Below are 57,671 nucleotides of genomic sequence, written 5' to 3'. Positions count from 1 at the left end.
TAACTGACAATTCTACCACCTCAACCCACCTCTGATGGGCTTTTCCCCGTCAACATCTTGAACACCTGACTAAAATACGTCGCATTTCGGAACCCCGTCATCTCACTGACTTCGTAAACCATATAATGTCCCGACTGCAAAAGCTCCACTGCCCGCTGGATCCGATACCCATTCAGGTAGCTGACAAAATTCTCTCCGGTTACCCTTTTGAATAGCTGGCTTAAATACTTGGGGTGCACAAAAAGACCTTTTGCGATAGCCTCGAAACTGATCTCCTCTGCGTAATGCTCCTCAACGTAATGTTTCACTTGAGCGATAAGCTTGTTGCTTTTCTTCTCCCCCATCTCCTTACGGATCTGCTCCAGCCATCCCTTAATGACGCCATCCATCCAGTTTATCAGATCAAGCAAAGCATATTTCGACTGTATTTCACGCAGGAAGTCGCTCATCGTGAGAGGCGGTGTCAGCATCGGATGTTGCTTTTTCCAGCTATGCATCATCGTATCAAATAAACTAACTGCTACCACCTGGGCATCCTGAATGCTTGCACAGTTCCCCTCTTGCAGCGATTGGAATAATTGAAGCCAGACCTCCTCCGCTTGACTAACCCGCAGATCAGCCCACGCCTCATCCCATTGATGAAGCAACAAAGAATAATCTGTCGCACTCCGCTCCATCCCTTCCGATGTCTCCACATGATAAATGCGGTTCCCGCCCTGAAACTCCGCTCGTTCTACCGCTTCCCTGCTCTCCAGATAAGAGTCGATGACTTCGCAGGGATGATCTTTCACCCGGCCAATACCGGCGCTAACTTCAATTTTTAGATACGTAAAGATCTGATCAATCATCCGACCTACGAGATCCTGCAAGTCCTCCAAATAATCCTTGTCTCCAAGCATCACGAGCACAAATACCTGATCCGAATAATCCACAACCTCCACTTGGCAATTCGCCATCCCAGCAGTCTGTTGCTTCACTGTTTCCTGAATGATATCTGCCGCTCCATAACGTAACAGTTGCCAGTCTCGCTCTTTCATACGTGTCATAAAACCCGGACGATTCAGCTGCAAACTGACTGCACGAACCTTATCATAGATTTGAAACCCGATATACTCCATCCGTGCCTCGGGTAATTCGTCTGCTCGATAACGTGTGGTCAGCAACTCATGAAGGAACTGTTTGCGCAGGTAAGGGAGCACTCGTCCCGCTTCTTGTTTGTACGTCCGCTCCAGTCGCTCTCGCCGCTCTCGCACATCTTGTTCCAGCATCACTTCCCGCAGCACTGACTCAATCTCCTCCACCTCCGCTGGCTTTAGCAAAAAGTGATTCACGCCCCAGCGCATAGCCGCTCTAGCGTTTTCAAACTCGTCATATCCACTAAGGATGATAATCGGCAAGTGGGGATAGTCACGCCGCAACTCCTGCGTGACTTCGAGTCCGGTCATACCCGGTAAGTATACGTCGGTCATGACAAGATCCGGACGTACGCGGTGGAACAGCTCAAGTGCATCCACCCCGTTTGCCGCTGTACCAGCAATACTCAGGCCCAGGGAGGGCCAGTTGATATGCTCGGTCAGCGCTTTAATAATATGCGGGTCGTCATCGACAAGCATAATGGTTTTCATCATTTTTCACCGTCCAGCCACAGATTTAATTGCTCTTCGGTCTCAATGCGCGGTAGTGTAATCTCCACTTCGACACCGCCTGAACCTCCATTACTTAACTGCACGCCATACCTTTGTCCGCAGTACAACTGAATGCGTTGATGTACATTACGAACACCGATACCTCGTGCATCCTCCATGTTCCACCCCTCCGGCAAACCTTGTCCATTATCCGCGATTCGAATGGTGATGTCAGCAACAGACCCTTCCGCCGGGGCAATACATACGTGGATACGCAACGTCCCTTCCGATGGATGCCCATGCATCACAGCATTTTCAATAAAGGGTTGCAAAATGATCTTGGGGATATGACACCCACGTATACGCGGATCGATACGCTCCTCATATTGAATGGAGAATGGCAAGCGTTCAGATTGAATACTGACGTAACAACGGGCATGCTCCAATTCATCCCTTACACGGATAAACAACCTGCCCCCGCTCAGCCCGATCCGCAGCAGCTTGCTCAATTGCACAATCATACGACTGATGTCCTTCGCTTCATAATCAAGTGCACGCCAGTGAATCATATCCAGCGTATTGTATAAGAAATGGGGTTTGATCTGCGCTTCAAGCAAGCTGGTTTGCGCTTCCCGTTTCGCACGACTCTCTTCCTTGACCTGCTCCATCAGCATCGTAAGCTGTGAAGCCATATGGTTAAACCCATATGCCAGATGCGCGTACTCCTCTGTAAACGACAGTTTTACACGCGTATCGAAGTCCCCTTTTTCGAGCTGTCTCATTCGTTTGATCAATTGGCGCAGAGGCCGAATAATCTGCCTTACAAACAAATAAGCAAGCACAGCCGAGCATAACAATCCAAGCACGGCGATGCCGAGAATCTGCCAGCCTGCTTGGCGCACCGGGGATAACAAAGTATAGACAGGAATCGTCTGCACAAGACGCCACTGAAGCATAGCAGGCCTGGAATACAGCACCAATTGGGCTCCACCCGGTTGACCCGATACCACTTCGAATCCATCTTCTCCAGGTCGCGCATGCTCCTGAATCCAGGCACTATCTATAATAGAAGAAGATGAGTCCGTTCCTTCCACCGTTCCTTGAGCTATAGTCTGCTTTTCTCCAGGACTTGATTGATCTTCTCGATCAGACTGCCCCGTACTTCCTCCTGACGGATCGGCTTTCCCCATCCGCATTACCACATTGCCTGCGGTATCGACCAGCAGCACTTGGCCATCGAGCACCATAGGAACATCGGCAAATCTGCGTACGATATCCGCCCTGCTTAGACGAATGAGCACATAAGCGACCGTCCCACCCCGACTGTCATAGATCCGCTGTGCATATCCAACCAAGGATTGGCCCGATTCATTCTCACGTAACGGAACCCAGGCTGCGTCCGCCTTTTCCAGTGCGGCAAACCATGAATCATTCGATATAGCATCTACCGGAAAAATATGGTCAGCCATCGTAACCGTTACTTCATTAAAGGCATCGGTATACAACTCAATCGAGGTAATTCCTTCACTCACCACCATGGTGTGATCCAGAATTCGCGTAACTTCTCTCCGCTGATGAATCTGTGCCAACCTGCCCGTATTGGACGTATCCAGCAAGTTGGACAACTCCCTGTTGCTTGCGAGCCCATAGGACGTGCCCGTTACCCCTGTAATAAAATCAAAGCCCCGCCTAGTGCTCTCATTCAAAAGAGCAAGACGTGCTTTGCTGATTTCGGTAAATGTGACCGCAGAGAAGGATTGGTAAGCCAGCCATACAATAATGGAGACAAGCAACAAATTAAACGCAATAAAGCAAGTCACCATCAATGTGGAGAGCTTGCTTTGTTGCAGCTTTTGAAGAATGTAGGCAGACCATCTTGTTTTTCGCACTCGGAATCAACTCGTTTCGTCTTGGAATTACCCTTTGAGCCCAGAGGTCGCGATTCCTTCCACGAAGTACTTCTGACACACGATAAATACGATAAAACATGGCACAAGGGATAAAACAGACATCGCAAACATCGGACCCCAATCGGACTGTGAGCTCGAATCCAGGAACAGGCGCAGTCCCAGCGGAACGGTGTACTTGCTCACGTCGCTCAGGTAGATCAACTGACTGAAGAAATCATCCCATGTCCACAAGAACGTAAAGATCATCGTCGTTACCAGTGCCGGAAAAGCGAGCGGGATAATGATTTTGGTATAGATTCTTACCGGTCCACAACCATCGATCGTCGCTGCTTCGTCCAGTTCTCGCGGCAATCCCCGGAAAAACTGTACCATCAGGAAGATGAAGAACGCATCGGTCGCAAGCCATTTCGGCACAACAAGCGGCAGGTACGTATTCACCCACTCCAGCTGATTAAAGAGAATATACTGCGGGATCAGCGTAACGTGATGCGGCAGCATAATCGTCATTAGCATCAACCCGAAGCAGATGGCTTTGAAGCGGAAGTTCAGCCGGGCAAATGCATAGGCCGCCATTGAACAGGAGATTACATTTCCTAGTACGGCTCCCACCGACAGAACAACGGAGTTGGTCAGAAATTTGGAAAAAGCATTGCCCTGAGCACCAGACCAGCCCGTCATATAATTTTGCCAATTCCACTCCTTCGGCCAGAACCAGGTCTCCGTAAAAATCATATGTCCCGGTTTGAACGAGCTGCCCAGCATCCACAGAACAGGATAGAGCATGACAAAGGCGATGCCTGATATTAGAACATGTTTGGTGACAATCCATGCTGCAGAGTTCCGTTGTCCAATCATGATTTTCCACCATCCTCATAGTGTACCCACAACTTGCTGCTGCGGAATACGAGCAATGTAAATACGCCGATCAGGATTACCAGCACCCATGCCATGGCGGAAGCGTAACCCATCTGGAAGAAGGAGAACCCTTTTTTGTACAGATACAGAGAGTACATCAATGTTGAATTCACCGGACCACCGCTACCGTTACTGATAATGAAGGCCTGCGTGAACGATTGAAAGGACGTAATCAGTTGCATAACCAGATTAAAGAAGATCACTGGCGACAGGATCGGCAACGTGATATAGAAAAATCTCCGCATCGGACCCGCACCATCTACGGCTGAAGCTTCATCGTACTCCGGCGGAATCTGTTTGAGTCCGGCCAGGAAGATGATCATGGATGAGCCAAACTGCCATACGGACAACAGAACAATGGAATACAATGCGTACTTCGGATTAGCCACCCAGTCCGGCGCTTTAATGCCTACCATTGCAAGCACGCTGTTAAGCAACCCGTCACCGCCGAGCATTTTCCGCCATAACATCGCAATAGCTACGCTGCCTCCCAGCAATGTCGGGATGTAATACACGGTGCGATATATGCCAAGTCCGCGAATGCCTTTGTTGAGCAGCATAGCAACAAACAAAGCAAAAATCAGTTTAAGCGGAACAGATACCGCTACATAGGTAAATGTCACCTGAAGTGACTTGCCGAACAGTTTGTCAGAAGTAAACATTGTGACGTAATTATCCAGACCGACCCAATTCGGGGCGGCCAGGATACTGTAGTCGGTAAAGGAAATGTATAACGAAGCAAGCATGGGACCCAGGGTCAGGAATACTAATCCGACAAGCCAAGGGGCGAGAAAAAGCAGTGCGGCTCCATTATGGGCGTATCGACGTCTCACGCGCCGGGCGGCTACTTTCTCGATTCTGGCTTGACTGACCTGTGATGTCGTCATTTTCGCAACCTCCCCGCAATATTTGAAGTTCATTGGAACGGTTTCTGCCAGTTGTATCCGTAAATATATCTGCGCGATATATTTACAGATACAAATACAGGTTAAACTCGTCTAGCTACAAGTTATATTCTCTTTACTGGCTTGATCCAAGCGTTGCTTTGGCGCCTTCAATAAATTGGGCAATGATGTCTGTCATACTACCTTGGCCAAAAGCGATCTGTTCGCTTGCACTTTTGAAACTCGTGTCTACTTCAGCAAATCCTTGCGGGTATGGCGGGCTAATCTCACTGGAATGCTTCGATACGGTATCAATGAATTGGAAAATGACTTGCTCTCCCTCTGACAGCTTCGGCTGCATCTGCTCACGGATGCTTGCGTTGACAGGCACACCGCGCTCCGAGCCAAGAATCGCTGTTGCTTCTGGATCATTTACCATGAAATCAATGAACATAGCCACTTCTTTGGGATGTTTCGATTTGGAATAACCGGACAGGAACTGGCCCGGCTTCAGATACTCACCGATCCGTTGTTCGTTCACACCGTGTGGCAACACTTGAATGCCAAGTTTATGATCCTGGTTTTTGTTGACTTGTTGGAACGTAAGCAACTGGTTGGACCATGCAAAATCCATGGCTGCTGTACCCAAAGAAATCGGTCTGGTTTCGAGTGCATTCGTTGTCGAAGCTGCGACTTCTGCAGACGTAGCTCCTCTGTTCTCACGCAGGGCGGCCCACATATCAAACCACTCTTTCAATTGGTCACTTGTGGCTGTCATGGTGCCATCTTCGAATAGTCCTTTGCCGGACTGGCGTACAAATACCTCAAACATGTTGGTGGCACCGGAAATGTCAGCGGAGCCGTAGAACCCCTCTCCCTTCGCCGCCGCAATCTTGGCTGCAGTCGCTGAGAAGTCCTCCCATGTCCAGCTCTCCTGTGGCTCTTCAATGCCGAGCTGCTGGAATAATGTTGCATCATATATGACACCTGGTGCATTGACCCCCAGGGTGATGGCATATAATTTATCGTCGATCGATCCGGCTGTAATCATACTCTTGTCGTGATCTTTAATACGCAGTTCTTTATCTGCATAAGGCGTCAAGTCGAGCAAAGCACCGCGCCGCGCAAAGTCCGTCAGAAACGCATAATCCATCTGGATGATATCTGGAGCGTTGGAGCCAGCGACCTGTGTTGTAAGCTTGTCAAAATAACCATCCCATCCCGAATATTCAGGTTTAATCGTGATGCCTGGATGTTTCTCTTCAAACAGTTTGATTACTTTGGTTGTCAGATCATGTCTGGTCTGTGATCCCCACCAGGTCATGCGTAGTTCAATTTTGTCAGACGCACCGCCTTGACCTGACTCACCGGAAGATGCTGGTGTGCTTGAGGTTCCTCCAGAACAGGCTGTAGCGAATAATAACAGGGACAGGCAGAACAGGGTTACCCACTTTTTGGTGATGATCATGAATGAATTTCCTCCCCTTTTTGCTTATATGAAATCGCTTACAAAACTATTGTAATCGCCTGTCTCTGTACATGACATAAACAAAAGTAAGCTATCCTGTCAAAAAAGTAAGGGGTTCGCAGGAAAGAAAAACCACCGGAAACCACATTCCCGGTGGCGCTTAACCCTTCATTATGAACAACGCTAAAAAATGAAACAGGTAGGAAGATGGTACAACCTCGTTCTATCCAGAATGCACAGTAGAAACTGTAGACTTCGCCGTGCGCTCCGACAAATATCTCTCCATCTTAGCTACCTCTGTTCCTGCCAGCATCATGATGCCAATGCCATGGTTGTCATTGGTTACAGTACGTAAGTCTTGATCATAGTATTCCGCTGTGAATGCATATCTTGATCCGCTGCATACGCCGTGAACGTTCCCTTGACGGTCAATGGCGTTGCTCACCAGTCCCTTCCAAGCCCGCTGAGCTGCTGTAACGTATACCGAAGGATCTTTAAACCAGCCGAAGCGTACACCACGTGCGAAACCATACGCAAACATGGCTGTACAGGAGGCTTCCAGATACGTTTCTGAATGATTCAACACTTGATGCCAGAGCCCGCTCTCACTTTGCAGTGCCGCATAACCCTCGCACAGCTCATTGAAAAATGCGATTAAAGCGGGACGCTCCGCATGGTCTTCCGGCAACGCCTCCAATACTTCCGTCAGAGAGAAGAGCGTCCATCCGTTGCCACGCCCCCAAGGAATCTGAGTCGCCTGTTCATATTTGAAATCATACACATGAGACATAATCTTGTACTCAGGCATAAATAAATATTTACGATACAGCGAAAACTGTTTGGCCGCTTCGTCGAGTGCTTCGGACTTCCCTGTCACACGAGCATATCGCACAAGGAATGGTGTGCTCATGTAAAGGTCATCTGCCCACATGGTGTTCTCGGCATACTCCCCTGCACATGTGCGATAGAACGCCCCATCCGCTCGGCGCTCCAAACGGTTAAGCATAAAGTCTGCGATTCGTTCGGCAATGGGAAGGAAGGTTGGTTCCTTGCATTCCGTATACGATTCCAGCATCGCTGAGCCGAAGGAACCGCAGTTGTCCAGCATTTTCAACATAATTAACTGCTGATTAATAGAAGGAAAACCATACTGCTCGCGATCCCACAGAGAATACGCATACATCTGAGTGCATGACTGTACATGTTCTGCCGCATAACGGGTAATATCCGGTCTCTGCATATATCGTCCTGCCTGGAGCAGGCCATAGACGGTGACACCCAGCGGGTAATCCCAGCGTCCATAGTTGGTTACACTGCCCACGGTCCATTTATTGCTCAGCATTGCATTTTCATAATAAGGTCGGATGAACGCATCTGGCCGATCCAAACGCCAGTATGTCCGCTCTGCTTGCATAACGCCGCTCGTCCCTGTATCCTGCTGTCCTGCATTAGTCTGGTACACGCGATCCAAACGCATCAAATCGGCAAGTTCCGGCTCGGCTCCAGATTCAAAAGGACCTGCATAGAACCAACATTCTTCCAATGCTCCTTGCACTCGTTGCGGAAGCTGCAATTGAATGGACTCCGTACCGACAGATGCTTTCAGGTCAAATCCCCATAAGTCAGCGCCAGCTTGACATTCACTTCGTACTAGAAGATCATTTCGGCCAAATGCGGCTTCAACCTCCACTTCAAACGATCCTGCATTTTTTATTGTTGCAACTGACTTGTCCCCGAGCCAGATCTGGATCGGACCAGAGGATTGTCCGGATAACCGAACCGGACGACCCGAGGTATCACGATTGTTCAGGTGCGTCCATGCATAAGCATGTCTGCCCGGAAGCAGTCCATAGATTCGTTCCAAAGCCGGTTTATTCCGATCGGAAGCAGACCACTGCGTCTCTGGCAACCACTTTAGATTACTCTCTCCTTGACTCGCGAGCAGGTTTGGCTGGGCCCCCGCGGATGAAACAGGTTCAGAGAAGACCCACCCTGCTTGCCCCGAGCGTTCCTGAAAAGGAGCCAGTACATTCAGAATACGCACTTTGCCTTCATCAGAACCGAACTGGCATCCGAATCCGGCAGGGGTGTTTTTCATCTCCAGCCAAACGGTATTCCAGCCAGGTTGAATGTCGATTCCAAGCTTCACCGTGGCATCTGGCGTTATCTCATCAATGACCGTAGAACGGTAGATCAACTCGTTGTTAAAATAAAAGCGGACCGGTCCATAACAACTTACCAGCACATCGAGATTACGGTTCTCATCCCCCCAGACCAGCGCTGCAGCATAGGAAATATGATCTTTCGGCGCATCTGGAAAGCGTTTACCAAGATTCAAATCATAAAGTCCTTTTTCATTTTGCAAAATTCCGGAGTGCTGAAACGCCCGATATACGAAATCGGCCTGTGCATTAGCCCCAATGTATCTCTCAGCGAGCACCTTCAATACCTGCTCCTGATCTTCTCCAAATCGATAATACATGCTCTGCGGTTCACTGAAATACGTCGTCATTGAATGCCACATTCCTCTCATGTTGAAATACTTCTCCATCTTATAAAAGCCCATGCTTGTTTACAGGACGTTGTTCACCTATTTTCAGGATACAGATATAGCGCTTAACCTCAGTGAGGATACCCCTTTGTGAAGAAGACAAAAGTATTACTTTTACCATTCATACCGATTAATAATCCTAGTATAACTGACATAGACCATGGTGGCTACAGGTTTTTGTTTACGCTTACACTACAGTCTCAATTTTTCACTTAGCCCTCCATATAATAAGGATAAATGTGGAACTAAGTCCAGTCATGGTTTAAACAAATTCAAAACATAACCGATATATACTAGGTAGTTTAATAACAACCCATATTATTTTGGAAAGGACAGATTAATATTGAATACGCTTGAATCTCTGGTCAATGCGATGCCTTTTGTACGTCAAATGTTCCGTGATGATATCTCCATATCGATCAATGATCACGAAAAGGTATTATATTTCTCCGAAGCCCAAAGTCTAGATATTGGTGTAAAAGCCGGTGACGAACTACATGATGATTACAAACATTTCAAAATGCTAAGCAACAAGGACTCCCGCACCGTTGTGCGTATGCCTGGCGATCTTCAGGGAAGGCCTTTCGATTCCATCCTCATTCCTGTGAAAGAAAACGGACAAGTTGTCGGCATCCTGGGGGTCAACTATGCACTTGATAATCACCTGACACTGGAATCGCTAATTAGCGAAAGTGAAACAACAATCAACTCCCTTGTTGGCGGCATTCAGCAAATTGCAGCCCATTCGGAGCAGCTGTCAGCAACCTCGGAGGAAATTTTGCGAAATTCTCAAAAGGCAACCGAAAATTCGATTAACGTCACAAAAGTCACTAACGTAATTCGTGAAGTCTCCGAGCAAACCAATCTGCTTGGATTAAACGCAATGATCGAGGCCGCTCGTGTCGGTGAGCAAGGAGCCGGATTCGGCATCGTAGCTAGTGAAGTTCGCAAACTCTCCGATCATACGAAACAAGCTGCATCGGATATCGAGACCTCTCTGAGCAGTGTGCAGCATTCCATGAAATATATGGAACAAGAGATTAGCCAGATTACGACAGCAACTGGAGATCAGGCCAAGCTTGTGACTGAATTTATGCAGAGTATTGAACAACTGAGTGAGACCGGTGCAAATTTGAAAAAGTTTGTGCAACAGATGCTCGCGCTTGAGTAACTATTGTAGATGGAGTTAGACAGGGCAAGAGGTATAAATAAACATATCGATCTAAAGCGAATGGTAGTTTGAATGTTAGAAAAGCAACCCTAGTCATCACGATTTACATAAGGAATAATCACAACTAAGGAAACACCAAGAGCCTCCGCTGTCATTCCCTGTCCAGGAAATGAGCGGAGGCTTTCATCTGCTTAATCGAATATAATATTCCGGCTTACACGAGAAAGAGAATGCGTGCGCTAAAGCTTAAACTCGGAAGATCCTTATATCTCTACCGCAACACCGAAATGATCGGATACGACAGGCCCGTTTGTACCATTTAACACAACGTTGGAGGTTTGCGCCTGAACAGGACGATTAGAAAAAATATAATCAATCCTTAGCGGTTGTTCATTATTCGCCCACCCAGCAATCGCTTTGACTACAGTAGCTCCATCGTCTTTTTGCCTGGCTGTCGTGTACAGATCATTCCAGCCATGCTCCATCATGTAATCGTAGCCTTGTCCACGAATCTCCGCGACATTGTTGAAGTCCCCCATCAGATACAACGGTTGGTGCATATAAGGTACAAGCACACGCTCGGTCAAATCCCATTGCCCCTTAAAAGGTTCCTGTGCATCATCCCACCAGTTATAATGTCCATTCACAAACCATGTGGATGTGGACTCTCCTTGCAGGCTCGTCTCAATCCCGACGATTTTGCGTGTTCGATAGTTGTTATAATCCCGCATGTGGGACACGTATTCGCTAAATGAACGAGTAATTGGTGTCCGGCTTAGAATCGCCAACCCTTCATCGTATGTACGAAATCCGATGTGTGTTGGAATCCAGGTCCAGTAATACGTCTCGGTTAACTGCTGTAGCAGGACATGAGCGTAGTTATCTTTTTTGATCGTCACATCCGCTTCGGTTGCTACATACGTCTGCAGTTCCTCTTGAGGTAGTGCCGATTCATGAATCGGCTGGTTCACCTCTTGCATCGATATGATATCAAATTGATGTGTATTGATAAATTCAGCCAGTTGACTGATCTTGTTTCGTTGGTCTTCTTCCGCCCAGGCGTGGACGTTTAATGTAAGAATTTTCATCTCTATGCTCGCTCCTGTTGTTGAATATAGTCTTTACATGGCTGCCGCGCAGCCAGTACTGCTCCTGAAATGAATACATACGTTATAAGACAAGCATACACAATATGGAGTATTCATGCATGTGTGCAGATATGAAAGGGACCAAATCATCCCTTTTCTCCACAAAGCAAGACTATGTAGATTGCGATGACGTCTGCACGAGCATCTCCAGAACTGATATGATAGAAGCTAGGATAGAAGCATTACAAATCTAGGCCGTGACGTCGAGGACGTCATCATTAGTTAACCATGTATACCCCAGGAGATGGAATGATGAACATACCTAAGGATCAGATCATGGATGACACGCAGTGGCAAGCACTGATTCGTGAAGTTGCAGATCTTTTTAACAACCTGACAATCATGCGTGGATTCCAATATTATAAACAGAAACGTGTTGGATTAATAAGCTTCAACGATGCTCAGGCCATTATTGCCGAGGTACAAGGATCAGAATCTTACGAGGTTGTGCTCCGTATGCAGGACTTGTCCACCAGTTATTGTGCCTGCCCGGTTAACTCTCCATGCAAACATATGGCCGCTGTATTGATGAGTTATGCTGAACAGCAAGGACGCCCCGTTCCTGCACTAGTCAATGCACATGCAAGTACTGCCTTGAAGCAAACCAGCAAACCGGCAGGTTCGGCGTCTGCGAGAGCTTATAGCTTCAGCGAAGTTACGGAACAAGAGGAGGCTCTCCAAGACAACTCTTCAAACAGCTACCAGTATACCGCGATTAAAGAGCGGGCAGCCGAACTCGCCGGAATGGACATTACTGAATGGCACGAACTATTTCGAGCGAGCCTCAAACGACTCGGCACAGGAACAGCAACGACGGCCTACGTTCAGGAAGCTGCGGATGAACTGTACACAATCAAACCCAGGATGTCAGCGGCGATGGATCAGCTGTTTGAGCTGCATGTTCAGCTTTACCTCATGCGTTACTGTATACCGCCCGCGCGCAATTCTATTACGCATACTCCTGTGTATTTAAGTTACCCTGCCCAGCTGGCGGTAGACGCTCTCCAAAAAGGAATTGAAGCCTTGCTGCTCCAGTCCCTGGACTTGTCCGGATTAAAAGGTACGGCACTTGAACAAGTCTGGGCAAGACTGGATGAAACTTCGGCTTATTTGCGGACAGAGATGTTGCCGGAGACAGCTAATATGATGTTCTTCACGCCTATTTACTCAAAGCTGTGGCTAAACTGGATTGTGCCCTGGCTTCAAGGTAAACAGGCGATGTTGGAGTCAGAACTAAATCTACTGAACGAAGCAGAAGCGAAGATCGTTTCGTCTGCAGGAGGTGTGCCCGGCACAGAGAAGAACGTCAGAAAAGTAACTTTACCCTTACCGCTTGTTCTGGCACAGAGCTGGATGTACTACCACCTGGAACAAGATTCATCGGCTTGGCAGAAACTTGTCCATGGCAGTTCAGCCTATGGTATTCCTCCAGAATACCTGCTGTACTTTCTCCATACGCTAACGGATGCAGCTGAATGGATACGTTTGTCCGAATGGCTTGTTCAGCTTGGCCCCCTGCTGGCCAATCGCCGCAACGCTCCTTTACAGGATTACATGCGATTGTGGGATATCGCGATCCAGCATGTCCCAGAAGCTGAGCACCGGATGTGGGACACGCTCGTCAGCATGCTTCCCCACTCCAGGCCTGCTTATGAGGATGCCATGCATTCTCGTGGGCAGTGGCGCAGGTGGATTGATTTTCAGCTGAGTACAGGCACTGAGCCTCTCGAATTCCGAGTAGCCGTATTGCAACCTATTGAGAAAGATGCCCCTGAGTTGCTTTTGCCGTTCTATCATCAGGCGGTAGAGCGTTATATCGCACACAAGAACAGGGATGGTTATAAAGCCGCTGTGAAGCTGCTGAAACGACTGTCCAAAATATATAAAAAAATGAAGCGAGAGGAGCCGTGGGAGCAGTTCATTACTGCACTGGCTGTTCGCAACAGCCGATTGCGCGCCCTGCAGGAGGAGCTTCGGAAAGGTAAACTGATTCCATGAGTCTAATTCACCCTTACACGGAAACGATTGAGGTACACGTGGCTTTGACCGGCTATGGCGATGCGCTATTTTACGGCGCCCTGAATACACATCACTTTGTGTCAGGCCAGTCGTTGAAACAGCGCCTCTTCGCTTGGCATGCTCCTTCCTTCTATGGCACGGAGCTTGAAATTCGGCAGATTGAAGAGATTGAGCTTGTCGTGCTGCCTGCGGAAGAGGTTATCTCATTCTTTGCAGAGATGAAGACCCTGATTCATATTGAGTGGAAGTGGGATGAGCAGGCTGAGTACCTGATCCGACTAGCCCCAATTTTGTCCTCGTCTATTGATCATCGCAAGTATGTACCCAGCTTTGAGGCTTATCGTGCCGGACAGCTGCAATGGACGTGGGACTCGGATAGTCTGAAGAAGCAAGATCTGGCTGCCCTTCACCAAGCCATGCAGCAGACGGACGAGAGTTTCGCTGAAGGACTTGGCGCAGCTTACTCCGCCGCTGTGTTCCAACATTGGTATAGCTCCGAAGAAGCAGCCACCGACCTGCGGCGGGAATTCCCGCAGCTCTTCCCCGAGCGCGGAGTGCTTCCGCGGACAGGAGGCCTGGATGCTCGGTCATGGCTGGTGTCCATCGGCTGGAAAGCTGATGCCGCACCCTTCCGCCCGATGCTGCAATTGCAGGAGCCGGACGAGGACGACTTCTCCTGGCGACTGCGTTTGGTATTGCAGAACAAGCTGGACGCTGCGGTTCTCGTGCCAGTCATGCTCGATTCACGCGGACGACTGGAGGGCGAGTGGCCCGACGGCTGGACGCCATTTATTCTGGATCGCTCGGCTGGCTGGTTGGATCAGCTCCGTGCGCAACTGCCGCGTCTTGGCAGCTCCATCAGCGGCAGACGGGATATCCTGAGCGATCCGCTGGATGATCAGCAAGCCTGGCAGTTCTTGACCCAGGAGAGCGGTCGCTTGCTAGCCGCCGGATGGCAAGTCCTGTTGCCGGGCTGGTGGGAAGCCGCCCGGAAGAAAAAACCGAAGCTGCGAGCCAAAGTGAAAGCGGAAGAAGGCAGCGAGCGAGGCCAATCGTTCTTCGGACTGGACTCGATTATTCATTTTGACTGGCGTATCGCCATTGGGGATGCCGATCTTAGTGAAGAAGAATTTGCGGATCTCGTCGCCCGTAACGAACGACTCGTTCGATTCCGCGGCGAATGGGTGCCGCTTGACCCCGATCTGCTGGAGCAAATTCGCAGAGCGATGGGCGGTGTGAATCGGGAGCAAGGACTGTCGTTCCAAGATATTCTGCATTTGCATCTGCTTCACAATGAACAGCGAGAATATGCCAAGCAGAAATGGAAAGAAGGTCAACAGGCTGAGGGCGAACAGGAAGCAGAGTCATCTCAGACTAGCGAGAGTATCCGGCTTGAGGTGGAATTGAATGAACATCTGAACCGGGTCATCGCTCAGCTTGGCGGCGGACAAGGGGGAGCCCCTTCCCTGCCTGTCCCCGATGGACTTCATGCAGAGCTGCGTTCCTACCAGAAAGAAGGTTTTGCTTGGCTTGGTTTTCTGCGCAGGTTCGGCTTAGGCGCTTGTCTTGCTGATGATATGGGTCTTGGGAAAACGATTCAATTCATTACGTATTTGTTGCATATCAAGGATCATGAGCCAAGACTGCCGGGACAAGCACCTGCCCTTCTGATCTGTCCAACGTCAGTCCTCGGGAACTGGCAGAAGGAAATCAGCCGTTTTGCTCCTTCCATCCGTGTCAGTCTGCATTACGGGGCACGCCGGTTAAACGGAGAAGAATTCCGGGAGCAAGCCGAACAGTCGGATATTATCATTACTTCCTACGCCACAGCGACGCTGGATCAGGAACTGCTGGAAACCTACACGTGGTCTGCCATCTGTCTGGATGAAGCACAGAACATCAAGAATGCCCAGACGAAACAGTCCGTGGCTGTACGCAGCTTCCCGGCCAAACATCGCATTGCGCTCACAGGTACACCAATCGAGAATCGGTTATCCGAGCTGTGGTCGATCTACGATTTCATTAATCCGGGTTATCTGGGCAGTGCTCGCGCATTCCAAACCCGCTTCATCAGTGCGATTGAAAAGGATAAGGATGAGCAGCGTATGCAGGACCTGCAACAGCTCGTGAAACCGTTTATGCTTCGCCGTAAGAAAAAAGATCCCAATATCCAGCTTGATCTGCCGGACAAAAATGAGATGAAAACATATATCCACCTCACAGGTGAACAGAGTGCATTATATGATCAATCGGTGCAAGCCCTGATGGATAAAATGAAAGAGCTGGAGGGCATCAAGCGCAAAGGTGCGATTCTCTCCGCGTTAACCCAATTGAAGCAGCTGTGTGACCATCCGCTGTTGCTTACTAAGGAAACGTTGCCTGAAGAGCTGCCTGCGGACGACCCGGCAACATCAACCTATGATGTGTACAGCCCGCAGGACATGGCGATGCTGATCAGCCGCTCGGCCAAGCTGGAACGGCTGATGGAGCTTGTTCGTGAGCTGCGTGACGAGGGCGAACGCTGCCTTATCTTCACACAATATATCGGTATGGGGCAGATGTTACAGCAAGTGCTGCGGCAGGAATTGCAAGAGCCTGTACTCTACCTGCATGGCGGCACGTCGAAGACAGCAAGGGATCGCATGATTGAGGAATTCCAGTCTCGCACATTGCCTGCGGAGAAACAGCCTTCGGTATTCATTCTGTCGATTAAGGCTGGCGGTGTTGGCCTGAATCTGACGGCAGCCAATCACGTCTTTCACTTTGACCGCTGGTGGAACCCTGCAGTTGAGAATCAGGCAACTGACCGGGCGTATCGAATGGGACAAACCAAAGATGTACAGGTGCACAAATTTATCTCTCTCGGTACACTGGAGGAACGCATTGACGAGATGCTGGAGAGCAAGCAGCAGCTTAGCGACAACATCATCACCAGCTCCGAGAACTGGATTACCGAACTGTCGACCGATGAGCTGAAGGATTTGTTCACGCGTCGCCGGGACTGGTCGGGTTAAGCTGGCCGGACAAAATAAAAAAAGAGCGAAGCTTAGGAATTTGGATTCCGGCTTTGCTCTTTTTGCTTTTGTAACGTTGTGTTTCGTGATCCCCGTCTTAACGCATGTTACCGATGATGGAGGATCTGGATTCTTGCATTTTTTTTATGAAATTAGTCATAAGATCAAAAGCTTCATTCCGTTTGTTAGACATGGATTGCAAACGAAGCATATCCATTTGTTGTGAATTACTCGCCGCATCGATCTGAGACTTCAGCGCTTGCACCGCTGCTTGATCCCCGTTCTGTTGAGCCACTTGCAACTTTGCATTGAGATCAGCAATCTGTTGATTGCGGTTCTGTACCGCTTGAATTTGCGCTTGCAATTGAGCATCCAGCAATCTGGTGCGCTCCTGCTGCACCATCATCAATGCCGTTTCAATATCCATTGAAGAAATGTCTACATTGGATAACGAAGATATCGGTTGAGCCGCATAACTGCTTGCTGCAGATGCAGAAGTAACAACCGATACAGCTGCAATTGCAGCAATAGCTGTTGAAGATAGAAGCTTTGTTGACTTTTTCATAGGGTAGACCTCCCAAAATATGTAGAAGACATCTGGTGAAGATTGACATCTTTCGACATGATTATATCAGAAGACCCAGGACTTTAAATCTATTTATTTTAAATTTGAACTGAAATATATACTCCCCGTTGTTATATCCAGAGCTGACCATCCAATAACCCTCTCCAATCCGCTCTTTACATCGTCCGTGATAACTGTTGAATCAGTTCGCTAATGTAGGCTTTTACTGGCTGATCATCCAGATTCCCGATTCGTGACGGGCTGAGTAACTGATGTTTCTTCAGGATGTAGAAGTCAAATAGGCCCTGACGGATTGTCATATCATGCGTAATGGAAAACGACGGCTCAGCAATTCTGCGGATCACCGCTTCATCTTGAATCATGTACAGCACCGGACTAATACGATTAAAGGTGCCTTGTGCCATTCCCTTTTCAAAAAAGGAACATAACTGTTCACTATGATGCCGCAGAGCAGAAGCAATCTCTTGGTATAGTACTGGGTAAAGCTTCCTCACCTCGCTCCAGAAGAACTCGGGCAGATATAACACATGGGTCATCGCATGCTCATAGGCAATCTGAAATCTACGCTCGTACGAGATCATATCATCCTCCATTGTCGCCCTGGAATCATGAATCTCTTCGATATATACGTTCAGAACGTTCTGGATAATTTCCTCTTTCGATGAGAAGTATTTATATAGGGTTGCCTTACTAATATCCATATGTTTCGCCATGTCATCCATGCGCAGGGAACTGATGGACTTTGCACGCAGAACCGGAATGATTTTGGTCAGTAGTTTTTGTGAATTTTCCAAACGTTTCAAAGGGGTGCCTCCTTCATGCTGCGTCAATTGCTCCAAATTGGACAATATAATGAGTATACCATGCCTGGACAAAATAGACGTAATAAACAAACTATACGAATTTTATTAATTTAGTTTACTTTGAAAGACAGGTATGATATATTGTCTGCATGAAGTTGTTAACAATTATATTTTACACAATTTAAATAACGAGCATATGCAGGAGGTTTTTTACGATGAAAAAAATATTAGTTGTTTTGACCAATGTCGATAAATATGCAACCAAGGATGAACCTACAGGTCTGTGGCTGAGTGAAGCCACTCACTTCATCGAAGAGTTCGACCATAACGAAAATGTGCAGATGGATCTGGTTAGCCCGAACGGCGGCAACGTGCCACTTGATCCGAAAAGTCTGGGTGACTCTCTGGATGCCAGCACCAAAGCTTATTTCGAAAACGAATCCTTCATGAATAAATTGAAAAACACGTTGAAACCGAGTGAAGTAAACGCAAGCGACTACGATGCAATCTACTTCACGGGTGGACACGGTACAATGTGGGATTTCCCGGAGAATGCCGAACTTCAAGCGCTATCACGTGATATATATGAAAAAGGTGGCGTGGTATCCGGCGTGTGCCACGGGGTTACTGCCCTGCTGAATGTGAAGCTGTCCACTGGCTTGCTTCTGATTAACGATAAAAAAGTGTCCGGCTTCACGAACGAGGAAGAAGAACTGGCACAACAAACAAAGTATGTTCCTTTCTTGCTGGAGGATGCTCTGCGCGAACGTGCTTCCGAGTATGTTAAATCTTCTCCATACACTTCCTATGTAACTACGGATGGACGTGTAGTTACGGGACAAAATCCGCAATCTAGCAAGGCCGTAGCTGAAAGTGTTAAAGAGTTGCTTGGTCTGTAAGATATCTCAGCTCCCCCATGAGCTTTCTATATAAATGAGTACTTCACAAAAAAGCACGTACCCGTCATGATCTGACAGGTACGTGCTTTTTTGTGATGCTCCTTATGTTCTCCAGGAGCGTCAAGGCATCGCTTCCTCTCCTAATACTGTTTCGAGTTAAGGGTAGGCCATCCTCTTACACGTCTAACATACGAAGTGTCTGGTATTCGGTGCACACTCTGACTTTTTTCCCAAACCCTCAAAATACATGTGACCATCTGCCTCACTCGGCAGTCTAATCTATGTAAAACCGGCCAAGAGATGTATCTCCAACACGATATAAACCGTTACGAAAGGAGCTGTTAACTATGGATTTACCCGATCTCATTACACAAGCTATCCAGGGAGATCGTGAAGCTTTCATCAGGCTGATCCGAGAGATTGAAAATTCCCTATACAATACCGCCATATCCATGCTGCGCAAAGAGGAAGATGCCGCGGACGCGATTCAGGAAACGATCCTGAAAGCCTACAAATCCATGCATACTCTTCGAGAACCGCAGTATTTCAAAACATGGATGTTCCGTATTCTCATCAATGAATGCAATACCTTGTTATCCCGCCGCTCTCTCTCCACTTCTTACGCAGAAGTGCCCGCAGAACATCAGGCACAACCCAGTCCATACGATGAGGTGGATATGCGGGAAGCCGTCGATCAGCTGGAAGAAGCCAAACGCATTGTGATTGTACTTCATTACTTTGAAGATATGAGCCTGCGTCAAGTCGCAGATACACTGGGCCTGTCCGAAAGCGCCGTGAAGATGAGGCTGAGCCGCGCAAGGAAAGATCTTTATCAGAAATTCAAAAACTATCGGGAGGTAAAATTACATGTCAAACCCGTTTAATCTCGATCAAAAATTAAAAGAGCAAGCCAAGGAGCGTCCTGCCATGTCTGAAATTGTGCGCAACCGCATTGATGCTACACTAGATTCCCTTACCGAATCACCTAGCCGAATGAACATGGAGTCGTTTCAGTCTCATCATCCACGACGTGTTCATAAAGGACTACGCCGCACTGCAGGAGTCGCTGTCGCCGCAGGTGTGCTGGGTTTAACGGTATTTGCATCCGGTTTTGTCTCTCCAGCAATGGCTGATTCTCTGCGTAGTATTCCGTTTGTAGGCAGTCTCTTCAGCTCCATTGAGGCCGATATGGGTCTTAGAACAGCGGGTAACGAAGGTTTGACTACGCCAGTGAACAGCTCGTTTGCTTATCAGGATGTGAAATTCAAGGTATTGGAAACGGTCTATGACGGCACACGTGCGGCGTTTCTCGTTCATGTCACTGCGCCTAATCTCCATCAGGGCATGTATGACAATGGCAAGGACATCGTGAAGCTAAGCAGCGGTGTTGACAATGTGTTTTTTGATGTGAACGGTTCTCGTCCAGATAGCGGTCTGTTCTATAGTTCAGCCGGGGCGAACGAGCCTGATACTTTGCTTTTTGAACAGGTCCTTCCTACAGACCATACGGGTGTCATCCCGGATCAATTTGATGCTAAGGTGAAGTTGACGCTACAAGGTATGGATCATGAGTTCGAACTGACAGTTCCGTTTACCAAATCTACAACGGACACTCACAACGTTCAGCCGAATAGTACGATAGAAAATGATCTGTACAAGGTCACTGTGAACAAAGCCGAGGTCACACCCATTACGACTCGTCTAACTGCGTCGATCGCGTTAAAAGGGAAAGAAACGTTAAGTAACAAAGAAGAGAAACAGCTGCGTGAAATCAGATTTGCTGTCTATGATGATCAAGGCCGACAATTGACCGCACTGAGCGGTGAAGGTATGTATGAAGCAAACCAGCTGAACTGGGAAAGCATCTATGCCACCACAGCCAAGGACGTGAAATACCTGGTTGTAAAACCTTTTAAGGTGAAAGATGATTTTGCCGAAGTGGTCAAAGACGATCAATTCATTAAGGGGATGGAAATAAAAATTCAGTTGCCATAGCAGAAATGAGCTTCCTTCTTAAAGGCAAAACATGGTCTGTTCCTTAAGATGAAAAAGTCAGCGAGCTGTGGTACAATGAGGGAATTGTGTATTCGCAGACAGACATGCAGATCGCGCTTAAAAATAAAACATTTTGGGCACTCTTTATCGATTGATCATGCTGCCACTTTAGGGAGGTTTATGGAACAACCATGCTCATTATTGGTATCGCCGGAGGAACCGGCTCCGGCAAAACAACGGTAGCCCGCTCCGTTATTGAACGTCTTGGATCAGCCAAAGTTACATTCATATCCCAAGACAATTATTACAAAGACCAGTCAGACCTCACACCTGAGCAACGCAGACTGACGAATTACGATCACCCGTTTGCTTTTGATAACGATCTGTTGATTGAGCATCTTACCCTGTTGAAAAAGGGCCAACCAGCATTTGCTCCCGTGTATGACTTCACCATAGATAACCGCGTTGCAGGCGAAACGATTGAGCTTGCGCCGAACCACATCGTCATTGTCGAAGGGTTACACGTACTGATTGACGAGCACCTTCGTACACTGCTGGATATCAAGGTATTTGTAGATACGGATTCCGATGTACGCATTCTGCGCAGAGTACTGCGGGACATGGAAGAGCGTGGACGCTCGATTCAATCCGTGTACAAACAGTATCTCGAAACAGTAAAACCGATGCATGATGCATTTATCGAACCGTCCAAAAAGTATGCGGACATCATCATCCCTGAGGGCGGGCATAATGAAGTAGGGATTCAGATGCTGTCCATTCTTACTGAGAAGTATCTCACGGGAGAAAACTGGAACAGATCTTAATCACAGTTGCATAAGGGATAACAGGAGTTTTTCAGGGGTTTTTAGGAAATATGACTTCGAGCATTTCTTTGGAAAAAATCCTATCAGAAGATTTTAGGCGGAAATCCAGGTTACGATACAGCGTAATCTGGATTTTTTGTTTTCGGGGACAGATATATCATCTATACTATATGACATCGTTCGTTGAGAGGAGTTTATCTATGGCTACTTTTGAAGAGTTCATGCAACATGATATTCGAGTAGGTACCGTGGTGGAGGCTGAACCTTTTCTGAAGGCTCGTGTTCCTGCGATTAAGATGAAAATAGATTTTGGACCACTCGGTTTAAAAAATTCCAGTGCCCAGATCACCCACCGTTACACACCCGAGATGATAATTGGCAAACAGGTCGTTGCTGTCGTGAATTTCCCACCTCGGCGGATTGCCGGTTTCGTGTCCGAGGTACTTGTACTGGGCGGTGTTCCCGGCGAAGGTGATGTCGTTCTGCTCTCCCCAGATCATCCGTTACCCAATGGAACGCCGATTGCCTGAATTCAACTTTAATATCGAAAGTTTACGTAACGGCAATACACAGGCACCGCATCTACAATATATCCATGCTTCACTTATAAATCAGTGGCAATTAGAGGATTTCACCAGACCAGCTCATTTCCGTATAGATGAGAATATCAAAAGGGTTATCCGCAGTGTGAATTCATCCATCAAAAGAATTCACTACAGATAACCCTGCTCTCTTATAACTTATGCATAACCCTGCTTGTCTTCTACTTCATCTGCGCCCGCCAAAATCTCAACACGCTCCCGCATCTGCATCTCACCCTTCAGCTCTCTAAGCGACAGAGCGGAGGACATCAGACTTCGGGTGTACGAATGATTTGCCAAACTGGTCAGCTTGGAACTGTTCACAACCTCCACTACTCTCCCTTGATGCATGACTGCGATACGGTCACTCACCTGCTGCACCACCGCAAGATCATGTGATATGAATATGGAGGAAACTCCTGTCTCCCTACGCAATTCCATGAGCAGATCCAAAATCTGCTGCTGGATGGAAACATCCAGGGCAGAGGTAGCTTCGTCGAACAAAATGATCTCGGGCCGTACACCAATCGCACGAGCAATGACGGCTCGCTGTTGTTGCCCGCCGCTTAATTCGTGCGGATACTTATTCGCATCCAAAGCAGACAAACCAACTCGCTCCAGCAATTTGCGTGTTTCCTGAGCAGCCGCCTGCCTTTTCATCATTTTATAATTCAACAGAGGCTCACCGATAAACATGCCCACCTTCATGCGTGGGTTAAAAATCGTCGCAGGCTCCTGAAATACCATCTGAATTTGCTTGCGCATCTGACGAAGCTTCTCACCTTTCAAACGGTTAATCTCCTGCCCATGGTACCAAATCTCTCCTGAAGTCGCCTGTTCCAGCTGGGTTACACACTTGGCCAGTGAGCTTTTGCCACTTCCACTCTGCCCGACAATGCCCAGACACTCCCCGGGATATAATGCCAGATCCACATTCTGTAATGCCTGAACAGCCTGTTGCCCTTTCAACTCGTACGTTTTACATACGTTACTCAGTTTCAGAATCGGTGATCTGTCATCAGTCATGCGCATTCACCTCCAGTTCAGGTACAGCATGCAGCAGCTTGCGAGTATACTCATGAGTGGGATTCGATATGACACGCAGTGTATCTCCCAGTTCCACCAACCTGCCGTCTAACATCACACCAATCCGGTCAGCCATATGGGCCGCAACCGCCATATTGTGCGTCACGAGGATCATGCCCGTTCCCTTGTCCGCACAGAGCCTGCTCAATTGGCTCATCACTTCGTTTTGAGTCGTAACATCCAGCGCACTCGTCGGCTCATCCGCCAGCAGCAGTTCCGGCTCCAACGCAGCAGTCATCGCAATCGCTGTCCGTTGCTTCATCCCCCCGCTAAGCTGAGAAGCATAGGCACGCATGACTCGCTCTGGATCATCCAGCCCCATACGGGCCAGTGTGTGAACGGCCAATCTCCAAGCCTCTTTCCGGGACATAGGCAGGTGGGCACGAATGGCCTCCACATACTGACTTCCAATACTACGAATCGGATTCAGATACGAACCGCTGTCCTGAAATACCATCGCGATTCGTTTGCCACGCATCCCCTGCCAATCTTGTTGCGAGTTACGTAGCAACACCCGCTCCCGAAAAATAATCTCTCCTCCGGTGTATCGTCCGCCTACAGGCAGTAGTCCCAGCAAAGCCCGGATCAGGGTCGACTTCCCGCTGCCGCTTTCCCCCACAATGCCAATGATTTCTCCCGGCTTCATCGAAAAGGATACATCCTGCAAGGAAGGCATTCCTTCCTTATAACTTACAGACAGATTCTTCAGCTCAACAAGCAAAGATGTCTTCCCCCCACGCAAGGACGTCATCACTACTCGACCTTAATGTTGCGATCTAGCAGATAGAAGTCGATCGGGTACATCGTTGCACCCTTTACATTACTTTTGCCGACGATATTAATCGGTGTATATGTCAAAAACATATAAGCTGCATCATCCAGAATAATCTGCTGCGCTTCTGCCGCAAGGGCATAACGCTTCTCCACATCAAACTCCGAGTGAAGACGCTCAATAAGCTCGTCCAGCTTCGGATTGCTGTATCCGCCAACATTCCACTCCGCACCTGTTTTGAAATAAAAGTCGAGAATATACTGCGGATCACCTGTGATGCCTGTATTAATGCTCGTCAGAGCCAGATCATAATTTCCACTTTTCTGATGGTCGGTGAGATCCTCATATGAGGTGAGCTCCAGCCCCACCCCAATTTCTTTAAGCTGGGACTGCATCGCAGCAGCCACAACGGAATCGGATTCATAAGCTGAGTTAAGGATGAGTTGTAACGATAGCTTCTTCCCATCCCTGTCCCGAATGCCATCTCCATCTGTATCCTTATATCCAGCCTCATCCAGCAATTGTTTTGCCTTCGCAGGTTCGTAATCATATCCGGTAATTTTGTCATACCCAAAAGGTAATGCAGAGGTAAACGGCCCTTTGGCTGCTTGTCCACCCACCAGCGTATTCGCGTACATTTCGCGGTCAATTCCGTAAGAAATGGCGCGCCGAACCTTTACATCACTTAGCAGTGAATGGGTCGTGTTAAACCACACAAACTGCGTACGGAGGCTCGGAATTTCGTCAATGGTGTATTGTGTTTGATCCTGAAAAAGAGGCATCTGGCTGCGTCCCACATTACTCGCTACATCGATTTCCCCTGATTGCAGCGCCAGCGCCCGTGTATTATCATCCTTGATGTATTTCAGTGTCATCGTATCCAGATCGGCCGCGCCGCCCCAGTATTTATCGTACTTCTTGACCTGTATCTCCTGATCGGGCTTATATCCTGTAACCATGAATGGCCCGGTAGCGATGGGCTCACTCTTGAATTTTGACGTATCTGCACTCGTATCCACGATAATAAACAGCGGCTCTGCAATATTGCCTAACAGTGAGGCATCTGGCTGTGTTGTTTTGATCGTCAGATCCTGCCCCTTGGCAGTCATTGACTTAATTGGCAGTGTGGATTGGCCTCTCTCATTCAGCGAGATGGAGCGTTCGATTGATTTTTTCACCGCATCCGCAGTCACGGGATGGCCATTATGGAACGTTACCCCGTCCCGAATATGAAAATGCCAAGTTGTATCATCGATCCGATCCCACTTGTCCGCCAGTTTGGGAACCATCTTCATCTGCTCGTCAAACTGAACCAGCGTCTCCCCAATAGCCGCGCGCGTCAGCGTCCAGCCATTCCATTCATCGGCAGGATCAAGACTGCTGCCCAGCCAGAACAAGGCCACATTCAGATGTGATTTCTTGCCCTCACCAGCCGCACCACTCGCATCCACACCAGAAGGTTTCCCCGCAGCATCTGATGATGAAGGTGTTGAATTGTTGTCTTTACCACAAGCCGCGAGCAACAGAATAATCATCATTGATATGATAGCCAGCAACCATGTTTTTTGAACCTTGCTCATGCTTCCCATTCCCTTCAGTTACACTGTATTTTTCTTGGGATCAAGCACATCTCGCAGACTGTCCCCCAGCAAATTAAATATGATAACCGTGCTAAATATCGCAAGCCCCGGATAGATTAGCAGCCAAGGCGCTGTTTGCAGATATCTTCTGCCTTCATTCAACATCGCTCCCCACTCAGGATCAGGCGGCTGTGCACCCAGCCCGAGAAAAGACAGTCCCGAGATCGACAACATCATGCCGCCCACGTCCATCATTGCCATGACAATCAAAGGGGGCAACATATTCGGCAGAATCGTTCTGCTAATGATTTGAATTTTACGCGCACCGCTGAATGCAGCGGCAGTGACGAACTCTTTTTGCTGAAGAGAAATGACCAGGCTTCGGGCCATCCGTGCATACTTTGCCCACCAGACGACGGAGAGTGCAACCACCGTGTTAAATAGTCCCGGCCCTAACATCCCTACTACGGCAATCGCAAAAATCAAACCAGGAAATGCCATCAACGTATCGCACAGCCGCATCAGCATCGTATCCACCAGTCCTCGCAGAAAACCTGCAACGACACCAACCGCTGCGCCTAAGCTGAAAACAATACCGATCATCATAAAGGTGAGCAACAGAGATGTGCGTGCTCCATATAAAAGTCGGGACAGGACACATCGCCCAAGCTGATCCGTGCCGAGTGGATATTCGGGGCTGGATGGTTGCAACACTTTGGCAAAATTCGTGGCAAGTGGATCGTGAGGTGCCAGAAGCGGCGCAATCAAAGCCAGAACGATCCAACCCGCAGTCAGGGATAGCAAAAAAATAAATAGACGACGTTGTGTCAGGTATGCTCGAATCTTCATCATCATCTACACATCCAGTTGAATGCGCGGATCACGCAGATGTGTCCAGAGATCCACGATCAGATTCAGGGTGACATAGATGACTGCCATCCAAATCACATACCCCTGTATCAGGGGATAGTCCCGAGTGAAAATGGCATCCACCGCCATCTGGCCTACCCCCGGCCATACGAATAAACTTTCCACAATCGCTGCTCCGCCAAGTAATGCTCCCGTTGTCATGCCCAGAAGTGTCACAATCGGCAGCAGTGAATTCGGCAAAATATGCTGCCAAATGATCATCGATTCCTTCACACCTCTCGCTCTTGCTCCCACCACGTAATTCTGGCCGATCTCCTCCAGCATGACTGCACGAATCTGCCGGCTGTATTGGGCGATCAGTGGAATAGCCAGTGTGACCGCAGGCAGGATCAGGCTGTGCCAGCCGGAATTACCCATAACGGGTAACAGCTTCAGCTGTACACCAAATACGAGCATCAGCAGCATGCCCAGCCAAAAGCTTGGCATGGATAGACCGGCAAACGAAAACAGGCGAATGACATAATCGAGCCATCGATTCCGGCGTACAGCCGAAAGAACTCCCAGCGGAAAGGAAATCAAAATTACCAGAAACATCGCACTCCCGGTTAACTTGAGCGTTGCTGGAAGGCGGGCCATTAACACATCCAGTACGGGACGGTCGTATTTATACGACGTACCAAAGTCTCCGGTGACCACTTGCCCTAGCCAGGTTCCATACCGAACAAGAAACGGCTTGTCCAACCCGAGCTCTGACCTCACCTGTCTGACCAGTTCATCCGAAGGTGTAACTCCAGTGGACATCAGCATCAGTCTGGCGGGATCTCCAGGAGACAGATACGTTAATAGAAATGTCAGGAAGGTGATTCCAAACAGAACGGCGACCAGTTGTACTAACCGTTTAACGATATATCTGCCCAATAATAAAACGCCCTTCCCCGGTTTAATGCGCGTGTACGCCATCATTCTCATTTATTTCAATCCAATTCAAAAAAGCGCCCTTCTCCGTTTCACGGGATAAGGACGCCTTAAATAAACAGATTTTCAGAAAAAAATCATGCTCTTTAAACACCTTCCTATCTCCCGTAGGGTACTGCTGTGTTTGTCCAACCTGGCAGGTCTCCTGGCTTCAGCATCATTGCCATAACAGCTCCTTCCCGGTCTTCTCCAGACCAGTGGATATGCTGCCTGACTCCTCTGTTACAGTGGCGGGACCGCGCCGGCATCACACCGGACTTCCCTTTTAAGCTTCTACCCCAGCGGGTAGAGCACCAAGTTCCACGTATTCAATTCACTAAAAGTTGGTATCTGTTACACTTCTGTATCAGTATAGCGGCATGCGGAATAATGTTCAAAACTTTTCTTTTAAAATTGAAATCATAAATGCGGCTAATCCCGTACTCGCGAACCCTTGGGTGACACCCCTGTCACACGTTTGAACATTTTGGAAAAGAGTAACGGGTCAGTGTATCCAACGGAGTGGGCTACTTCACTCACAGACAACATCGGGTTGCGAAGCAGTTCCGCCGCACGATTCATGCGATACTCCAGGAAAAAGGCTTGTAGCGACTTGCCGTATCGCTCTTTGAACAACCCCGATAAATACGTTCGATCTAACCCGACAGCCTGTGCGATATCCAGAATAGTGGTACGCTGACTATACCGATTCTCCATAAACCGCACAGCCTGCCGAATATAAGTCTCTTTCGTCGACAGGAGGGGGTTTTCTTCTTCTTTGATCGGTGAGGATGCAATTAATGCTGCCATAAGTCGATATAACAGGCTTTGATGCATTACATCCCCTCCTGGAAGGGAACTCGTTCCAGCCTGAAGCATCTCGTCATACAGCGCTGCCATCATATTCGGTTCATGAGCAGTGAACACCGGGTGCTCCTCACTTAACTGCGCACGCTGCATAAAAGCCTTCGCCTGTACACCTCTGAAGCCAAACCATGAATATGTCCAAGGCTCTTCTGCATCGGCTTCATAATGAATGACCGTGTCGGGTAAAATGAGGAATCCTTGGCCCTCGCTCAGAGGATATTCACGATCTCCCATATAAACCGTACCATGACCCTCATGTACGTAATGCACGATATAGGAATCACGCACTCCCGGCCCCCAATAGTGGGCAGGATCACATGCCTCCCAGCCGTAAAATAACAAAACCAGTTCCATCTGCGTCCAGCCGGCAGAGACCACATTCATTTCAACTTTCCGACTCATGTTTCCCCTCCTTTCGACGATGAGGTTAAAGACATCTTAAGGCGAGCCCACATATTCTCTTATCTGTTCATACAATAAATTATAACAGGTGGAAGAAAGGAAATCTTGCTGAAAACGAAAACAAAAATGGGATTATGCCATATTCGAGAGGGTTTGAGCCATAGTGATATGAGCCTGTTCGGCCTATAGTTGGGGTACAACATTTTTTTCGGGAAGGATGAACTTGAGATGAACAAAATTACGTTTCTCGGTGCAGGCAGCACCGTTTTTGTAAAAAATGTATTGGGTGATGTGATGATGACGGAGGCCTTGCAGGACTTCGAACTGGCCTTGTTTGATATTGATGCTGAACGTCTAAGTGACTCGGAGCGTTTGTTACAAAGCTTGGCCCAGTCGCTCGGAAGCCGCTGTTCTGTTAAAACATACGTTGATCGCAAGGAAGCACTCCGCGGAGCTAAATATGTAATCAATGCCATCCAGGTGGGCGGGTATGACCCGTGTACGATTACCGATTTTGAAATTCCGAAGAAATATGGCCTGCGTCAAACGATTGCCGATACGCTCGGCATTGGCGGAATCTTCCGTAACTTGCGTACCATTCCGGTGATGCTGGACTTCGCCAAGGATATGCAGGAAGTATGCCCGGACGCCTGGTTCCTGAACTACACGAACCCGATGGCTGTACTCACCAATGTCATGAACGTGCATGGCGGAATTAAAACGGTTGGTCTGTGTCACAGTGTACAAGTCTGCGTACCACATCTGTTCGATTCGCTGGGGATTGACCAGACTGGTGTCGTTGCCAAAATTGCTGGCATTAACCACATGGCATGGCTCCTGGAAGTAACAAAAGATGGCGTCGATCTGTATCCTGAGATCAAACGTCTTGCGAGACAGAAACAGCAGGAGACTCACGACGATATGGTACGTTATGAACTCATGCATCGCTTCGGTTATTATGTCACAGAGTCTTCTGAGCATAGTGCAGAATATCATCCGTATTTTATCAAACGCAACTACCCGGAACTGATCGAACGCTTCAACATCCCGCTCGATGAGTATCCACGCCGCTGTGTAAACCAGATTGCTGATTGGAAGGAAATGCGAGAGAAGCTGTTCGCGAGTGAAAATATTCAGCATACCCGCAGCCATGAATATGCTTCGCACATTATGGAAGCGATGGAGACAGACCGTCCGTATAAAATTGGCGGAAATGTCATGAACAACGGGCTCATCACCAACTTGCCACGCGAAGCTTGTGTCGAGGTTCCTTGTCTGGTCGATGGCTCCGGCATCAGCCCGACGTATATTGGTGACCTGCCGCCACAGCTGGCAGCGCTGAACCGTACCAATATCAACACCCAATTGCTCACCATCGAAGCCGCAATTACAGGCAAAAAGGAGCATATCTATCACGCGGCTATGCTTGATCCGCATACGGCTGCCGAGCTGTCCATGGACGACATCGTGGCGATGTGCGACGATTTGATTGAAGCCCACGGCGACTGGCTGCCAAAATTCTCATAATATAACCAACAAGACATATACAAACAAAGATTATATCCAAGATATATGACCAAAATATACAAACCAAGCACCGTGCTTTTCGAAATGGAAGGGGACGGTGCTCTTTTTCACTTAGTTCAGATTACTCCGCAGGCAGCAGAAAACGATATCCAATCCCCGGTTCCGTCTGAATATAGGATGGCCGTGTGGGATCTTCCTTCAATTTTTTACGCAAATGACCCACATACACCCGCAAATAGTGGCTGTCCGACTCATGATGATGCGCACCCCATACTTGTTGCAAAAGCTGGCGCTGGGTAATGATTTTGCCTGCATTTGAAGCAAGTACCTTTAACATCTCATATTCTGTCGGCGTTAATTTGATCTGCTCTCCATCCAGTTCAACCTGCCTGAGAGCCAAATCGATAACCAGTGAGCCAAATCGTAAAATGGGTTCATCCGTTGTTTTGGCCACATGCCGCAGCGCCACCCGAATTCGGGCAACCAGTTCACCCATGCCAAACGGCTTCGTCATATAATCATCTGCACCTGCATCCAGTGCGGCAATTTTATCAGCCTCCTGATCCTTCGCTGTCAGCACGATAATCGGCACCTGTGACCACTCCCGAATGCGGTGAAGCACGTCCATACCAGATATGCCCGGCAAACCCAGGTCCAGTATAATCAGATCGGGATGCACCATACTTGCCTGCATAATACCCTCTTCTCCATCAGCACACTCATAATGATCATATTGGTGAGCCTGGAGGGTCACTTTTAACAGTTTGCGAATCTGTGGTTCATCATCAATGACCAGAATGCGAGCCCCTAATGCGGCATTCATTTAATCTCCAACCTCTCCTTGCACTGTATAGGAAAATGGCATTCCATCCCTTCCCACAGGCAACTCTATACGTATTCTTGTTCCTCCATCCGGATTCCCCTCAGCTTGGATCGTTCCTCCGTGAACTTCCACAATCCCTTTGCAGATCGCGAGGCCCAGTCCGGTTCCCGTAATATGCTGCGTGGAGGGTGAGCGATAAAATTTATCAAACACGCGAGTGCGCTCCGGTTCCTCAATACCAACACCCTGATCATCTACGATGAAGGTCACACAACTCTGACTCGGTTCATTCTTAACCCTTATGATCACCATGCTCTCATCGGGTGAATATTTGATTGCATTGCTGACGATGTTCACGAGCACCTGCTCGAGCAGCACCTCATCTCCGTCAAAAAAGACGGGGTCTTCCGGCAGTTGCACCGTAACTTCACGGTGAGGGCTGAATTCTCTGACTTTTGCCAAAACAATGCTCATCATATCTCCTACATCACACCATTTGCGATTTAGTTGCAGCATACCGCTCTCCAGCCGCACCATGCCAAGCAAGTTGGTCACGAGACGATTCATACGCAACGCGCCATCACGAATATTTCCTGTCAATTCTAGGCGATCCTCGGGTGTAAAAAGAGTATCATTCTCCATCAGCCCTGTGGCTGAACCGATAATGACGGTTAACGGCGTACGCAGCTCATGGGATACCGAATCCAGCAGCGCAGTTCGGATGCGCTCTGATTCGGCGGTAACTTGAGCGAGACGCGCTTCCTCAGCCAGCTTCACCCGGGCGATCGCACCTGCCGCAAGACTTCCGCAGGCTTCCAGCAGCTGGCGCTGTTCCTGCTGCTTCTCCGGCTCATTGGTTGTCATGTGCACGGCAAGTACACCGTGAATATGATTCTCTGTTCGCAGCGGAACATACAGCCCCGCCGACTCCCCAAGCTTGGGTGATCCTTTACCTGCGATCTGCCCCTGTTTATAGACCCAATCGGCGATAGCCAGCTCCGAAGAACGACTTCCCCAGGCACTCTTCTCTGTCCCGATCTCAGACGCGGATCCCTGTTTCGTCCAAAGCTTCAGTTCACCCTGCTGATCTGGCAGATATATGGCAGCTGGACTTCCGAGCATAAGGGATATCTGGCTCGTCATGTTATCCAATAAGTTATCCAGATCGGTAATTGCAGTGATCTGTCGACTAAGATCATACAGGGCATTCGTTGTGGCTTCACGAGATTTAACCCGACCCAGCTGTTGCCGTAAACGTCCGGCGAGACTTGCCGTCATGATGGCAACAGCCAAATACACCCCAAACGAAATGAGATATCGCAAATCCTCTACCGTAAAACTGAGATAAGGTGGCACAAAAAAGAAATCAAACATTACAACACTGAGGGTCGCTGCATATACTGCTGGCCCCATTCCCCAATATACAGCACTGATCAGTATGGGAAACAGGTACACCAGAGCAACATTGACCAAATCATCACTCATCCCAATGATATGAAGCAGTAAGGTTAACAGGATGATGGCAAGTGTTACCCATATATAGGCGGGAACCCTTTTCCAACGAGAGATTACCTGTAAGCTTTCCTGATCTTTGCCCTCTTCCATATGTTCAGACAAATTTAATTCCACCCGCTTTATTTATAATCATCATCAGCTACGATCAACACATCGCGATGTCTCGAAAGACGGACAAGCTGATTAACCACCGAGCCTGAGCCGCGATGACCATTCAGCCACCATACTCGTTTCGCTTGCCCCACCACCAGTTGTGTCGCCTTCGCTTCCGTAGCCTTTGCATCCAAAATACCTGGTACCTCCCGCAACTTTGCACTTTGATGGATATGAAAATGACCCCCCAGCCGCACAGTGAGCCGCTCCAAACCTGCCAGGTGCTCCTTCACTTCGGGAGTCATTGCCATGCCTGTGCCGATGTGTACATGATGGACATGCCAGGATGCCTTCAGTCGATAAGCCATGCGAAAACCTCTGCGAATCAACCGCTCGGCGTGACGGTCGCTGCTGACACACACAAAAACGGACTCCTCACGGCGCCACGGGCCCCGTAATGTACGCGCGGATGATTGCAATTCAAGCCGCTCATCCACATCGTCCGCAAGTTCGCGTAGAGCCAGTTCACGCAGTGCGATCAGATTACCCATTTTAAAAAAATTCGCAAGCGCCTGCTCCACCTTGGCAGTTGCATAGATTTTACCCTCTCGCATGCGCTGCCGCAAGGCCTCGGGAGCGACATCAATCAGCTGCACCTCGTCCGCCAATTGCATGATCCGATCAGGTACCGTCTCTCGCACCCGAACACCCGTAATATGCTCAACGGCATCATTCAAGCTTTCAAGATGCTGTACGTTCACGGTTGTAATGACGGATATGCCGGCGTCCAGCAGCTGCAGTACATCCTCGTAACGCTTTTGCCGCGCACTTCCAGGCACGTTGGTATGCGCAAGCTCATCCACAAGCACCACCTCGGGATGCAATTGCAATATCGCTTCTGTATCCATTTCCTCTAAGCATGTGCCTTGATATACACGCTGCGCTCGCGGGATGATGGACAAGGAGCCGATTTGTTCCACCGTGTCCGCTCGTCCATGGGTTTCCAGCAACCCGATATGCACGTTGATGCTTTTGCGCAACAGATCATTACCTTCCCGTAGCATCATGTAGGTTTTGCCCACCCCCGGAGCAGCTCCAATATAGATTTTGAACGTACCACGCCGAATCAGTCCAATCTGTTCCTTCATCTCCTGCTCACTGAGTCTGCGATAGTTTTTCTGCTCCGTGTCATTTACTTTTGCCGGCACAACCCGTTCGCCCTCCCGCGCTGACCGATCCGCAACAAGTAGTAAATCTACACCCCGCAGTTTGCGAAGTAGTGAGTTAATGAGGGAGCCCTGCCATAACTCTTGCCAGCGTGTACGACGCGAATGCCCCATAACAATCCGGGTAATCTGCTGTTTGATCGCATACTGTGCCAATGTTGCCGGGATATAGCGGTGATGTATGACAGGAAGTTCCTCCATGTGTCCGCCGATTTTCTCCACCAGTTTCATCATGTTGCGGCGGAATACCGTCGCTTCCCTCGTTAGTGGCTGTTTCATTGGACGGAAGACAACGACATGCAAGCTCCCGTTCAACCGACGGGCAATCTGCTGTCCGCGCTGAATGTAGATCGAACCGTTCCAGTGGTACTGCGCGGAGACAAGAATACGTTCCATAATGCCTGTTGCGGGCGGAAGACCCATTTCCTCGCGATGTTCACGTAAAGACTCGTTAACCCCTTCTGCAACAAGTTTCAGTGCCAGCTCACGTAAAATCCCGAGATTACCCTGGCGGAAAACGTCCGCACTCCCGTGACCTTGCAGATGACCTTCCGCAAGACGACTCAAAATGGTTTCTGGCGTAACGTCGATCAGCTTTACTTCATCCGCCAGTTCCAGTGTGTCTGCCGGCACGGTATGTGCCACCTTAATTCCCGTGAGCTGTCTGGCGAGTTCGGTATACCCCTCCAGTTCATACACATTCACGGTAGTTATGACACTGATGTCATGGTGCAATAGAAAACGGATATCCTCCAATCTGGTCGTATGTCTTGCCCCCTCACGGTTTCGATGTGCCAACCCATCGACCAGAACAACCTCCGGATTGCGAACTAGCAACGCATCCAGATTCAAGTCTTTCATCTCCGCTCCGTCACTGCTTCGAATCCAGTGAATGCTGGGCACACGCTCAAGCTCACCAAGCTGTTCTACTGTTTCCGGCCTTCTCATCGTGGAGACTGCACAAATGACGACATCTACGCCCTGCTCGCGCAAATGATTGCCGTCTCTGAGCATATGATACGTTTTACCTGAACCGCTGACCGGGCCAATGTAGATTTTAAACGTGCCCTCTTGCAGCTTCGAAATCATGCGCAGCATCTCTTCCGGTGATTTACGTTTGAAGCTGTCCTCCATGCCGCTGTCCTCCTTCCCTCAAGCTTTACTTCCAAACATGTGATGTAGTAGTACTATTCCCTACCGCAATAAATGGAGAAAGCCCCTTCCAGATTGGAAGAAGGCATTAAGTGGGCCGCCACATTTCCGAAAACTCCTCTTTTCTACTCCTCGGCTGCGATCAGTGCCAGATTCAGCTCGTTCACATTGACACGCGGCTCACCAAATATGCCTAACTGGCGACCCTGTGTATGATTCTGAATGAGCTGAGCCAACTTCTGCTTACTGAGTCCTGTCGCTTGACTAATCCGCGGAATCTGCGCCTCAGCCGCTTCAGGGGACAGATCGGGGTCAAGTCCTGAACCGGAACCTGTAACCAGATCGGCAGGGACCTGATACGGCAACGCAGGATTTTCCTGACGGAGCGCGGCTAGCTTTTGGTTCATCTCTGCGATATACTCCGGTGAGGCCACAGCTCGATTAGACCCTGCCGAAGCGGTTGGATCATAATTCGCATTTGAAGCGCGGGGCTGGAACAATTCCGGTGACTTCACTTCCTGCGCAAGCAGAGATGAACCGATGATTTTCCCATTTTGAATGATGAGACTGCCGTTTGCCTGTGAAGGAAACAGCAACTGGGCCACCCCCGTTGTGACAAGCGGATAGAGCAGACCACAGACTAACATGAGCACAACAGACAACCGCAACGCGGGCAATAACATCTTCATACAAATCACTTCCTGAATGGATTTAATGTATTTATCAAAAGGGGACAACCACGGCATCTTCACCATGAATGAATGACATCTCACCTGTACTTCACAGCTACAATGACATTTACATCAAACCTGACAAAACCAGGTCAATCAGCTTGATCCCGATAAACGGTACAATCACACCGCCAACACCATAGATGAACACGTTGCGGCTCAGCAGCCGTTCGGCAGACATCGGACGATATTTCACGCCTTTCATCGCAATCGGAATGAGCAACGGAATAATAATCGCATTGAAGATCAATGCCGACAGAATTGCAGATTGCGGTGAAGAGAGATTCATAATGTTCAGTGCCTGAAGCTGTGGCATGGCGAGAATGAACATCGCTGGAATGATGGCAAAGTATTTGGCAATATCGTTGGATATGGAAAAGGTGGTCAGTGCGCCGCGCGTAATCAGCAGCTGCTTGCCTATGGAGACTACCGACAACAGCTTGGTCGGGTCAGAGTCCAGGTCAATCATGTTGGCCGCTTCTTTGGCTGCCATCGTTCCAGAATTCATCGCCAGGCCCACATCGGCCTGCGCCAGAGCAGGAGCATCATTGGTGCCGTCGCCTGTCATGGCGACAAGTTTGCCCTCCTGCTGTTCTTTTTTGATCGCCGCAATCTTGTCCTCAGGCTTCGCTTCCGCTATAAAATCATCCACCCCCGCCTCCAGTGCGATCGTCGCTGCTGTCAGGGGGTTATCACCGGTGCACATTATTGTCTTGATACCCATGGCACGCATCTCGGCAAATTTCTCCTTGAGACCGGGTTTCACGGTATCTTTCAAATAAATCACACCATAAATTCGGTTATGGATCGCTACCGCCAGCGGTGTCCCCCCGGCCTTTGCAATCCGTGTCGCGATTTCGTCCAGATCACCCGGTACACGTCCACCTTCGGAGGTCACATACCGCTTGATTGCATCTACCGCGCCTTTGCGGATTTTCGTTCCATCACTCAGATTCAGACCAGACATACGTGTTTCCGCAGTAAACTCGATACGATCGGCATTTGTGTAGTTGCTTTCCTCCCAGCTCTGCCCCTGCTTACTTGCAAGTTCGACGACGGAACGACCTTCTGGTGTTTCATCTCGCACTGAAGCTTGAAGTGCCGCCAATGTCATCTCAGGTACAGTCACGCCCTGAACCGGAATAAATTCAGAAGCCATCCGGTTGCCGTATGTGATCGTGCCTGTTTTGTCCAGAATCAACGTATCGATATCGCCAGCCGCTTCCACTGCTTTCCCTGACATGGCGAGCACGTTAAACTGTGTCACCCGATCCATGCCAGCAATCCCGATGGCGGACAGCAGGCCGCCGATGGTGGTTGGAATCAGGCAGACAAGCAGAGCAATCAAGGTAGCCAGATCGAGCCGGATGCCGAGATAATTTGCCATAGGAACCATCGTCAAAATGACGATCAGGAAGATTAGTGTTAAAACAGCTAGCAAGGTAGTCAAGGCGATCTCGTTTGGTGTTTTCTGACGTTGTGCGCCTTCTACGAGAGAGATCATTCGATCCAGGAATGATTCGCCGGGATCGGTCTGCACCCGCATGATGATGTAATCGGAGGTCACCCGTGTACCTCCGGTGACTGAAGAGAAATCGCCTCCGGCTTCCTTGATTACCGGGGCCGATTCCCCTGTAATGGCCGATTCATCAATAGAGGCCAAACCTTCGATAATCTCACCGTCCGTTGGAATGAGCTGCCCGGCTTCCACACGGACGAGGTCTCCCTTTTTCAACTCTGTCGAAGCGACTTGTTTCACAGTTCCGTCTTTCTGCATTAGATAGGCTATCGTATCCGATTTGGTCTTACGCAGGGTGTCAGCCTGTGCTTTGCCCCGCCCTTCAGCCAGTGCCTCGGCAAAATTGGCAAATAGCAACGTGAAGAGCAAAATAAAAAATACAGCCACATTGTATCCTCGCCCTGCATCGGACGCGGTGAATAGATTGGGGTCAATACATAATAGCAAGGTAATGAATGTGCCGACTTCCACGATAAACATGACTGGATTTTTGATCATGACCATCGGATTCAGTTTTTTGAATGCATCTCGCATGGCCTGGAGCAACATGGGTTTATTTAAAGATCGTTTCGACCCAGAATGATGCTGAACGCGGTTGTGGCGTTGATGAATTTGTTCTTTGTTTTGTTTCAATGCATTCATTGTGAATGCCACCTCCATACTATACGTGCTTACTTCAACCCTTTGCCTTGCTTCCATATTTATTGGGTGTGTCGCTGTCGCTCCGCTGGCTTACTCATTCGCCGCTTTTTCACCTAACACCACCTCGTATCGTTCACCTGCCACTCATCGCACCATCGCCAAATGCTCTGCAATAGGACCAAGAGCCAGCGAAGGGAAGAATGTCAGCGCACCTACGACCACAATCATCATGACCAGAATGCCAGCGAATAGCGGTGTATGCGTCCGCAACGTTCCTGTGGTGACAGGGACAACCCGTTTCACGGCAAGTGAACCTGCGATCGCCAGCATGGCAATCATCGAGATATACCTTCCCAGCAACATGACAATCCCTATAGTAATGTTGTAAAAGTCCGTGTTGGCATTCAGTCCGGCAAAAGCCGATCCGTTATTGGCCGCACCTGAGGCAAAAGCGTACAGTACCTCGGTTAGCCCATGTGTACCGCCATTGGAAATGGAAGCTACGGCCTCCGGCCGTATTAAAGCGAGTGCGGTTGGAGCAAGAATAATCAACGGATGGATCAGCAGCGCGATACAGGCCAGCTTGATCTCCTTGCCTTCAATCTTTTTGCCTAGAAACTCCGGTGTCCGGCCGACCATCAACCCGCAGATAAAGACCGCAATGATCACATACAGCAGACCATTCAACAAACCTACACCCTTGCCGCCAAATACATTGTTCAGCATCATCTGAGCAAGAGAAACCAATCCCCCAAGCGGAGTGAGTGACTCATGCATGTTGTTCACCGACCCCGTCGTTGCCGCCGTAGTTACAGCCGTAAACAAAGCCGATTCGGAAATACCAAACCTGACCTCTTTACCTTCCATATTGGTTTGTAGTCCATTTGCATCCAGCGCAGGCACTCCGTGATACTCGGATACAAACACCGTTGTCAACATCACTAGGAACAACAATCCCATAGCGGCAAACAATGCCCAGCCCTGTTTTCGGTTGTTCACCATCATGCCAAATGCATACACCAGCGCTGTCGGCAACAACATCATACAAACGATATGCACCAGATTGCTCAGTGCGGTTGGATTCTCAAAGGGGTGCGCCGCATTGGTGCCGAACCAGCCCCCGCCATTGGTTCCAATGTGTTTAATCGACTCCAGCGAAGCCACTAATCCGCGGGTAATGGTCTGCTGTGCACCCTCCAGCGTGGTTGCGTTCACCGCACCGGCCAGCGTCTGCGGTACCCCTTGAAATACAAGGAACAAGGCCACGATGAAGCTGAGCGGTAAAAAAATACGAGTAATCGACCGAACCAGGTCGACATAAAAGTTACCCAGATCATCCCGGCGGCCTACTAATCCGCGAATAAAAGCAATCGCTACCGCAAATCCTGTTGCCGCCGAGGTGAACATCGGAAACGTTACCGCCAGCAGTTGTGACAGATACGACAGAGCGTTCTCGCCCGTATAGGACTGCCAGTTGGTATTGGTCATAAACGAGGCGGCTGTGTTAAAGGCCTGCGCTGCCGGCATATTATCGATCCCATCCGGATTGAGGGGCAGGAACTTTTGCAGCCGTAACACCAGAAACATCAGGATCAGCATGACCGCATTGGAGATGAGCACGGCAGACAGATATTTTTTCCACCCCATCGTTTCATCTTCCCGTACACCCATCAGCCGATACAATAATCGCTCCGGCCCGCCAAATACACGATCAAGTCCCGTTCGCTGCCTGTCAAATACCTTCACCAAATAACCGCCTGCTGGCTTCACCAGTAGCAATATGATGAGTAGCGTGACCGCTACTTGCACTACACCGATACCCATATCTGCATGTCCTCCCTAATTCCAACCTTGGTGTTTCCTACTAACCTGCTATTTATCTCAGCTACAAGCACATTATCTGAACAGTTACGTTAAAATTTCTCAGGCTTCACCAGCACGTACCCGAGATAGACAATCAGAGCCATGACAATTACGCCGATGAAAATCATCTTTTCGCCCTTCCTTCCTGCCCTCAGGCCTTCTCGCAAAATTTTACAAACGCCCAAAACACCGCAAACAGCAGTACGATCAGTCCAATCATCGTTGCATCGTTCACCATGCGCCCTTCATCCCTCTCTTCTCTACCGTTCACCTTGCTTGCTACAGGTAAAATCGTAATACGAATCGCTGTAAAAAGGGGGTAAAGAAATGCTACCGATGCTGTAAAAAAAGCGTAAAAAAGACCCGTTCTTCTCAGCGATCAGCTGAAAGAACGGGTCTTTCGTGGATGCATATCCATCTAGGATTACATGGATTAGGTCATCCCTTTTTTAAGAACTGCGGGTAGTCTTGCCCTGCATATCACGAATCTTGGCATTCGGGCTACTTTTCATATATTTGTTGAAAAACTCTGGCTTGATTCCGGTCATATGATGAAAGAAAGATGTCTCTACTTTCCAATCCTGCTCGACTATATACCGAATATCAACCAGGCCTTTATTAGCAAGAAGATCAATGATCGTCCGAACCCGCATAGGTGTCTGCAAAGGAATCGTCTGATCAAACGGCTCTCTCTCCAAATATCCCCTTCGATGCATGGCAGCATAAAAATTACGGCGTGCTTTGGCATCCATCAATCCCAGATCCGCTACACGGTATCCTAACACCTGCAAGGATGTCTTCCATTTATTTTTTAAATCAAGATATTGGTCGAGATTGGTTAGTTGGGAAATGGCCTCTGCATATCCTGTGTAAATTCTTCTTCTGGTAATAAAAATGCACCTGCAAACAGATTGGCTTCATTTTCAATGGCCTTATGCTCTTTCCGATCCAGATTTATGAACTCCAGACGATAGTGAAGCAACAAATGACCAAGCTCATGAGCGATATCAAAATTTCTACGCACGGCAGAGCGTTTAATGTTGCCTAAGATGATGAAAGGGCGATCCTCTTTTGTCCACAGACTGTAGGCATCGATCCCCTCGCCAATAGCCTTCTCGAAGACGCACACTCCGCTTTTTTCAATCCAGAACATCAGGTTTTCATTCGTTGTCTGCTCCAGATTCAGTCGCTCCCGCGCAAGCTTTGCAACATATTGAATCTGGGCTTTGCGATCATCCTGCGAGTGATTCATGTACTGGATCGCTTCTTCCCTGAGCTGGATAATCTTCAAGGTGGGAAGGCTGATCCGAGCAGTAATATAGTTTACAAAGGTATCCAGATACTCCACATGTTTTGCCTCTGTCTGTGTCTTGGAGATCACATTCATCACTTTGGATCGATACGCAATGTTCATCACGTTGATGTTACCCTGGTTATTACGCTCCGTTAATTTGTCCTTCTCGTAAAAGTACTTGCTCTTTACACTGAAAATACGTTTCAATTCATTAACGATAGGGACTTTGGGGGAAGTGTACGCATTTTCATACTGCCAGACCGCCTGCTCGGTCACACCAGTTTTTCGGAAAGTTCCTTTCTCGAATAAACATGCATAATGCGCAGATTGGTCAGATTTTCACCCATGAACACACGGTTTTCCTCCTTTAATATATACGTTAAACAAAAATGTTTACACGGAGCACTCCGATGACAGAATAACCTTCCAATCGCTGTTATCCCCAGATTTTTTTGATTCCCTTTTTAACGGGAAAAATCCGCTGATAAAGGCGAGCGCTTCGCTTTTCCAGGTTTTTTCTGTCCCCTCCGTTTCTGTGTAAAAAATTCGTTGAACTTATATAGACCTATGGAATAAGTTATCCCTACCCAAACGGATTCTGCGCCCATTGCGTCAGTCGTTTTTTGGTGATATGTCCATGTGAAGCGTGTTTGATAACCTGCCCCTGATCGAGTAGCAGCACCTGCGGCGATTCATGGCGAACCTCGGTCTCTTCCGCGATGCGGCGAGATAATGGACGGTTCTCGATAACTTTCACCATACGATATTCCATCGTCTGTTTGGGATCAGATGCATTCGTGCCGACAAAAGCCATGAACTCTCTATATGCTCGCGCACTTACAGGACAAGTCGTGCTATGTTTCAAAAGCAGCACCGGATGCTCCTGCGAACGATGAAGAACCTCTTGCCAATCCTCCATTTTATGCAGTTCCAGAACATGCTCGCTTAACATCTCATGTGAATCGGCACCTGTGCGTTTACTGACCACGGAACCGATCACCACGCCGAGAGCGGCGCCAAAAGCAATGCCCAGCCCAATCTGTCCCGTAGCTGTACCAAAGCTTGCACCAAGTGCCACACCGACTCCGAGCCAAAGTGCCTGATGATTTACCTTTTTCTCCACATCAAGTCATCCTTTCTCTACGTATGAATCAAGCGATTCGAAGCTATATAAATCAAATGACTAAAAAGGCTTTTTCTGAATATTCCAATGATCATGTTTCTATCTGATATTTTGTTCAAATTATAGCACAGCCCTGCACACAAGCTTTCAGAATCTGCATCTTTCGGGTACATAATTGTGTTACACTGATGGTAATTTGGAAACGATGAACATAAGAGCAACTGAAAGGCGGAAATCCAATATGACATACGCTTTTACAATTGAACCACCGGAATATTATTCACTGGAGAACGAGCCTGAGTTAATTGCCAAGTGTCAGGAATGGGGTCTAATTTCGGCCAAAGCGACTAAGCTCAAAACATTTTACTATAAAGGCAACGGGCTGAATCTGCCCTGCACCATTCTAGGCTTTGTGGATCACATGACAGCTGTAATCGAGCTGGATCATGGGCAAAAACATTGCATTCACCCATCCTATCTCAAAGAAATGCAGGCTTCGGGCTACAGCACCAGAGGATTAAGCGGAGCGGGAGCAGAGACGGGAACGGAACAGGGCTACGCAGAGCAAAGTAATGGGATAGCTGCTGTAGATGAAGTTGAAGAACCGGCTACTGCTGCAGGCGTTAAACCTAAAACGGCAAAAGCCCCTGATCCCGCTGAAACATCTGCTCAGGACGGCTCGCCAGCCGAGCTGGTTGATCCCGAGGATGACATGGATGGGCTAGATTCCTTCTCCGAGCTCAAAGGTGATCCTGACGGATTGGTGGAGGAATACATTGGGCCTCAGGCAGGGAACAATGCCAATGCGACTTCAGAAACCAAACCCAAAACCAAAGCTGCACCGAAAACAAAAGCCGTTAAAATCGATCTGCCCGAAGGCAAAGTGAAGATGAGCGGAGTGGTTAAGGAGTTTACGACAGTACCCAACCATTTCTCGGACAATGACGATGAAGTTATCATTTATGAGTCTGTAACCATTACGGAGCCTGATGTCATTGAGGTTGGAGAGGCTTGGTCCAGTCACAGTGCGACGATGAAGAAACAGGAATTAGAAGTTGGCGACGTGCTAACCTTTGAAGCTAAAATCATCAAAAAGAAACTAACCCGTAATCCGGTACCATACAAAATCAATAACCCGTCCAAGATTCAGAAGGAAGATTAGTTTTCTTTTATAAAAAAAGTACACAAAAAACCTCCACGCTGCATTATGTAGCGACTGGAGGTTTTTTTCAGCTAGTTATTTAGTTATTACGTATTTTATGGTTCGATGCTTGATATTTAGCACATATACCCGGCCTATAACTGTCTCTACGCTTGTCCAGGAGTTGCGCTGATTTGAAATAGCACACCAAACTTATCGGTTACATTACCGTAAGCCGGGCTCCAAAACGTTTCTTGAATCGGCAAATGCACTTTACCGCCCACTTCAAGTTTACCGAAAATGTTCTTCGCTTCCTCAGCCGTATCCGTATTGACCGTAATTGTGACATTATCCCCAATGGTGTGAGGCATACCAGGTAGCGTATCCGATAACATCAGCACCGAACTGCCGATTTGCAGAGACGCATGCATAATCCAGTCTTTGGCTTCTGGTGGAATCGGATGATCCGGGCTGGATGGTCCTTCTCCAAACGTCTGCATCGCAAGCACTTCCGCACCAAATGCATTTTTATAGAACTCGACAGCTTCACGCCCGTTACCGTTGGTTACAAGGTACACACTCAAGCTAATTGCCATGGATTGTTCATCTCCTTGGATTCGTGTAGTTTATGGGTCAGGCCACTTTCGACATGAGTATATAGGAACGAATTGCCCTTTGACAAGCACAAACTTCCACTCTATACGGTGACCGTTACTGAGCTATATTTCCCAACATCTTCTTCTCCCATTCTTTGCTCTATTCAAGAAAAAAGCCACTCTCCCGAGAACTGTCGGTCAAATGGCTATAAATGTTCTATTCAGTTATTACCCCGGTCAACTAAGACTGTTTGCCTTTTTCCTACTCATTTATTGTGCCTGCACAATGCGATCAATTTCACTTTTTAACAAAAGATATCGATGCACACTTCTCATAATAGGTACTTTGGTGAGTTTGTTTTTATCCACGTATAACTTCATCTGGTCTTTACTCAGCCCTAGCAGGCTGCCCGCCTCAGTTACCGTCAATACCACTTCGGGATTCGTTGCGTTGAACGTCTTCTTTACCTTTTGGTTCCAGTCCTCAAATACCTGCATAGATTCACGATCTCTCCTATCCATAGCCAGTGATTTTCAGGCTGCGTATATTCAGTATAGCATACTTGTGATTATCGTCACTTATTCCTCTTTATGGCACTACGAAATGATCTCCTAATTCGTATGCTGTATATGACAAAAAGAGCCGCAAAAACACGGCTCTGTTCCTAATCCCTTGTATACGTTCCCTCTATGCTTCATCCCAGAAACGGCGCAAATTGTCCATGGCGATTTTGGAAGCGGCTTTGCATTCCTCCATGCCTTCGAACTCCACCGTGATGTTGCCATCGTAACCGGAATCTTTGATCAGCTTGACGATTTTGCGAATGGGGATATCCCCTTGACCCACGATCGCACCCCGCAGGAAGTTACCATAGGTCGTGGTAAACCACTCCCCTTCCCCCGGATGCTCATCATACGGACGGAAGTAGAAATCTTTAAAATGAATAAGCGAAGCGTACGGCAGATTTTTCATCACACCGATAATCGGGTTTTCATCTACACACATGAAGTTGCCAATATCCAGTGTTGTTTTAAAATTTGGCCGATCTACGGCTTGCAGCACACGCTGAACCCGATCACTAGCCTGCACACTGAACCCATGATTCTCAATCGTTGTGATCATCCCGTACTGTGCAGCATAATCGGCAATGATCTGGCTTCCCCTAACCATCAGCGGCAGGTGCTGTTCAAACCAGGCAATGGTCGTGCTCTCCTTGGGCAGCCTGAATGCAGTAACGTCGTGGCGCAGATGCCTGACACCCATCCGGTGTGCGACATCCACATGTCTTTTAATCCGAGCCATCTCTTCTTCAAAAGCCTCTTCTGTCTCCTGCACAAAGTCGGCCGGCATCGAATAATTCGACAGTTCAATCCCAGCTGCTGCGGCTCGCTCCCGAATCGCATCCGCCAGTTCATGATTATCCTCCACCGTGTATCCGTAGGGAACCATCTCCATGTGCTCGCCGCCGTTCGCTGCAATCCAGTCGATTACATCCAGTACCGTCATGGCTCCCGAATTCAGATCATTCAACAAACTGTACGTGCTCAAACCTACCTTCATCCGCTCCACTCCTATCGATATTGTTTGATGAACTGCACGGCTTTGCGAATATCCACTTCCGGTTGGTCTCCTACTTCGCGCTCAATGGTCAGATACCCTGTGTAACCAATCTCCTGCAGCGCGGCAAAATAAGCATCAAAATCAACAGCTCCCTCACCGAGCGGTACTTCGCGGAAAAAAGCACCGGAAGCTACCATTTCGGCAATTTTCTCATGATCCATCGGAGCGTAACCCACAGCACCGTACACGTCCCGTGGATCAACCTCTTTCAGACGCAAGCCATCCTTCACATGGGTATGCACGATATAATCCTTGAGCAACTTCACACCCTGCACCGGCTCATCCCCTGTCACCATTACCATGTTCGCCGGGTCAAAGTTAACCGATACCCCGTTCGTAGAGAGGGTATCCAAAAAACCTTTGAGATCCGCAGCCGTTTCCGGCCCCGTCTCGATGGCAAAGTAGGCACCTACACTTTTGGCGTACTGTCCCAGCTCCTCACAGGCAGCGTACAGTGTTTCGTATACTTTGGAAGAAGGATCATGAGGGACAATACCGATATGTGTGGTCACAATATTTGTGCCCAGATCAAGAGCCAGATCAACAATTCGCTTAGACTTTTCCACTTTCCATGCATTGTCTTCCTTCACTTGAAAGCCGTGACCGCCCAGATCACCAACCAAGGCTGAAATCTCAAGACCCAAACCATCTATATAGCTGCGAAGCTCTTTACGAGCCGCAAGCGACAGATTTGCCGGGTCCATCTCCCCCTTCACCGCGTAGATCTGAACGCCTTCTGCACCTGCATCCTTGGCTTTCAACAGTCCTTCCCGCACACCTACGCCAAAACTGTCCACGATTACACCGATCTTATTGGTTAATTTCATGTCGTACCTCCCATGAGATTAGATGAGTTATGCCGCTCTTTGACGTTTCAATCCATCGTGCATCCGTGAATTCAAAAATCATGCTATATAAGTTGAACTAAAGGTTTTTACACGGAACACTCCGATGACAGAATAACCTTCCAATCGCTGTTATCCCCAGATTTTTTTGATTCCCTTTTCCAAAGGGGAAATCCGGTGATAAGCATATGCTTCCGATGTAGCTTTCTTGCAGAAAGCTTTTAGGCGAGCGCTTCGCTTTTTCAGGTTTTTTCTGTCCTCTCCGTTATAGTGTAAATGAATAGTTCAACTTATATCGTATCAACTTGATGGCACAAGCTTTACCGACTTGATTTCATAGGGCTTAAACGTCAGTTTAAACGCTCCACCCTCGCAAGAAAGCGACTCCAGTTCATCTTCTAACAGATTGATGATAGACGCACTCACATTTTGCTCATTCCACTGCACCTGTATTGTCTCCCGGCCTCCGGTTGATTCATAGAAACGCAGTACCGTTCCTGATCCGTCCTCCGACACCTTGATCGTATCCAAAATAATATGCTCACTGTCGAACTGAACCCAGCTGTGTTTTGAAGACTTCTCGCCCGCATGTGGTGTAGACGCAAACACCTGTACCGGATGATTCAGTTCCATCGCACGCTGTACCACATTCGCCTGACGCCAGTCTCCTTCATGCGGCAACACGGAATATGTGAATTCATGCTGCCCTTGATCGGCATGTATATCCGGCCATTTTGGCGCTCGCAGCAGCGAAAGACGAATGGTGCGATCCTTAACGTCGTAGCCATACTTGCAATCATTCAACAAACTGATACCACTATTGCCCTCCGAAAGATCAGCCCAGCGGTGCCCACACACCTCGAACTGTGCCCGTTCCCAGCTCGTATTGTTATGCGTTGCCCGCTCCAAAGCGCCAAACGGAATCTCATAGGTTGCTTTGGCCGCCACCAGATCTGCCGGAAACGCTATTTTGAGCAGCTTGTGACTTTCTTTCCAATCGAGCCGGGTTTTGAAATCAATGCGCCGCTGGTGATGAACTAAAATCATATCCTGGCTAATCTCGGAATCATTCAGCTTCCAGCGGAACCGCAGTACATCCTGTACAGAGCCGCGTTGCACAACCTCTCTGGAAATCAGCTGCACACCCCCCGCACGTTGAGATTCAAACCGGGGGTCTATATCCCATGCATCCCAGTACGTCGGTTTGTCATGGAAAAACTGCCACTCATTCGCTCGGTCGCCCGGCTTCAACCATTCACGCCCTACGGTCTTGTCATACCATCTTGTGATCTCACCCAAGTCGTTGAATTCAAGCAAATAGAACTCGGTTTCCCAACATGCAGGTATTTGCTCAAGCTTAGCCGTCTTTGGGATCGCTGAACCCACTTCTAAAACTGCATCTGTTGTTCTTTTCCCTACTGGGATGTCGACCTCACCTGTTGCTCCTAATGCGCTATCCGCTCCCTGTTCTACGGTTACCGCTATTTCTTCTTTTGCATATCGTTCTACTTCTTCTTTTGCTTCGGCTTCCAGCTCTGCTCCCCCTACTTCTACACGCAGTATTTCATCTTCTGCCTCGCGCAGCCATATGGTGTTATACCCAAAGGCAGGAATCGAAGGAACAAGAACATGCAGACGAACCCCATCTGCACCTTGCTCAATTTCACTAATCAACCGTTTCCCCTGACGGTCATACGCCTTCAATGCAGCTAATTCGGCTCCACCTGAGATGCAGATCACTTCATTTCGTTCCCAGCCAAGACTGTTGAATATAACGTACGGCTTACCTGGTACTTCATTCGTTGCAATGTTATCCGTGAGAGCATCGAGTGACCCCTGCAGCACTTCATCACCAAGCGCAAACACCTTCGTATACTCCTCAGCAGAAGTTACATACACTTCGGGAATCGACGTACCCGGAATAATATCATGGAACTGATTCAGCATGATCAGCTTCCAGCCTTCTTCGAGCACTTCCTTGTGATCCAGCATCCGACTGCGTTTCTGATCCCACTGGCTCCATATTTCTGCTTCGCGATAGAGCACCTCGGCCTTGCGGTTGCTGCGTTTATTCCGCGCGTGGGTGGTGTACGTACCGCGATGCAGCTCCAGATACAGATCACCATGCCACTTCGGCAGTGTTGGTTTACTCGCTGCAATCCCTTCAAAAAAGGCTCCCGCCGTGCTGAATTGACTGATCGGATGCCCTGCCATCAGGTGAGAACGCTCCGCAAACTCCACCATCTCATTCGTCACACCGCCGCCGCCATCGCCGTGTCCATAAAGTAGCATCTGCTCCGCATGAACGTCTTTTTGCTTGTAGGACTGCCAGTGTTCATGCATATCTTTGGGACGCGTATGTTCATTTACACCATGATTCAGGTAAGACAGCACCGAGGTACCGTCAATCCCCACCCAGTCGAACAGATCATACGGAAACACATTCGTATCATTCCAGTTCAATTTGGTGGTCATAAAATAAGGAATGTCGGCAAGCCTCAGAATCTGAGGCAGTGAAGCGCAGTATCCAAACGTATCCGGCAGCCATTCAATATTTGAACGTTTGCCGAATTCCGACTGATAGAACTGCTGTCCGTACAGAATCTGGCGCACCAAGGACTCGCCGCTCGGAATGTTCAAGTCCGGCTCCACCCACATGCCACCGACCAGTTCCCAGCGCCCTTCGGCAATACGTGCCTTCACCCGTTCATACAGCTCGGGATAATGCTCCTTTACAAAAGCATATAGTTGAGGCTGGCTCTGGGAGTACACAAAATCCGGATACGTATCCATTAGCGTACACATCGTAGAGAACGTCCGGCTCGATTTGCGCACGGTCTCTCGAACAGGCCAAAGCCAGGCCACATCAATGTGAGACTGTCCAACCAGATGCATAAACCCGCTTCGGTGCTGCTCGGAGTCTTCCCGCTCCACAGTCTGGGCTATCCTCTGTTCCAGTTCTTGCAACCACACGCCATCCTGCCAGCGTACCGGATCATGATACATCTCATCCATCACCTGATGCATGGTCCGTAACAGTGTTATACGTTTCAGATCCTTCTCCGGTAAAGCCTGTAACGACTCGGAAAGCACCATTATGCTGTACATCAGGCTCTGCAACGGTTGATTCACATGCACCAGTGCCGCTCGTATCCCCTGGATCGGAGGCTGGATCACCGCTTGTCGATTCAAGGGATCATGCGGCTCCGGGATGGGATCATACAGCTCGATCTCCAGCTTCGGCGCTAATCCCACACGTTCTATCGGCAGGGGAACGAAGGTATGGTTGCGATCCAGCCCGTGATAAGGAACACCGTTGACCTTCAACAACCCTTCCCCACCCGCTTCAAAAATGAATCCGATAGCCTCACCCCGCCATGTTTGGGGAACCTCAATTCTTTTGCTCAGAAAATACGTCGTTCCGTGCGTGCTGTTCAAGGGATTTAAAGGCTGGATCGCTCCGTTTCCTTCCAGCTCATACTCGTATTCTCCTGGCCGAATATATCGAGCGCGCTGCATCTGCCACTCGGGAAGTTCAACGACTTCCAGCCACTGCTTCTGCTTCAAATCTTCGATAAACCGCTGAATTCGGATCATTCCTTCACCTCCACCTGTTGTACACGCAGACTGCAAGCCGTCCAGTCCGCAGAGCTGCGTCCGACCATCAGCTTGAATTCACCCGGTTCCACCACAGACTGAAGACGGGAGTCGATCAGTGCGAGATGTTCTTTTTGCACAGGAAACGTTACGGTTCGGGTCTCACCTGGCTCCAGATGGATTTTACAAAAACCTTTCAGGGCGATTTCAGCCCGGGTAACGGAAGCCGACACATCGCTAATGTACAGCTGAACGACCTCTTTGCCTGCCACGGCACCCACATTCGTCACTTCGACCTGCACCTGTGCCTCCTCGTTCGGCTCAATCACTTCCGGTGTCACTCGTACATTGTCGTACTTGAAATCCGTGTAGCTAAGCCCATGTCCGAAAGCATATTGCGGCGTTAGCTCCATCTCCAAGTATCGCTTGCCGCGCGTCCGTTTCGCATGATAGTACACGGGAAGCTGACCTTCATGTTTAGGAATGGATACGGTCAGTCGTCCCGATGGATTCACGTCCCCGAACAGTACATCTGCGATGGCATTGCCCCCCTCCTGCCCCGGATACCATGCTTCCAGAATGGCCGGAATATGCTCATCGATCCAGGGTTCGGCAATAGGGCGCCCGTTAATATACACCACAACGACCGGTTTCCCCAGTCTATGTATTTCCTGCACCAGTTCCAGCTGTACACCCATCAGGTTCAATGAGGAACGGTCAATGCCTTCCCCGCACTCCATGTCATTCCACGGATCATCGGTTACCACGGATGCCCCTGTCCGCAGATCAATCGTACCTTCGCCAAAATCGCGAGCACTCGATCCGCCCATCACCATAACGATGACATCAGCCTGCTCCGCACATGCAAGCGCCTGTGCAAAGCCTTCTCTCGAATTACCCTTGATCCGGCATCCGGGTGCATACAGCACCTGAGCAGTATCCGTCCCACCGAGTTTGCGCGTGATACCATCCAGCACCGTCACAATCTGCTCCCTTGGCTGCGGCGAGGTATAGTCTCCGAGCTGATTATAGATATGGTTGGCGTTCGGCCCGATCACAGCCAGTTTGGTTCCCTGAGCAGCAAGCGGAAGCAAATGTCCTTCATTTTTCAACAGGACAATTCCCTCTTGTGCCACCTCCCGCGCAACCCCGACATGCTCCTCACACCCGATAACCTGTTCTGCAAAATCAGGATCAACATATGGCTGCTCAAACAAACCGAGCCTGAATTTCATCTCCAACACCCGTTGCACCGCCACATCCAGCTCTGCCTCTTCCAGTAAACCCTGTTCAAGCGCCTGTGCCAGATGTTTGCGGTACATGAATCCGGACATCTCCATATCTACACCTGCCCGCAGGGACTGCGCCACGGCTTGCTCTCCGTCCTCTGCCGTGTTGTGTCCGTTCACCAGCATCTGGATCGCGCCAAAATCGGTAATGACAAATCCGTCGAAACCCCACTTCTCCCGCAAAAGATCATGAAGCAGATACGTACTGGACGTACACGGCACACCATCGATCTCGTTATAGGCCGTCATGACCGAGCAGGCTCCGGCTTCCACCGCTTGTTTGAACGGAAGCAGGTCGATTTCATGCAATTCACGCATTCCCATATGCACTGGCGCTGCATTGCGCCCGCCCTCTGAACTGCCGTACGCCGCAAAATGTTTGAGTGTCGCCACTACCGTTCGATCTGAATCAAGCCGCTCTCCCTGCAATCCATGAATGGCTTCCACAGCAAACTGCCCGATGAGATAAGCGTCTTCGGCAAAACATTCCTCCGTTCGTCCCCATCTCGGGTCACGAACGACATCCAGCACCGGAGAATACGTGGCTGCACCGCCCTGACTCCGGGTTTCCACAGCGATCGCCTCGCACATCCTGCGATACAGATCGATATTCCACGTACTTCCTACCGTGAGCGGCACAGGGAAGACCGTTGCACCAATTGCCATATGCCCGTGGGAACACTCTTCTCCGAACAGAATCGGAATCCCTAATCGGGAACGCTCTATCGCATATTGCTGAATGACATTCGTTGCCACCGCACCTTGCCGGGGCGTTAGCCCTGTCCCCAAAGTTACTTCCGTCCATGGATCTGCCCTGAGTACACCATACAATGAGCCGACACCACCCCGCGCCATGTCTGCCTCGAACTCTTCCGTCACCTGCACCGAGCCATCTGCCGCTTTCTTGTACGTTTTCCACCCCATAGGCTGGATCAACTGCCCGATCTTCTCCGCGATGGTCATTCGTTCGAGCAGATCCTGTACCCGCTCCTGAATGGGAAGTGATACATCTTTGTAGCCCATTTGCGTTTGCATATGCACATTCTCCTCCTGCCTGTGAGTTGGTCATACGTGGAGCTTACATCGCCTTTCGATAGTCACTTGGAGCCATGCCAACGACATTTTTAAAAGCACGGTTGAAGGAATTGTAGTTCGTATATCCCACTTCCTCACTGATCTCCTGGATCGCTTTGTCCGTCTGTTGCATGAGCTGTTTCGCTTTTTCGATCCGGTGACTGATGAGCAGATCCACGAATTTCTCGCCAATCTCATCTTTGAAAAGCTTGCTCAGATACTTCGGATTGATATCGAACAGATCACTAAGGTAATTCAGCGACAGATCGGGATTGTTGTAATGCTCCTCGATATATTTGCGAATCTCCAGAATATGTGATCGATGTTTACGAGAGCATTGCAGTGTCTCCATCTGCCGCGCCAGTTCACGGAACCCTTCCAGGCACAGCTCGCGCAGATCATCCAGCGTCTCCCAACCTTCCAGCCGTGGCAGCAATGGCGTAAATATCGCCGCCCATGACTCCTGATATTCGCGTGGAAGCTCGGCAAATTCACGATTATAATGCCGGAACAACAGCTGGACCGTGTTCATAATCTCCTGACGAGACAGAACGGACTCGCGAATCTGCTTAAACAGCCGTTCAAAATGCTGTTCCCAAGCATCGTCTGATAGCCGCATCGCCTGCACTAGCAAGGAGATAGTCTTTAAAAACTCATACACATCATTTGTCGAACTCGGTACATCTCCGCACGGTATGATCCGATTGGTGCCCAGAACCGCCTTGTACTCCAGGGCATGCACAGCCTCTTTAAGCGAAGCCCGAAGTCCGCGAATATCCACGGCAACCCTGCCCACACCAATCGTGACGGTAAAGTTCAAATACTGACCAACCCGATCCAGATATCCGCTGAGCAACTGCTTTTCCGTCTCTTCCGACCGTTCCGTCTCAGGCAGCCAGAGGATGGCGTACAGTCGCTGACTTGAAACCCACTCCGCCCATACCTCGGTTCCTTCTTGCCGTGCACTTTCCTGCAAAATGCTCGACAGCACGAATTTCAGGAGGGCTTGATCCTGCTGATGATACTCATCCATAAATACATCGTATCGATCCATCTCCACCACCATCACAGCCCAGCGATGCTCTAATTCCGGCAGCTTGAACTTGCTCATCTCCGCAGATAACTCATGACATGTGTAATCCCGCGTACCTTCCAGCAGTTCCTGAAAGAAGACCTTCTTCTGCAAAATCATATTCTCTTCATGCTCCTCCTGATATTGCTTCGTCTGGTCGATCATGCGCTCCAGTGTAGTATGAATGAAACGGAATTCATTCTCCTTGCCATAGTTCAATGCTGACGGTTTCTGTGAAGATACAGTCTGAATTAAGGTAACAATCTGCTGGATCGGTTTATAGTTTCTGCGTGTCACATAGACGACCCATACAACCCCGATCAGCACAACAGCGACAGCGAAAATAAACCAGATATTATAAAATTGCAGCGTAAACTTGATGATTTTCCCGTTATTTAGCCCCGTCTGCACCTTCCAGCCACTATAGCTGGACGTGAATTCAGAGAATACCTCTCCCGAAGCGGAAACTGGCTTGGAAGCAAGCATCTCAGCATCAGGCGCACCACCATGCCAGAGACTTCCACCGGATCGGTTATAGATGTTCACAAACGTAAATTCAGGGTCGTACATCTGCATAATAGATTTTTGTAGCGTGTTCAACTCCACGTTGGTCACTACAAGACCTCTACCGTTCCCGACATTCCGCACAATCGTAATGACCTGCTCCGCCGATTGGGAAGGAAACGCCTTGAATGACCGTGCGCCGACCCACTTCTGCTCATCTCTCGTCCGGCTGTCTGCAATAAAGACTGCATCGGGAAACTCGTTGATCGGAACGGCCTTGCCATTGCTAAAAACGGTGTTATCGCTGTACCTGACCAGGTAGACCGAGTCGATCAGCGGATATTCTATCTTCAATTCATCGATGACCTTAACTGCCTGAATGCCGGCATAGACATCCTCGCTGCCAGATACCGAGAAATAATTTTTCAGATTAGAGTTGGTCAAAATCTCGCGCAGTACCTTGAAATCAATGGAACGCAAGGAATTATCCAGATACTGTGTCACCTGTGAAGCCAAAAATTCATTGGCCTTAAGTGCTTCCCTTCGGTTCTGTTCGTTAAATACCTGAAAGAAAATAAAAAATAAAATCGTCGTCACAATAAAAAAAATAGGCAAATACGATAACAGCAAACGTCTGAACCAATTGTTGTTCATCTCCGCGCCCCCCCACCAATCCATTTCATGTTGCATGACGACAAACCACTTGCACCTTGCCTCTGTTCACAAATTTTTCATAATTATGCGTTCATTATATCGAATGACGTGGGGTTGTCATAGGAGAAGACTGCCCCGGTCACGGGTGACAGGCGGGACAGTCCGTATATACTACTTTTTCTCAATTGCACGCTGATAAATATCCAGATAATTGCTCAATCCAAGTCCATCGAAACCTTTCACGTACGAGTCCCAATCCTTATCAATGCTCTTGCTGCCGATGATGAACTGAGCCATATTCGTCTGTACATAATCTTTGATTGCGGTGGTCAGCTGAGCCGCGGTCTCGGTATCCTCTGGACGAATAAATACGTTGGCAGGATATACTTCTTTGGGAGCGTATGGAGCATATACTTTCGTCGCCTGAGCAAGCCTTGTACCGTATCCTTCAGCAGACAGCGGGTCTTGACCTTCTGCAAACAAGTTACGGAACGTGTTGGACAAGTCATGCGCACCGATCTGTGACCAGCTCTCGTTCACAACCACGTTTGGATCACGTTCAGGCAGGTTGTAATAGCTGTACTTGGCAGGCTCCCCATTGATGTTCTTCTCATCCGGGTCTGCTTTCTTCCATCCCTTGCCTTCGGTCGGGCCATACTCTGCGTAGAGTGCACCCTCTTCACTGAACATGTAATCTACAATTTTGATGGCTGCGATCTGCTGTGCTTCGGTCGCTTTGTTGGTAATGGCAAATTCAAATTCACCCACACTTTGCGTTGCTCCCGTCGTCTGCACACCATCCGGCCCTTTGAGTGGAGGCACGATCTCCCAGTGCTGGTGACGGGTAATCTTTTTGTCATACGTATTCACCAGATAGCTGACCAGTGCCGTTGTAATGGAGCCAACCACTTCGTCGCCTTCTTTATTCCCCAGTTGACCAATCGCCTGGTCATTCTGTGTGAAGGAAGCCGGGTCGATCAGGCCATCCGCGTACAGCTTGTGCATGTACTCCAGCCCCTTCTTCCATCCCTCCTGATTGGCGGCAAAGCTGACCTTGCCGTCGTTCACGATCAGGTATTTATCGTTATCGTTGTATATAAAGCTGTTCATCAGGTAAGCATCAATGTTGCCGTTCCACACATACTTGTTCGGTGCACCTGTGAGCGGGATCTCATCGGCTTTGCCGTTGCCGTTCGGGTCTTGGGTTTTGAACGCCTTCAGAACGGTATACAGTTCGTCGGTCGTCGTTGGCATTTTCAGCCCCACCTTATCCAGCCATTCTTTGTTGATCCAATATTTCTGCGCATACGTACAGTGGTAACATTCATTAAAAATAGGCAGTGCATAGATGTTACCGTCCGGTGCCGTTATGGCATCCTTAAAATAAGGCTTCTCTTCCATCACTTTGGTGAGGTTCGGGCCATATTGCTTGATCAGGTCTTGAAGCGGAAGGAACACGCCTTGTTTACCATAGGTTTGAAGATCCGAGGTGGTGAACTTGCCGTGCAGGAACACTTCAGGATAATCCCCACTGGCTAGCAGCAATTGTCTGCGATCCTGCAAAGCGTCTGTCGGGGCCAGGTCCCATTTCAAGGTCACGTTGAACTTTTTTTCGATAAACTTGGTGAATTCATTGTCCTCCATCGGCGCTTTACCTTGCGGAGCAAAAAAAGTCATCGTTACAGGACCGCCGCTCTCGCCGCTCCCCTCACTACCTGTACCCGCTTTTTCAGATGAACTGCATGCGGACAATATCGTCACCGAAGCGAAGATCAGACACAAAATTGAAATCCAGGATTTTCTCAAGCTGACTCCTCCTTTTTGTTCATAACGGCAAACCTTTGGTTAAGCTGTACGGGTTGATATAGGTTCTATAAGTTTCAAAAACCAATCCCGGAAGCCGGCGTGTGCCCCCACCTCCTTTCAAGAACCGGCTACCATCTATCCTTTAAGTGAACCGACCATAACCCCTTTGACAAAGTGTTTTTGGACAAAAGGATACATGATCAGAATCGGAATACTGGCGACCACAATCAGCGCATATTTCAGCACCTGCTCGAACCCTTGATCCCTCATCTGCTGACTTGTATTTGCGAGCATGGCCGGATCAGCCGCATTCAGAATTAACAAGTTACGAAGCACATATTGCAGCGGGAACAACTTCTCGGAGCGCAAGTAGATGAGTGCATCAAAGTATGCATTCCAGTGACCGACGGCGTACATCAGGGTCATCACCGCCAGAATCGGTTTGGAGAGCGGCAGCACAACGCTGATCAGGTAGCGGATATCCCGGCATCCGTCCATCTCGGCAGCTTCACCAAGCTCCTCGGGGATTGACGACTGGAAAAAGGTGCGCGCAACGATGACCTGGAACACGGCAAGTGCTCCGGGAAGCCACATCGCCCAGCGGGTATCCAGCAGGTGCAGGTCTTTCATCAGCAGGTAGGTCGGAATCAGACCCCCGTCAAAAAACATCGTAATCATCATGAAGATGATGATGGCTCCCCGTCCGTAGAACGACTTGCGGGAGAGCGGGTAAGCCAGCATAACAGTCAGTGCAACGTTGATGAACGTACCGACTACGGTGTAAATGATCGTGTTGTAAAACCCGAGCATGAGTTGCTGGCTTTTGAAAATGGAGATGTACGCCTTGATGTTAAAATCAACCGGGAACAGCCACACTTGGCCGGATGTTACGGCGCGTGACGAGCTGAATGAGGAGCTGACGATGTACAAGAGCGGGTAGAACACCGTTAACAGAATGGCAATCAGAAAGATATAGTTGATAGTCATGAAAATACGGTCGCCAACCGGGTCTTTAATTCGGTTCCGATTCATCAGATTAA

Annotated in this window: 42 protein-coding genes, 1 pseudogene and 1 riboswitch (1 of these 44 only partly in view); of the genes and pseudogenes, 10 read left to right on the top strand and 33 right to left on the bottom strand. The window is 48.9% G+C overall.

Annotated elements, in window-relative coordinates:
- Positions 1-20: 20 nt before the first annotated feature.
- The 6 genes from EC604_RS22415 to EC604_RS22390 all read right to left on the bottom strand — a co-directional run bounded on the left by EC604_RS22415 (position 21) and on the right by EC604_RS22390 (position 9,326).
- On the bottom strand, positions 21-1,628 hold the full coding sequence (locus EC604_RS22415) for a response regulator (protein WP_123066253.1): 1,608 nt from the start codon (positions 1,626-1,628) through the stop codon (positions 21-23).
- Positions 1,625-3,514 (bottom strand): cache domain-containing sensor histidine kinase, encoded by a 1,890-nt coding sequence (locus EC604_RS22410; protein WP_123066252.1) that lies wholly within the window; start codon positions 3,512-3,514, stop codon positions 1,625-1,627. The genes EC604_RS22415 and EC604_RS22410 overlap by 4 nt, the downstream gene beginning before the upstream one ends.
- 27 nt (positions 3,515-3,541) lie before the next feature.
- Complete coding sequence (locus EC604_RS22405) at positions 3,542-4,390, bottom strand: carbohydrate ABC transporter permease (RefSeq protein WP_123066251.1); 849 nt, start codon at positions 4,388-4,390, stop codon at positions 3,542-3,544.
- Complete coding sequence (locus EC604_RS22400) at positions 4,387-5,337, bottom strand: carbohydrate ABC transporter permease (protein WP_240037110.1); 951 nt, start codon at positions 5,335-5,337, stop codon at positions 4,387-4,389. Before EC604_RS22400 ends, EC604_RS22405 begins: the two co-directional genes overlap by 4 nt.
- A gap of 133 nt (positions 5,338-5,470) precedes the next feature.
- Complete coding sequence (locus EC604_RS22395; protein WP_123066250.1) at positions 5,471-6,802, bottom strand: ABC transporter substrate-binding protein; 1,332 nt, start codon at positions 6,800-6,802, stop codon at positions 5,471-5,473.
- A gap of 223 nt (positions 6,803-7,025) precedes the next feature.
- Positions 7,026-9,326: a glycoside hydrolase family 88/105 protein gene (locus EC604_RS22390; RefSeq protein ID WP_240037108.1), complete on the bottom strand. Its 2,301-nt coding sequence runs from the start codon at positions 9,324-9,326 to the stop codon at positions 7,026-7,028.
- Between the two features lie 370 nt (positions 9,327-9,696).
- Between EC604_RS22390 and EC604_RS22385 the strand changes: the two genes are divergently transcribed.
- Positions 9,697-10,524, top strand: a complete 828-nt coding sequence (locus EC604_RS22385) for a methyl-accepting chemotaxis protein (RefSeq protein WP_123066249.1) — start codon at positions 9,697-9,699, stop codon at positions 10,522-10,524.
- Positions 10,525-10,787: 263 nt separating this feature from the next.
- Here the strand turns inward: EC604_RS22385 and EC604_RS22380 are convergent, their stop codons facing one another.
- Complete coding sequence (locus tag EC604_RS22380; RefSeq protein ID WP_123066248.1) at positions 10,788-11,612, bottom strand: endonuclease/exonuclease/phosphatase family protein; 825 nt, start codon at positions 11,610-11,612, stop codon at positions 10,788-10,790.
- A gap of 312 nt (positions 11,613-11,924) precedes the next feature.
- On the opposite strand from EC604_RS22380, the gene EC604_RS22375 reads away from it, so the two are divergent.
- Both EC604_RS22375 and EC604_RS22370 read left to right on the top strand, forming a co-directional pair.
- Positions 11,925-13,670 (top strand): SWIM zinc finger family protein, encoded by a 1,746-nt coding sequence (locus EC604_RS22375; RefSeq protein WP_161557008.1) that lies wholly within the window; start codon positions 11,925-11,927, stop codon positions 13,668-13,670.
- Entirely contained in the window at positions 13,667-16,705 is a 3,039-nt protein-coding gene (locus tag EC604_RS22370; RefSeq protein WP_430538822.1) for a DEAD/DEAH box helicase, read from the top strand. The genes EC604_RS22375 and EC604_RS22370 overlap by 4 nt, the downstream gene beginning before the upstream one ends.
- 97 nt (positions 16,706-16,802) lie before the next feature.
- Here the strand turns inward: EC604_RS22370 and EC604_RS22365 are convergent, their stop codons facing one another.
- Both EC604_RS22365 and EC604_RS22360 read right to left on the bottom strand, forming a co-directional pair.
- Positions 16,803-17,270, bottom strand: a complete 468-nt coding sequence (locus EC604_RS22365; RefSeq protein WP_123066246.1) for a hypothetical protein — start codon at positions 17,268-17,270, stop codon at positions 16,803-16,805.
- A gap of 176 nt (positions 17,271-17,446) precedes the next feature.
- A complete protein-coding gene (locus EC604_RS22360) occupies positions 17,447-18,094 on the bottom strand; it encodes a TetR/AcrR family transcriptional regulator (RefSeq protein ID WP_123066245.1) in 648 nt (215 codons plus the stop codon).
- 215 nt (positions 18,095-18,309) lie between these two features.
- On the opposite strand from EC604_RS22360, the gene EC604_RS22355 reads away from it, so the two are divergent.
- The 5 genes from EC604_RS22355 (at position 18,310) to csaA (ending at position 22,342) form a co-directional block, all read left to right on the top strand.
- Positions 18,310-18,993, top strand: coding sequence for a type 1 glutamine amidotransferase domain-containing protein (locus EC604_RS22355; RefSeq protein WP_123066244.1), 684 nt, complete (start codon positions 18,310-18,312; stop codon positions 18,991-18,993).
- A gap of 347 nt (positions 18,994-19,340) precedes the next feature.
- Complete coding sequence (locus EC604_RS22350; RefSeq protein ID WP_123066243.1) at positions 19,341-19,877, top strand: RNA polymerase sigma factor; 537 nt, start codon at positions 19,341-19,343, stop codon at positions 19,875-19,877.
- Positions 19,861-20,988 carry a DUF4179 domain-containing protein gene (locus EC604_RS22345; RefSeq protein WP_123066242.1) on the top strand — a complete coding sequence of 376 codons (1,128 nt, stop codon included), beginning with the start codon at positions 19,861-19,863 and terminating at the stop codon, positions 20,986-20,988. The genes EC604_RS22350 and EC604_RS22345 overlap by 17 nt, the downstream gene beginning before the upstream one ends.
- Before the next feature lie 191 nt (positions 20,989-21,179).
- Positions 21,180-21,812, top strand: coding sequence for a uridine kinase (udk, locus tag EC604_RS22340; RefSeq protein WP_123066241.1), 633 nt, complete (start codon positions 21,180-21,182; stop codon positions 21,810-21,812).
- Positions 21,813-22,012: 200 nt separating this feature from the next.
- Entirely contained in the window at positions 22,013-22,342 is a 330-nt protein-coding gene (gene csaA / locus EC604_RS22335) for a chaperone CsaA (protein ID WP_123066240.1), read from the top strand.
- Positions 22,343-22,552: 210 nt separating this feature from the next.
- On the opposite strand, the gene EC604_RS22330 is transcribed toward csaA, so the two are convergent.
- The 6 genes from EC604_RS22330 to EC604_RS22305 form a co-directional block, all read right to left on the bottom strand.
- A complete protein-coding gene (locus EC604_RS22330; RefSeq protein ID WP_161557007.1) occupies positions 22,553-23,419 on the bottom strand; it encodes an ABC transporter ATP-binding protein in 867 nt (288 codons plus the stop codon).
- Complete coding sequence (locus EC604_RS22325) at positions 23,412-24,200, bottom strand: ABC transporter ATP-binding protein (protein WP_205127945.1); 789 nt, start codon at positions 24,198-24,200, stop codon at positions 23,412-23,414. The genes EC604_RS22330 and EC604_RS22325 overlap by 8 nt, the downstream gene beginning before the upstream one ends.
- 32 nt (positions 24,201-24,232) lie before the next feature.
- Positions 24,233-25,831, bottom strand: coding sequence for an ABC transporter substrate-binding protein (locus tag EC604_RS22320; RefSeq protein WP_240037107.1), 1,599 nt, complete (start codon positions 25,829-25,831; stop codon positions 24,233-24,235).
- Positions 25,832-25,849: 18 nt separating this feature from the next.
- The gene (nikC, locus tag EC604_RS22315; RefSeq protein WP_123066268.1) at positions 25,850-26,683 is read right to left on the bottom strand and encodes a nickel transporter permease; all 834 of its coding nucleotides are present in this window, start codon (positions 26,681-26,683) and stop codon (positions 25,850-25,852) included.
- A 3-nt stretch (positions 26,684-26,686) separates the two neighbouring features.
- Positions 26,687-27,670 carry a nickel ABC transporter permease gene (nikB, locus tag EC604_RS22310; RefSeq protein ID WP_240037105.1) on the bottom strand — a complete coding sequence of 328 codons (984 nt, stop codon included), beginning with the start codon at positions 27,668-27,670 and terminating at the stop codon, positions 26,687-26,689.
- Between the two features lie 124 nt (positions 27,671-27,794).
- A riboswitch (cobalamin riboswitch) is annotated at positions 27,795-27,989 on the bottom strand.
- Positions 27,990-28,087: 98 nt separating this feature from the next.
- On the bottom strand, positions 28,088-28,924 hold the full coding sequence (locus EC604_RS22305; RefSeq protein WP_123066235.1) for an AraC family transcriptional regulator: 837 nt from the start codon (positions 28,922-28,924) through the stop codon (positions 28,088-28,090).
- A gap of 228 nt (positions 28,925-29,152) precedes the next feature.
- Here EC604_RS22305 and EC604_RS22300 point away from each other — a divergent pair, with 228 nt between their 5' ends.
- Complete coding sequence (locus EC604_RS22300) at positions 29,153-30,451, top strand: alpha-glucosidase/alpha-galactosidase (RefSeq protein ID WP_123066234.1); 1,299 nt, start codon at positions 29,153-29,155, stop codon at positions 30,449-30,451.
- Positions 30,452-30,572: 121 nt separating this feature from the next.
- On the opposite strand, the gene EC604_RS22295 is transcribed toward EC604_RS22300, so the two are convergent.
- The 9 genes and pseudogenes from EC604_RS22295 to ytxJ all read right to left on the bottom strand — a co-directional run bounded on the left by EC604_RS22295 (position 30,573) and on the right by ytxJ (position 42,432).
- Positions 30,573-31,274 carry a response regulator gene (locus EC604_RS22295; protein ID WP_123066233.1) on the bottom strand — a complete coding sequence of 234 codons (702 nt, stop codon included), beginning with the start codon at positions 31,272-31,274 and terminating at the stop codon, positions 30,573-30,575.
- Positions 31,275-32,891 carry an ATP-binding protein gene (locus EC604_RS22290; protein ID WP_240037103.1) on the bottom strand — a complete coding sequence of 539 codons (1,617 nt, stop codon included), beginning with the start codon at positions 32,889-32,891 and terminating at the stop codon, positions 31,275-31,277.
- 17 nt (positions 32,892-32,908) lie between these two features.
- Positions 32,909-35,242 carry a histidine kinase gene (locus tag EC604_RS22285; RefSeq protein ID WP_123066232.1) on the bottom strand — a complete coding sequence of 778 codons (2,334 nt, stop codon included), beginning with the start codon at positions 35,240-35,242 and terminating at the stop codon, positions 32,909-32,911.
- A 143-nt stretch (positions 35,243-35,385) separates the two neighbouring features.
- The gene (kdpC, locus tag EC604_RS22280) at positions 35,386-35,949 is read right to left on the bottom strand and encodes a potassium-transporting ATPase subunit KdpC (protein WP_123066266.1); all 564 of its coding nucleotides are present in this window, start codon (positions 35,947-35,949) and stop codon (positions 35,386-35,388) included.
- A gap of 109 nt (positions 35,950-36,058) precedes the next feature.
- Positions 36,059-38,152, bottom strand: a complete 2,094-nt coding sequence (gene kdpB, locus EC604_RS22275) for a potassium-transporting ATPase subunit KdpB (RefSeq protein WP_123066231.1) — start codon at positions 38,150-38,152, stop codon at positions 36,059-36,061.
- A gap of 144 nt (positions 38,153-38,296) precedes the next feature.
- Positions 38,297-39,970: a potassium-transporting ATPase subunit KdpA gene (kdpA, locus tag EC604_RS22270; protein ID WP_123066265.1), complete on the bottom strand. Its 1,674-nt coding sequence runs from the start codon at positions 39,968-39,970 to the stop codon at positions 38,297-38,299.
- Between the two features lie 95 nt (positions 39,971-40,065).
- Entirely contained in the window at positions 40,066-40,143 is a 78-nt protein-coding gene (locus EC604_RS31075; RefSeq protein ID WP_090924284.1) for a potassium-transporting ATPase subunit F, read from the bottom strand.
- A 321-nt stretch (positions 40,144-40,464) separates the two neighbouring features.
- Positions 40,465-41,662 (bottom strand): annotated as a pseudogene (locus EC604_RS22260) (helix-turn-helix domain-containing protein).
- Between the two features lie 230 nt (positions 41,663-41,892).
- Entirely contained in the window at positions 41,893-42,432 is a 540-nt protein-coding gene (gene ytxJ, locus EC604_RS22255) for a bacillithiol system redox-active protein YtxJ (RefSeq protein WP_240037101.1), read from the bottom strand.
- A gap of 241 nt (positions 42,433-42,673) precedes the next feature.
- Here ytxJ and EC604_RS22250 point away from each other — a divergent pair, with 241 nt between their 5' ends.
- Positions 42,674-43,594, top strand: a complete 921-nt coding sequence (locus EC604_RS22250) for a hypothetical protein (RefSeq protein ID WP_123066229.1) — start codon at positions 42,674-42,676, stop codon at positions 43,592-43,594.
- Positions 43,595-43,740: 146 nt separating this feature from the next.
- On the opposite strand, the gene EC604_RS22245 is transcribed toward EC604_RS22250, so the two are convergent.
- The 9 genes from EC604_RS22245 to EC604_RS22205 form a co-directional block, all read right to left on the bottom strand.
- Entirely contained in the window at positions 43,741-44,169 is a 429-nt protein-coding gene (locus tag EC604_RS22245; RefSeq protein WP_123066228.1) for a VOC family protein, read from the bottom strand.
- Positions 44,170-44,439: 270 nt separating this feature from the next.
- Positions 44,440-44,667, bottom strand: coding sequence for a DNA-binding protein (locus tag EC604_RS22240; protein WP_090924231.1), 228 nt, complete (start codon positions 44,665-44,667; stop codon positions 44,440-44,442).
- A 190-nt stretch (positions 44,668-44,857) separates the two neighbouring features.
- Entirely contained in the window at positions 44,858-45,730 is an 873-nt protein-coding gene (locus tag EC604_RS22235) for a sugar phosphate isomerase/epimerase family protein (protein WP_123066227.1), read from the bottom strand.
- A gap of 11 nt (positions 45,731-45,741) precedes the next feature.
- Positions 45,742-46,617 (bottom strand): sugar phosphate isomerase/epimerase family protein, encoded by an 876-nt coding sequence (locus tag EC604_RS22230; protein ID WP_123066226.1) that lies wholly within the window; start codon positions 46,615-46,617, stop codon positions 45,742-45,744.
- A 318-nt stretch (positions 46,618-46,935) separates the two neighbouring features.
- The gene (locus EC604_RS22225; RefSeq protein ID WP_123066225.1) at positions 46,936-50,232 is read right to left on the bottom strand and encodes an alpha-mannosidase; all 3,297 of its coding nucleotides are present in this window, start codon (positions 50,230-50,232) and stop codon (positions 46,936-46,938) included.
- Positions 50,229-52,544 (bottom strand): glycoside hydrolase family 3 N-terminal domain-containing protein, encoded by a 2,316-nt coding sequence (locus EC604_RS22220; protein ID WP_123066263.1) that lies wholly within the window; start codon positions 52,542-52,544, stop codon positions 50,229-50,231. The genes EC604_RS22225 and EC604_RS22220 overlap by 4 nt, the downstream gene beginning before the upstream one ends.
- Positions 52,545-52,599: 55 nt before the next feature.
- Positions 52,600-54,825, bottom strand: coding sequence for a helix-turn-helix domain-containing protein (locus EC604_RS22215; protein WP_161557006.1), 2,226 nt, complete (start codon positions 54,823-54,825; stop codon positions 52,600-52,602).
- A gap of 171 nt (positions 54,826-54,996) precedes the next feature.
- Positions 54,997-56,631 (bottom strand): extracellular solute-binding protein, encoded by a 1,635-nt coding sequence (locus EC604_RS22210; RefSeq protein ID WP_123066223.1) that lies wholly within the window; start codon positions 56,629-56,631, stop codon positions 54,997-54,999.
- Between the two features lie 135 nt (positions 56,632-56,766).
- On the bottom strand, positions 56,767-57,671 hold the 3' portion of the coding sequence (locus EC604_RS22205) for a carbohydrate ABC transporter permease (RefSeq protein ID WP_240037099.1). Its footprint extends 4 nt past the window's final position; 905 of the gene's 909 nt are visible here — the last part of the coding sequence; the start codon falls outside the window, past its right edge; its stop codon occupies positions 56,767-56,769.

It is taken from the genome of Paenibacillus amylolyticus (genome assembly GCF_003719335.1).
Classification (GTDB): Bacteria; Bacillota; Bacilli; order Paenibacillales; family Paenibacillaceae; genus Paenibacillus; species Paenibacillus amylolyticus_D.
The sequence above is the reverse complement of the archived record's forward strand: the minus strand, read 5'-3'. Positions and strand labels throughout refer to the sequence as shown.

Excerpts from the sequence above, each read along its gene's own strand:
- EC604_RS22415 (WP_123066253.1), bottom strand. The coding sequence starts at position 1,628 with ATGATGAAAACCATTATGCTTGTCGATGACGACCCGCATATTATTAAA.
- EC604_RS22405 (WP_123066251.1), bottom strand. The coding sequence starts at position 4,390 with ATGATTGGACAACGGAACTCTGCAGCATGGATTGTCACCAAACATGTT.
- EC604_RS22400 (WP_240037110.1), bottom strand. The coding sequence starts at position 5,337 with ATGACGACATCACAGGTCAGTCAAGCCAGAATCGAGAAAGTAGCCGCC.
- EC604_RS22395 (WP_123066250.1), bottom strand. The coding sequence starts at position 6,802 with ATGATCATCACCAAAAAGTGGGTAACCCTGTTCTGCCTGTCCCTGTTA.
- EC604_RS22390 (WP_240037108.1), bottom strand. The coding sequence starts at position 9,326 with ATGTGGCATTCAATGACGACGTATTTCAGTGAACCGCAGAGCATGTAT.
- EC604_RS22380 (WP_123066248.1), bottom strand. The coding sequence starts at position 11,612 with ATGAAAATTCTTACATTAAACGTCCACGCCTGGGCGGAAGAAGACCAA.
- EC604_RS22375 (WP_161557008.1), top strand. The coding sequence starts at position 11,925 with ATGAACATACCTAAGGATCAGATCATGGATGACACGCAGTGGCAAGCA.
- EC604_RS22370 (WP_430538822.1), top strand. The coding sequence starts at position 13,667 with ATGAGTCTAATTCACCCTTACACGGAAACGATTGAGGTACACGTGGCT.
- EC604_RS22365 (WP_123066246.1), bottom strand. The coding sequence starts at position 17,270 with ATGAAAAAGTCAACAAAGCTTCTATCTTCAACAGCTATTGCTGCAATT.
- EC604_RS22355 (WP_123066244.1), top strand. The coding sequence starts at position 18,310 with ATGAAAAAAATATTAGTTGTTTTGACCAATGTCGATAAATATGCAACC.
- EC604_RS22350 (WP_123066243.1), top strand. The coding sequence starts at position 19,341 with ATGGATTTACCCGATCTCATTACACAAGCTATCCAGGGAGATCGTGAA.
- EC604_RS22345 (WP_123066242.1), top strand. The coding sequence starts at position 19,861 with ATGTCAAACCCGTTTAATCTCGATCAAAAATTAAAAGAGCAAGCCAAG.
- udk (WP_123066241.1), top strand. The coding sequence starts at position 21,180 with ATGCTCATTATTGGTATCGCCGGAGGAACCGGCTCCGGCAAAACAACG.
- csaA (WP_123066240.1), top strand. The coding sequence starts at position 22,013 with ATGGCTACTTTTGAAGAGTTCATGCAACATGATATTCGAGTAGGTACC.
- EC604_RS22330 (WP_161557007.1), bottom strand. The coding sequence starts at position 23,419 with ATGACTGATGACAGATCACCGATTCTGAAACTGAGTAACGTATGTAAA.
- EC604_RS22320 (WP_240037107.1), bottom strand. The coding sequence starts at position 25,831 with ATGAGCAAGGTTCAAAAAACATGGTTGCTGGCTATCATATCAATGATG.
- nikC (WP_123066268.1), bottom strand. The coding sequence starts at position 26,683 with ATGATGAAGATTCGAGCATACCTGACACAACGTCGTCTATTTATTTTT.
- nikB (WP_240037105.1), bottom strand. The coding sequence starts at position 27,670 with ATGAGAATGATGGCGTACACGCGCATTAAACCGGGGAAGGGCGTTTTA.
- EC604_RS22305 (WP_123066235.1), bottom strand. The coding sequence starts at position 28,924 with ATGAGTCGGAAAGTTGAAATGAATGTGGTCTCTGCCGGCTGGACGCAG.
- EC604_RS22300 (WP_123066234.1), top strand. The coding sequence starts at position 29,153 with ATGAACAAAATTACGTTTCTCGGTGCAGGCAGCACCGTTTTTGTAAAA.
- EC604_RS22295 (WP_123066233.1), bottom strand. The coding sequence starts at position 31,274 with ATGAATGCCGCATTAGGGGCTCGCATTCTGGTCATTGATGATGAACCA.
- EC604_RS22285 (WP_123066232.1), bottom strand. The coding sequence starts at position 35,242 with ATGGAGGACAGCTTCAAACGTAAATCACCGGAAGAGATGCTGCGCATG.
- kdpC (WP_123066266.1), bottom strand. The coding sequence starts at position 35,949 with ATGAAGATGTTATTGCCCGCGTTGCGGTTGTCTGTTGTGCTCATGTTA.
- kdpB (WP_123066231.1), bottom strand. The coding sequence starts at position 38,152 with ATGAATGCATTGAAACAAAACAAAGAACAAATTCATCAACGCCACAAC.
- EC604_RS31075 (WP_090924284.1), bottom strand. The coding sequence starts at position 40,143 with ATGATTTTCATCGGCGTAATTGTCATGGCTCTGATTGTCTATCTCGGG.
- EC604_RS22250 (WP_123066229.1), top strand. The coding sequence starts at position 42,674 with ATGACATACGCTTTTACAATTGAACCACCGGAATATTATTCACTGGAG.
- EC604_RS22245 (WP_123066228.1), bottom strand. The coding sequence starts at position 44,169 with ATGGCAATTAGCTTGAGTGTGTACCTTGTAACCAACGGTAACGGGCGT.
- EC604_RS22240 (WP_090924231.1), bottom strand. The coding sequence starts at position 44,667 with ATGCAGGTATTTGAGGACTGGAACCAAAAGGTAAAGAAGACGTTCAAC.
- EC604_RS22235 (WP_123066227.1), bottom strand. The coding sequence starts at position 45,730 with ATGAAGGTAGGTTTGAGCACGTACAGTTTGTTGAATGATCTGAATTCG.
- EC604_RS22230 (WP_123066226.1), bottom strand. The coding sequence starts at position 46,617 with ATGAAATTAACCAATAAGATCGGTGTAATCGTGGACAGTTTTGGCGTA.
- EC604_RS22225 (WP_123066225.1), bottom strand. The coding sequence starts at position 50,232 with ATGATCCGAATTCAGCGGTTTATCGAAGATTTGAAGCAGAAGCAGTGG.
- EC604_RS22220 (WP_123066263.1), bottom strand. The coding sequence starts at position 52,544 with ATGGGCTACAAAGATGTATCACTTCCCATTCAGGAGCGGGTACAGGAT.
- EC604_RS22215 (WP_161557006.1), bottom strand. The coding sequence starts at position 54,825 with ATGAACAACAATTGGTTCAGACGTTTGCTGTTATCGTATTTGCCTATT.